At 72.0% G+C, this 56,252-nt stretch carries 50 protein-coding genes (1 of these 50 only partly in view); 30 read left to right on the top strand and 20 right to left on the bottom strand.

What is annotated here, in order from left to right; genetic code table 11:
* The first annotated feature begins 33 nt into the window (after positions 1–33).
* The gene (locus SANBI_RS16940; RefSeq protein ID WP_179914536.1) at positions 34–1,113 is read left to right on the top strand and encodes an alkene reductase; all 1,080 of its coding nucleotides are present in this window, start codon (positions 34–36) and stop codon (positions 1,111–1,113) included.
* Positions 1,114–1,311: 198 nt separating this feature from the next.
* Here the strand turns inward: SANBI_RS16940 and SANBI_RS16935 are convergent, their stop codons facing one another.
* From SANBI_RS16935 to SANBI_RS16920, 4 genes are all read right to left on the bottom strand, one after another.
* Complete coding sequence (locus SANBI_RS16935; RefSeq protein ID WP_319157152.1) at positions 1,312–3,798, bottom strand: Tex family protein; 2,487 nt, start codon at positions 3,796–3,798, stop codon at positions 1,312–1,314.
* A gap of 41 nt (positions 3,799–3,839) precedes the next feature.
* Positions 3,840–4,685 carry a formate/nitrite transporter family protein gene (locus SANBI_RS16930; protein WP_179914538.1) on the bottom strand — a complete coding sequence of 282 codons (846 nt, stop codon included), beginning with the start codon at positions 4,683–4,685 and terminating at the stop codon, positions 3,840–3,842.
* Positions 4,686–4,769: 84 nt separating this feature from the next.
* Positions 4,770–5,474: a GNAT family N-acetyltransferase gene (locus SANBI_RS16925; RefSeq protein WP_319157149.1), complete on the bottom strand. Its 705-nt coding sequence runs from the start codon at positions 5,472–5,474 to the stop codon at positions 4,770–4,772.
* Positions 5,475–5,522: 48 nt separating this feature from the next.
* Positions 5,523–6,548 (bottom strand): LacI family DNA-binding transcriptional regulator, encoded by a 1,026-nt coding sequence (locus SANBI_RS16920; protein WP_319157147.1) that lies wholly within the window; start codon positions 6,546–6,548, stop codon positions 5,523–5,525.
* An 83-nt stretch (positions 6,549–6,631) separates the two neighbouring features.
* Here SANBI_RS16920 and SANBI_RS16915 point away from each other — a divergent pair, with 83 nt between their 5' ends.
* On the top strand, positions 6,632–7,786 hold the full coding sequence (locus SANBI_RS16915) for an adenosylhomocysteinase (RefSeq protein WP_319157145.1): 1,155 nt from the start codon (positions 6,632–6,634) through the stop codon (positions 7,784–7,786).
* A 200-nt stretch (positions 7,787–7,986) separates the two neighbouring features.
* On the top strand, positions 7,987–10,311 hold the full coding sequence (gene purL, locus SANBI_RS16910; protein WP_319157143.1) for a phosphoribosylformylglycinamidine synthase subunit PurL: 2,325 nt from the start codon (positions 7,987–7,989) through the stop codon (positions 10,309–10,311).
* A gap of 367 nt (positions 10,312–10,678) precedes the next feature.
* On the opposite strand, the gene SANBI_RS16905 is transcribed toward purL, so the two are convergent.
* Positions 10,679–11,521 (bottom strand): alpha/beta fold hydrolase, encoded by an 843-nt coding sequence (locus SANBI_RS16905; protein ID WP_179913905.1) that lies wholly within the window; start codon positions 11,519–11,521, stop codon positions 10,679–10,681.
* A gap of 94 nt (positions 11,522–11,615) precedes the next feature.
* On the opposite strand from SANBI_RS16905, the gene SANBI_RS16900 reads away from it, so the two are divergent.
* From SANBI_RS16900 to SANBI_RS16835, 14 genes are all read left to right on the top strand, one after another.
* On the top strand, positions 11,616–12,185 hold the full coding sequence (locus SANBI_RS16900; RefSeq protein WP_319157140.1) for a TetR/AcrR family transcriptional regulator: 570 nt from the start codon (positions 11,616–11,618) through the stop codon (positions 12,183–12,185).
* A 75-nt stretch (positions 12,186–12,260) separates the two neighbouring features.
* Positions 12,261–13,322, top strand: a complete 1,062-nt coding sequence (locus tag SANBI_RS16895) for a hypothetical protein (RefSeq protein WP_319157138.1) — start codon at positions 12,261–12,263, stop codon at positions 13,320–13,322.
* Positions 13,323–14,066: 744 nt separating this feature from the next.
* Positions 14,067–15,233 carry an LLM class flavin-dependent oxidoreductase gene (locus tag SANBI_RS16890; protein WP_319157136.1) on the top strand — a complete coding sequence of 389 codons (1,167 nt, stop codon included), beginning with the start codon at positions 14,067–14,069 and terminating at the stop codon, positions 15,231–15,233.
* A 14-nt stretch (positions 15,234–15,247) separates the two neighbouring features.
* On the top strand, positions 15,248–16,657 hold the full coding sequence (locus tag SANBI_RS16885; protein ID WP_319157133.1) for an NtaA/DmoA family FMN-dependent monooxygenase: 1,410 nt from the start codon (positions 15,248–15,250) through the stop codon (positions 16,655–16,657).
* Complete coding sequence (locus tag SANBI_RS16880) at positions 16,654–17,559, top strand: DUF1684 domain-containing protein (protein ID WP_319157131.1); 906 nt, start codon at positions 16,654–16,656, stop codon at positions 17,557–17,559. Before SANBI_RS16885 ends, SANBI_RS16880 begins: the two co-directional genes overlap by 4 nt.
* Positions 17,556–18,158 carry a GNAT family N-acetyltransferase gene (locus SANBI_RS16875; RefSeq protein ID WP_319157128.1) on the top strand — a complete coding sequence of 201 codons (603 nt, stop codon included), beginning with the start codon at positions 17,556–17,558 and terminating at the stop codon, positions 18,156–18,158. Before SANBI_RS16880 ends, SANBI_RS16875 begins: the two co-directional genes overlap by 4 nt.
* A gap of 72 nt (positions 18,159–18,230) precedes the next feature.
* Positions 18,231–19,466: an amino acid ABC transporter permease gene (locus SANBI_RS16870; RefSeq protein WP_319157125.1), complete on the top strand. Its 1,236-nt coding sequence runs from the start codon at positions 18,231–18,233 to the stop codon at positions 19,464–19,466.
* The gene (locus SANBI_RS16865; RefSeq protein ID WP_056127473.1) at positions 19,463–20,242 is read left to right on the top strand and encodes an amino acid ABC transporter ATP-binding protein; all 780 of its coding nucleotides are present in this window, start codon (positions 19,463–19,465) and stop codon (positions 20,240–20,242) included. The genes SANBI_RS16870 and SANBI_RS16865 overlap by 4 nt, the downstream gene beginning before the upstream one ends.
* Positions 20,243–20,487: 245 nt before the next feature.
* Positions 20,488–21,513 carry an ABC transporter substrate-binding protein gene (locus SANBI_RS16860; protein WP_056127475.1) on the top strand — a complete coding sequence of 342 codons (1,026 nt, stop codon included), beginning with the start codon at positions 20,488–20,490 and terminating at the stop codon, positions 21,511–21,513.
* Positions 21,514–21,736: 223 nt separating this feature from the next.
* Positions 21,737–23,095 (top strand): LLM class flavin-dependent oxidoreductase, encoded by a 1,359-nt coding sequence (locus SANBI_RS16855; RefSeq protein WP_319157119.1) that lies wholly within the window; start codon positions 21,737–21,739, stop codon positions 23,093–23,095.
* Positions 23,092–23,769 carry a GNAT family N-acetyltransferase gene (locus tag SANBI_RS16850; RefSeq protein WP_319157116.1) on the top strand — a complete coding sequence of 226 codons (678 nt, stop codon included), beginning with the start codon at positions 23,092–23,094 and terminating at the stop codon, positions 23,767–23,769. Before SANBI_RS16855 ends, SANBI_RS16850 begins: the two co-directional genes overlap by 4 nt.
* A gap of 4 nt (positions 23,770–23,773) precedes the next feature.
* The gene (locus SANBI_RS16845; protein WP_319157114.1) at positions 23,774–24,973 is read left to right on the top strand and encodes an LLM class flavin-dependent oxidoreductase; all 1,200 of its coding nucleotides are present in this window, start codon (positions 23,774–23,776) and stop codon (positions 24,971–24,973) included.
* A complete protein-coding gene (locus tag SANBI_RS16840) occupies positions 24,973–26,070 on the top strand; it encodes an LLM class flavin-dependent oxidoreductase (RefSeq protein ID WP_319157112.1) in 1,098 nt (365 codons plus the stop codon). Before SANBI_RS16845 ends, SANBI_RS16840 begins: the two co-directional genes overlap by 1 nt.
* Positions 26,071–26,113: 43 nt before the next feature.
* Positions 26,114–27,304, top strand: a complete 1,191-nt coding sequence (locus tag SANBI_RS16835; RefSeq protein WP_319157109.1) for an FAD-dependent oxidoreductase — start codon at positions 26,114–26,116, stop codon at positions 27,302–27,304.
* A gap of 6 nt (positions 27,305–27,310) precedes the next feature.
* Here SANBI_RS16835 and SANBI_RS16830 read toward each other — a convergent pair whose 3' ends face one another.
* Positions 27,311–27,754 (bottom strand): winged helix-turn-helix transcriptional regulator, encoded by a 444-nt coding sequence (locus SANBI_RS16830; RefSeq protein ID WP_319157107.1) that lies wholly within the window; start codon positions 27,752–27,754, stop codon positions 27,311–27,313.
* A 115-nt stretch (positions 27,755–27,869) separates the two neighbouring features.
* Here SANBI_RS16830 and SANBI_RS16825 point away from each other — a divergent pair, with 115 nt between their 5' ends.
* Positions 27,870–28,280: a RidA family protein gene (locus SANBI_RS16825; RefSeq protein ID WP_319157105.1), complete on the top strand. Its 411-nt coding sequence runs from the start codon at positions 27,870–27,872 to the stop codon at positions 28,278–28,280.
* A gap of 29 nt (positions 28,281–28,309) precedes the next feature.
* On the opposite strand, the gene SANBI_RS16820 is transcribed toward SANBI_RS16825, so the two are convergent.
* Positions 28,310–28,855, bottom strand: a complete 546-nt coding sequence (locus SANBI_RS16820) for a hypothetical protein (protein ID WP_319157103.1) — start codon at positions 28,853–28,855, stop codon at positions 28,310–28,312.
* A gap of 443 nt (positions 28,856–29,298) precedes the next feature.
* Here SANBI_RS16820 and SANBI_RS16815 point away from each other — a divergent pair, with 443 nt between their 5' ends.
* From SANBI_RS16815 to SANBI_RS16800, 4 genes are read left to right on the top strand one after another with little or no spacing between them, the layout of a single operon-like run.
* Positions 29,299–29,598 (top strand): hypothetical protein, encoded by a 300-nt coding sequence (locus SANBI_RS16815; protein ID WP_200945441.1) that lies wholly within the window; start codon positions 29,299–29,301, stop codon positions 29,596–29,598.
* 26 nt (positions 29,599–29,624) lie between these two features.
* On the top strand, positions 29,625–30,044 hold the full coding sequence (locus SANBI_RS16810) for a hypothetical protein (protein ID WP_056127498.1): 420 nt from the start codon (positions 29,625–29,627) through the stop codon (positions 30,042–30,044).
* Positions 30,041–30,937 carry an ABC transporter ATP-binding protein gene (locus tag SANBI_RS16805; RefSeq protein ID WP_319157097.1) on the top strand — a complete coding sequence of 299 codons (897 nt, stop codon included), beginning with the start codon at positions 30,041–30,043 and terminating at the stop codon, positions 30,935–30,937. Before SANBI_RS16810 ends, SANBI_RS16805 begins: the two co-directional genes overlap by 4 nt.
* Positions 30,934–31,812, top strand: a complete 879-nt coding sequence (locus SANBI_RS16800) for a hypothetical protein (protein WP_319157095.1) — start codon at positions 30,934–30,936, stop codon at positions 31,810–31,812. The genes SANBI_RS16805 and SANBI_RS16800 overlap by 4 nt, the downstream gene beginning before the upstream one ends.
* A gap of 66 nt (positions 31,813–31,878) precedes the next feature.
* Here SANBI_RS16800 and SANBI_RS16795 read toward each other — a convergent pair whose 3' ends face one another.
* The gene (locus SANBI_RS16795) at positions 31,879–32,526 is read right to left on the bottom strand and encodes a TetR/AcrR family transcriptional regulator (RefSeq protein ID WP_319157093.1); all 648 of its coding nucleotides are present in this window, start codon (positions 32,524–32,526) and stop codon (positions 31,879–31,881) included.
* Between the two features lie 173 nt (positions 32,527–32,699).
* On the opposite strand from SANBI_RS16795, the gene SANBI_RS16790 reads away from it, so the two are divergent.
* Together SANBI_RS16790 and SANBI_RS16785 are read left to right on the top strand one after the other, a co-directional pair.
* On the top strand, positions 32,700–34,001 hold the full coding sequence (locus SANBI_RS16790) for an MFS transporter (protein ID WP_319157091.1): 1,302 nt from the start codon (positions 32,700–32,702) through the stop codon (positions 33,999–34,001).
* 103 nt (positions 34,002–34,104) lie between these two features.
* Complete coding sequence (locus tag SANBI_RS16785) at positions 34,105–35,448, top strand: glycoside hydrolase family 30 protein (RefSeq protein ID WP_319157089.1); 1,344 nt, start codon at positions 34,105–34,107, stop codon at positions 35,446–35,448.
* 284 nt (positions 35,449–35,732) lie between these two features.
* Here the strand turns inward: SANBI_RS16785 and SANBI_RS16780 are convergent, their stop codons facing one another.
* Positions 35,733–37,871, bottom strand: a complete 2,139-nt coding sequence (locus tag SANBI_RS16780; RefSeq protein ID WP_319157087.1) for a beta-galactosidase — start codon at positions 37,869–37,871, stop codon at positions 35,733–35,735.
* Positions 37,872–37,997: 126 nt separating this feature from the next.
* On the opposite strand from SANBI_RS16780, the gene SANBI_RS16775 reads away from it, so the two are divergent.
* A complete protein-coding gene (locus SANBI_RS16775; RefSeq protein ID WP_319157085.1) occupies positions 37,998–38,468 on the top strand; it encodes an NUDIX hydrolase in 471 nt (156 codons plus the stop codon).
* 17 nt (positions 38,469–38,485) lie between these two features.
* Here the strand turns inward: SANBI_RS16775 and SANBI_RS16770 are convergent, their stop codons facing one another.
* The 3 genes from SANBI_RS16770 to SANBI_RS16760 all read right to left on the bottom strand — a co-directional run bounded on the left by SANBI_RS16770 (position 38,486) and on the right by SANBI_RS16760 (position 41,208).
* Entirely contained in the window at positions 38,486–38,749 is a 264-nt protein-coding gene (locus SANBI_RS16770) for a ribbon-helix-helix domain-containing protein (RefSeq protein ID WP_319157083.1), read from the bottom strand.
* Between the two features lie 141 nt (positions 38,750–38,890).
* Positions 38,891–39,886: an ATP-grasp domain-containing protein gene (locus tag SANBI_RS16765; RefSeq protein ID WP_319157081.1), complete on the bottom strand. Its 996-nt coding sequence runs from the start codon at positions 39,884–39,886 to the stop codon at positions 38,891–38,893.
* Entirely contained in the window at positions 39,883–41,208 is a 1,326-nt protein-coding gene (locus SANBI_RS16760) for an amidohydrolase (RefSeq protein WP_319157079.1), read from the bottom strand. The genes SANBI_RS16765 and SANBI_RS16760 overlap by 4 nt, the downstream gene beginning before the upstream one ends.
* A 209-nt stretch (positions 41,209–41,417) precedes the next feature.
* Here SANBI_RS16760 and SANBI_RS16755 point away from each other — a divergent pair, with 209 nt between their 5' ends.
* From SANBI_RS16755 to SANBI_RS16745, 3 genes are all read left to right on the top strand, one after another.
* Entirely contained in the window at positions 41,418–41,633 is a 216-nt protein-coding gene (locus SANBI_RS16755; RefSeq protein ID WP_319157077.1) for a hypothetical protein, read from the top strand.
* A gap of 14 nt (positions 41,634–41,647) precedes the next feature.
* Positions 41,648–42,775 carry an SDR family oxidoreductase gene (locus tag SANBI_RS16750; protein ID WP_408669717.1) on the top strand — a complete coding sequence of 376 codons (1,128 nt, stop codon included), beginning with the start codon at positions 41,648–41,650 and terminating at the stop codon, positions 42,773–42,775.
* A 113-nt stretch (positions 42,776–42,888) separates the two neighbouring features.
* Positions 42,889–43,173, top strand: a complete 285-nt coding sequence (locus SANBI_RS16745) for a DivIVA domain-containing protein (protein ID WP_143755816.1) — start codon at positions 42,889–42,891, stop codon at positions 43,171–43,173.
* Positions 43,174–43,301: 128 nt separating this feature from the next.
* On the opposite strand, the gene SANBI_RS16740 is transcribed toward SANBI_RS16745, so the two are convergent.
* On the bottom strand, positions 43,302–43,868 hold the full coding sequence (locus tag SANBI_RS16740) for an NADPH-dependent FMN reductase (protein WP_056127529.1): 567 nt from the start codon (positions 43,866–43,868) through the stop codon (positions 43,302–43,304).
* Positions 43,869–44,200: 332 nt separating this feature from the next.
* Between SANBI_RS16740 and SANBI_RS16735 the strand changes: the two genes are divergently transcribed.
* Positions 44,201–44,803 (top strand): TetR/AcrR family transcriptional regulator, encoded by a 603-nt coding sequence (locus SANBI_RS16735; RefSeq protein ID WP_319157073.1) that lies wholly within the window; start codon positions 44,201–44,203, stop codon positions 44,801–44,803.
* A gap of 70 nt (positions 44,804–44,873) precedes the next feature.
* Here SANBI_RS16735 and SANBI_RS16730 read toward each other — a convergent pair whose 3' ends face one another.
* From SANBI_RS16730 to SANBI_RS16700, 7 genes are all read right to left on the bottom strand, one after another.
* Positions 44,874–47,489, bottom strand: coding sequence for a zinc-dependent metalloprotease (locus tag SANBI_RS16730; RefSeq protein ID WP_319157070.1), 2,616 nt, complete (start codon positions 47,487–47,489; stop codon positions 44,874–44,876).
* Between the two features lie 124 nt (positions 47,490–47,613).
* Complete coding sequence (locus tag SANBI_RS16725; RefSeq protein WP_319157067.1) at positions 47,614–49,239, bottom strand: ABC transporter substrate-binding protein; 1,626 nt, start codon at positions 49,237–49,239, stop codon at positions 47,614–47,616.
* Positions 49,240–49,316: 77 nt separating this feature from the next.
* Complete coding sequence (locus SANBI_RS16720) at positions 49,317–50,423, bottom strand: ketopantoate reductase family protein (protein ID WP_319157064.1); 1,107 nt, start codon at positions 50,421–50,423, stop codon at positions 49,317–49,319.
* Complete coding sequence (locus tag SANBI_RS16715) at positions 50,420–51,361, bottom strand: SDR family NAD(P)-dependent oxidoreductase (protein ID WP_319157062.1); 942 nt, start codon at positions 51,359–51,361, stop codon at positions 50,420–50,422. Before SANBI_RS16715 ends, SANBI_RS16720 begins: the two co-directional genes overlap by 4 nt.
* On the bottom strand, positions 51,358–52,260 hold the full coding sequence (locus SANBI_RS16710; RefSeq protein ID WP_319157061.1) for a polysaccharide deacetylase family protein: 903 nt from the start codon (positions 52,258–52,260) through the stop codon (positions 51,358–51,360). Before SANBI_RS16710 ends, SANBI_RS16715 begins: the two co-directional genes overlap by 4 nt.
* Complete coding sequence (locus SANBI_RS16705; RefSeq protein WP_319157059.1) at positions 52,257–53,759, bottom strand: M20/M25/M40 family metallo-hydrolase; 1,503 nt, start codon at positions 53,757–53,759, stop codon at positions 52,257–52,259. Before SANBI_RS16705 ends, SANBI_RS16710 begins: the two co-directional genes overlap by 4 nt.
* Positions 53,756–55,477, bottom strand: a complete 1,722-nt coding sequence (locus SANBI_RS16700) for an ABC transporter substrate-binding protein (RefSeq protein WP_319157057.1) — start codon at positions 55,475–55,477, stop codon at positions 53,756–53,758. Before SANBI_RS16700 ends, SANBI_RS16705 begins: the two co-directional genes overlap by 4 nt.
* Before the next feature lie 676 nt (positions 55,478–56,153).
* On the opposite strand from SANBI_RS16700, the gene SANBI_RS16695 reads away from it, so the two are divergent.
* Positions 56,154–56,252: the start of a LysR family transcriptional regulator gene (locus tag SANBI_RS16695; protein ID WP_319157055.1), read on the top strand. It continues 828 nt past the right edge of the window; the window shows 99 of its 927 coding nt (coding positions 1–99); it begins with the start codon at positions 56,154–56,156; the stop codon falls past the right edge of the window.

Genomic DNA, 56,252 nt, shown 5'->3' with positions numbered 1-56,252 from the left:
CGACGTCATCTCTCCCCGACGAACGGACCACCCATGACCGACCTCTTCACCCCCGTGACCTTCGGTGCGCTGACGCTCGCCAACCGCGTCGTCATGGCGCCTCTCACGCGCATGCGCTCGGGCTCTGAGGGCATCCCGGGCGACATCGTCGTCGACTACTACGCGCAGCGCGCGAGCGTCGGCCTCATCGTCAGCGAGGGCACGTACCCGACGCACGCCGGTCAGGGCTTCGTCGGTCAGCCCGGCCTCGTCACCGACGCCCAGCTCGCCGGGTGGCGCCGCGTCACCGACGCCGTGCACGAGCGTGGCGGCCAGATCGTCGCGCAGGTCATGCACGCCGGTCGCGTCACCCACCCCGCGATCAACGGCGACCGCCAGGTCGAGGGCCCCAGCGCGATCGCCATCGACGGCGAGACCCACACCCCCGCGGGCAAGGTCGCGTACCCCGTGCCGCACGCCCTCACGGTCGACGAGATCCACGGCATCACCGAGGCCTTCGTGACCGCGAGCCGCAACGCCGTGGAGGTCGGCGGCTTCGACGGTGTCGAGCTGCACTCCGCCAACGGGTACCTGCTCCACGAGTTCCTCTCGCCGGCGTCCAACCAGCGCGAGGACGAGTACGGCGGCTCGGTCGAGAACCGCGTGCGCTTCGTGGTCGAGACCGTCCGTGCCGTGGCCGAGGCGATCGGCGCCGACCGCGTGGGCATCCGCATCTCGCCCGAGCACAACATCCAGGGTGCGCTCGAGACCGACGCAGCCGACGTCCAGGCCGTCTACGGCAGCCTCGTCGACGCCCTCGCGCCGCTCGGGCTGGCGTACCTGAGCATCCTGCACAAGGAGCCGACAGGTGCTCTCGTCCGCGACCTGCGCACACGCTTCGGCGGGTCGACCATCGCCAACTCCGGCTTCGGTCTCATCACCAGCCGCGACGAGGCCACCGAGATCGTCGTCGCAGGGCACTCCGACGCCGTCGCCGTCGGCCGCCCCGTGATCGCCAACCCGGACCTCGTCCGTCGCTGGCAGGAGGGCCGCGAGCTCAACGAGCTCGACCAGGCCACCGTCTACGCCTCCGGCCCCGAGGGCTACACCGACTACCCCGCCCTGACGGACTGACGGGGACCCACCTCCCCGCCGAAGTCGTCGTCCTCACGCCGAGGTCGCACGCCTGACACCGAGGTCGTACAGACACGCCGGATAGTGCCCGGACGGGCATGATCTGGCGTGCCCGTACGACCTCGTTCGTGTCCCTGCGACCTCGGGAGGGTTCTGCAGGTGGCAGGTGGCAGGTGGCCGGGTGCTGGCTGCCGGGACTCAGCTCTTGCCGAAGCCTGCTCGGCGCAGGGCCTCGGCCATCGCACTCTCCGGAGCGGCCTGCCGTCCGTCTCGGCGGCGGTCGCCTCCTTGTACGGGTCGGTCCTGGGGTGTGGCCCCCTTGCCGTCGCGACCCTTCGCCGACCTGTCGGACGCCGCGCCGCCCTGCTCCGGACGGCGGGTCGCTGCGGCGTCCCGGGAGCCTCTGCTCCTCGGCGCGCCTGCGCCGCCGCCCGTGCCGCCGCCTGCCCCGGTGCGGATGGCCGGGTCCGCCTCAGCCCCGCCAGCTCCCGGGACCGGGTCGTCGAGGCGGAGCGTCAGCCCGATCCTGCCGCGGCGGACGTCGACGGTCAGCACCTTGACCCTGACCACGTCGCCCGGCTTGACGACCTCGCGGGGGTCCGAGACGAACCTGTCCGACAGGGCCGAGACGTGCACGAGACCGTCCTGGTGGACGCCGACGTCGACGAAGGCACCGAAGGCCGCACAGTTGGTGACGACACCTTCGAGCACCATGCCGGGGACGAGGTCGGCGACCTTCTCGACCCCCTCGGCGAAGCGCGCCGCCGCGAAGGTCGGGCGAGGGTCTCGACCGGGCTTCTCCAGCTCGGCGAGGACGTCGAGGACCGTCGGCAGACCGTGCTTCTCGTCCACGAAGTCGACGGGCTGCAACCCGCGCAGCACCTCGGTGCTCCCGATCAGATCACCGAGACCGCACCCTGCCTTCTTCGCCATCGCGCGCGCCACGGGGTATGACTCGGGGTGCACGGCCGAGGCGTCGAGGGGCTCGTCTCCGCCCCGCACCCGCAAGAATCCTGCCGACTGCTCGAAGGCCTTCGGGCCCAGGCGTGGTACGTCCTTGAGCGCCCGGCGCGAGGGGAAGGCGCCGTGGGCGTCGCGGTGCGCGACGATCGACTCCGCGAGCGAGGTCCCCAGGCCCGACACCCGTGCCAGCAGGGGCACAGACGCTGTGTTCACGTCGACCCCGACACCGTTCACGGCGTCTTCGACGACGGCGTCGAGCGACCGTGACAGGTCGCCCTGCGGGAGGTCGTGCTGGTACTGCCCGACACCGATCGACCTCGCGTCGATCTTGACGAGCTCGGCGAGAGGGTCCTGCAACCGCCGCGCGATCGACACCGCGCCGCGCAGCGAGACGTCCATGCCGGGCAGCTCGGCGCTCGCGTAGGCAGAGGCGGAGTACACCGAGGCGCCGGCCTCGGACACCACGACCTTCGTCAGGCCGGGGTGCTTGCCGACCAGCTCGCCCGCCAGCCTGTCGGTCTCGCGGGAGGCCGTGCCGTTGCCGATCGCGACCAGCTCGACCCCGTGCGTGGTCACCAGCGCAGACAGCGTCGCGAGGGACTGGTCCCAGCGGCCCGAGCCCTGGTGCGGGTGGATCACCGCGGTGTCGACGGCCTTGCCCGTCGCGTCGACCACGGCGACCTTCACGCCGGTGCGGAAGCCCGGGTCGAGCCCGAGCGTCGGGCGTGGCCCGGCCGGGGCGGCGAGCAGCAGGTCTCGCAGGTTCGCCGCGAACACGCCGATCGCGTCGGCCTCGGCGCGCTCGCGCAGCCGCAGGCGCAGGTCGACGTCCACGCGGATCCCGACCCGCCCGCGCCAGGCGAGCCGCACGGTCTGCGCCAGCCACGCGTCGCCCGGGCGCCCGGCCGCCGAGATGCCGAAGCGCGCGGCGATGGTCCGCTCGTAGACGGACTGCTCACCCGCCGGGCGAGCCCCGTCCGGCTGCGGGTCGGGGTCGACCTCGAGGGTCAGCACGCCCTCCTTCTCGCCGCGGAACATGGCCAGGATGCGGTGCGAGGGCGCCCTGGTGAGGCGCTCGCGGTGGTCGAAGTAGTCCGAGAACTTCTCGCCCGCGGTCTCCTGACCGGCGACCACGCGGGCGGCGAGGTCGCCGGTCTTCCAGGCGCGCTCGCGCAGCTCGCCGACGAGGTCGGCGTCCTCGGCGAAGCGCTCCACGAGGATGGACCGCGCCCCGTCGAGCGCCGCCTGGCGGTCCGCGACGCCACGGTCGGCGTCGACGAAGGCCCCGGCCTCGGACTCCGGGTCGCGTCCGGGCTCGGCCAGCAGGAGGTCGGCGAGCGGCTCGAGACCGGCCTCGCGGGCGATCTGCGCGCGCGTGCGCCGGCGCGGCTTGAAGGGGAGGTAGATGTCTTCCAGCCGGGACTTGGTCTCGGCGGCCATGATCGACGCCCGGAGCGTGTCGTCGAGCTTCCCCTGCTCCTCGATCGAGGCGAGGACCGCAGCGCGCCGGGTGTCGAGCTCGCGCAGGTAGCGCAGCCGCTCGTCGAGGGTGCGCAGCTGGGCGTCGTCTAGGCCTCCCGTCGCCTCTTTGCGGTAGCGGGCGACGAAGGGCACTGTCGCGCCCCCGTCGAGCAGGGCGACCGCGGCGGAGACCTGGTGCTCGCCGACGGCGAGCTCGTCGGCGATGCGGCGCGAGACCGTGGGCAGGGTGGAGATCGGCATGAAGGAATTCTGCCTTGCTGCCCGGTTGCTCGCGGACCTGCTCAGGCCCCCGGCGTGGTCCGGGCGACGAAGCGGGAGTCGTCGTTGACGTAGGCGTAGTAGAGCCCGATGAGCAGACCGCCGCCGAGGAGGTTGCCGAGCAGGGCGATCCCGAGGTTGCCGGCCGCCAGCCCCACGTCGATGCCGTCCTGCAGGCCGACCACGAAGAACAGGACCGTGTTGGCGACGGAGTGCTCGAGGCCGAGGAAGGCGAAGACGAAGACGCTGATCACCATGACGAGGCACCGGGTGAGGTCGTCCTTGATGATCCCGTTGTAGACCAGCAGCATCGCGATGTTGATCATGAAGTTGCACAGGACAGCGCGGATCAGCAGGTCGGTCCAGCCGGTGACCCCCTCGGTGAGGTACCCGAGCTTGTGGTCGACGGCGTCGGTCATGAGCTCACCGGTCGCCCCGGAGGTCAACGACGAGAACCTGAACAGGACCGCCACGAGCAGGCCGCCGACGATGTTGCCGACGTAGCACAGGCCGAGGATCCGCAGGGCCTTCCCGACGGTCGTGCGCCGGTGGTAGAGCCCGATCGACACGATCATCATGTTCGAGGTGAGCAGCTCGGACTTGCTGTAGTAGATGAACACCAGGGCCCACCCGAAGAACAGCGCACCGACGATCTTGCCGACGAGGTAGAGGCCGTCACCGGCCTCCTCGAAGGCCGCGATCACGGCGAAGTTCACGCCGTACATGAGGCCGATGATCACCCCGGCCATGGCCGCGCGCATGAGGTACTGGCGCACGAGGGCGCTGCTCATCGCGGTCTTGGTCTCCAGCGCCTCGAGGACCGTGGAGATGAAGTGCTTTCCCGGGAACAGGGAGGCGTTGTCCAGCATGGACACAGAGTCTCATGCCGGGGCGGCTGTGGGGGGTCGGAGGTGCGGAGTGCGTGCTGGCACCTCGGATCCCGGTGCAGCCGGTCAGTCGATGCCGAGGAACCGTCGGGTCCCCTCGACCCCGGCGTAGCTCACGTCGAGGCGCTGCTCGGCCGGGCGGGCCTCCCACGCCTCGCGGCGCATCCTGTAGCGCAGCTTCTCGGCAGGTGCGCCCTCGCGCACCTCGGTGCGGGCTCCGTCGCGCTCGTAGCCGACCTTGCGGGTGACGGCGTTCGAGGCGGGGTTGTCCTCCCACGCGCTCGTGGTCGCCGCGCGGGCACCGAAGCCGTCGAAGGCCAGGTGCAGCGCGAGGTGCCGCATGGCCGTCCCGATCCCTGCGCCCTGGTGCTCGAGGCCGAGCCACGAACCGGTCTCGACGGTCCGCGTCACGAGGAACTGGTCGGTCTGGAGGGCCTGGATGCCCACGGGCACACCGTCGACGAGCACGCCGAGCTCGAGCGCCCAGGACTCCGGGGAGAGGCGTGACCTCGCGCCCCACTGGTAGGCGAGCACGCTGCGGGCGACCTCGACGGGGGTCCCACGGGTCCACGGAACGTCGAAAGGCATCGTGTCGGGGGAGTGCACGCCGCGTGACGCGAGACCGGCGAGGTCGACGACGAGCTCGTCGTCGAGGTACCTCAGCTCGAGGCTACGACCGTCGCCGAGCGCGTCGGCGGAGACGGCGCGCAAGGCGCTGACCGGCCAGAGGGCGTCGAGGGAGAGGTCGGAGATGTCGGCGTGCGCGGTCATCTGGGCACGCTAGCACTGGCGGACTGGCGCTCACGGGCGGGCGTGCGCTCAGACGGACCGGGTCGTACGGCGCTCGACGAGCGGAGTCTCGACGGTCGTGGTCTCCGGGGTCTCCCGCCCGGCGAGCGCGTCGAGGAGGAGGGCGACCGCCGCAGCCGCGATGCTCGTCGCGGGGAGCCTGACAGTCGTGAGCTCGGGGCTCACCAGCCGGGCGGTGTCGAGGTCGCCGACCCCGACGATCTCGAGGTCGTCCGGCACCGTGACCCGTCGCTCGGCCGCCACGCGGTGCAGGGCGAGGGCGAGCAGGTCGTCGTCGCACACGACGGCTCGGGCGCCGTCGTCGAGCAGGCGTCCGGCGGCTGCCGTCGCAGGCTCGACGTCGAAGGTCGCCCGCCACCGCGGGTCGGTCCGGAGCGTGACGCCGTGCTGCCGCGCCGCGTCGGCGCAGTCGGCGACCCGCGACGCGAAGACTGCCGACGGGTAGTCGGCGGCGAGGTACGCGATCTCGCTGTGGCCGTGCGAGGCGAGGAGCGCGACGGCGTCCGCGGCTGCGGCTGCGGTCGCGAGGGCGACCGACCGCATGCCGGGCTCGGGGACCTCGACGAAGACGAGCCTGTCGCGCCTGTCGCGCAGCGGCGAGCCCTCGGACAAGCGTTCCCCGCAGACGATCGCGCCTGCGAGGTGGCCCGAGGACAGCTGGTCGGCGAGCCGCTGCTCCCAGGAGTCCTCGTGCCCGCGCGTCTGGATCATCGTCAGGGCGAGGCCGTGCCCGGCTGCGGCGTCGTCGGCGGCCGAGAGCATGTGGCCGTAGAAGGGGTGCGAGGCGTCGAGGACGACGAGGCCGAGCAGCCCCGAGGTCCCGGTGCGCAGCGTGCGGGCGGCGACGTTGGGCCTGTAGCCGAGGGAGCGGGCGACCTCCTGGATGTGCGCGGCCGTCGCCGGGGCGATCCGCCCCGCAGCCTTGCCGGACATCACGAGCGAGACTGCGCTCTGCGAGACACCGGCTGCCCGGGCGACCTCCGTCGCGGTCGTCGAGCCGCGGGCAGGGCTCGTGGTTGACCGGGTTCTGGGCACGGTCCTACAGTAGCCGTCATACGTATGACGGACGCTGCGACCCAGGAGGGGACGCCCGCCCGCACCTGACGAGGAGACACGACATGACCGACGCCGCCCGCATCGCCTGGGTCGACGAGCAGTGCCGGCTCATGGCCGGCATCCGCGAGGAGATCGCCCAGACGCGCCCCTTCGACGGGCTGACCATCGGGTCCGCGATCCACCTCGAGCCCAAGACCGCCGCCCTCGTCGCCACGCTGCGTGCCGGTGGTGCCGAGGTCGTCGCGACAGGGAACCTCGGGTCCACCCAGCCCGGGACCGTCGCGCACTTACGCTCCAACGGGGTGCGGGTGGTCGGCGAGCCGACCCGCGACCGCGCCGTCCGTGCCCGGCACATCGACGAGGTGCTCGACGCCGAGCCCCAGCTGCTCCTCGACAACGGGGGAGACCTGTTCCTGCGGTACCTCGAGCGCCCCTACGCCGGGCTGCTCGGCGGCACCGAGGAGACCACCTCCGGGCGGCAGGTCCTCGAGCCGCACCGCGCGGCTCTCGGCCTGCCCGTCCTCGTCATCAACGACAGCCCCATCAAGGCCTTCGCCGAGAACCAGCACGGCGTCGGCCAGAGCGTCCTCGAGTCCTACCTGCGCTTCACCAACCGGATCACGCACGGCGAGCGCGTCGTGGTCGTCGGCTACGGGTGGTGCGGGCGCGGCGTCGCCGACACCTTCCGCAACGCCCGCAGCCAGGTGACCGTCGTCGACGCCGACCCCGTCATGTGCCTGCGCGCTCTCATGGACGGCTTCCGCACGACGTCGCTCGAGACGGCGCTCGCGGACGCCGACGTGGTCGTCACGGTCACCGGCGGCGGTCGGGTCCTCGGGCCCGAGCACACCGACCTGCTGCGCGACGGCGTGATCCTGGCCAACGCCGGGCACGAGCCCGACGAGATCGACCTCGCCGCGATCGAGGCGCAGCCCGGTGCGACGGCGTGCGAGACCCTGCCTGACGTCCGCTCGGTCACCTTCGCCGACGGTCGCACAGTGCACGTCCTCGGCAGTGGTCACATGGTCAACCTCGCCGGACCCGGCGCCCGCGGGAACTCGATCCAGTCGATGGACATCGGGTTCTCGCTCCAGACGCTGTGCCTCGCACAGGTCGCCACGGGGGCCGTGGGACCGCAGGACTGTGTCGTGCCGGTGCCGCGGGCTGTCGACGTCGCGGTCGCGGAGGGGTATCTCGCGCTCAAGGGGATGCGGTGAGAGGCCCAGGGTTTGTCCAACAGGCTTTTGGACGAGCACGGGGATCGTCTCACCGGCGTGCTGGACCATCTCGACACTCGTGAGGAGCGCCGCACGCGCGGGTGAGACGTGGCTCCCCGCCGATCCCTCCGCGGCTAAACTGGCCCTCGTCTCGGCCAGCCGTGCCCGCCCCCGCAGGGCACATACCCATGAGGGATCTGATGACCGCCCCCAGCAAGCCCACCCTTGACACCGTCGAGCACGCCGCGAGCACCCCGGACGAGGTGCAGCCCTTCGCGGCGCTGGGCCTCAAGCCCGAGGAGTATCAGCGGATCCGCGACATCCTCGGACGCCGCCCCACGGCTGCTGAGCTCGCGATGTACTCCGTCATGTGGTCCGAGCACTGCTCGTACAAGTCCTCCAAGGTGCACCTGTCGACCTTCGGCGCCAAGACGACCGACGAGATGAAGAAGCACCTCCTCGTCGGCATCGGCGAGAACGCCGGGGTCGTCGACATCGGCGACGGCTGGGCCGTCACCTTCAAGGTCGAGTCCCACAACCACCCGAGCTACGTCGAGCCCTACCAGGGTGCGGCGACGGGCGTCGGCGGGATCGTCCGCGACATCATCTCGATGGGCGCGCGCCCCGTGGCCGTCATGGACCAGCTGCGCTTCGGAGCCGTGGACCACCCGGACACCGCACGCGTCGTGCACGGCGTCGTCGCCGGCGTCGGCGGCTACGGCAACTCCCTCGGCCTGCCCAACATCGGTGGAGAGCTCGTCTTCGACAGCTCCTACCAGGGCAACCCGCTCGTCAACGCCCTGTGCCTCGGCGTGCTGCGCCACGAGGACATCCACCTCGCCAACGCCTCGGGCGTCGGCAACAAGGTGGTCCTCTTCGGTGCGCGCACAGGCGGCGACGGCATCGGCGGCGCGTCGATCCTCGCCTCCGAGACCTTCGAGGACGGTGTCCCCGCCAAGCGCCCGAGTGTCCAGGTGGGCGACCCCTTCATGGAGAAGGTGCTCATCGAGTGCTGCCTCGAGCTGTACTCGGCCAAGGTCGTCGAGGGCATCCAGGACCTCGGCGCCGCCGGCATCTCCTGCGCCACCTCCGAGCTCGCCTCGAACGGTGACGGCGGCATGCACGTGTGGCTCGACGACGTGCTGCTGCGCGACCCGTCGCTCAACGCCGGCGAGATCCTCATGTCGGAGTCTCAGGAACGCATGATGGCCGTCGTCACGCCCGAGAAGCTCGACGAGTTCCTCGCGATCACCGGCAAGTGGGACGTCGAGACGGCCGTCGTCGGCGAGGTCAACGGCTCCGGCCGCCTGACGATCGACCACCACGGCCAGCGGATCGTCGACGTCGACCCCAAGACCGTCGCGCACGAGGGCCCGGTCTACCACCGCCCCTACGCGCGCCCGGCGTGGCAGGACGGCCTCAACGCCGACACCGTCGTGGCGGCGGGCCTCGCCCGCCCGGAGACCGGCGACGAGCTCCGCGCGACGGCGCTCCGTCTGCTCGGCTCGCCGAACCTCGCCTCCAAGGCGTGGGTCACCGATCAGTACGACCGCTTCGTGCAGGGCAACACCGCCCTCGCCCAGCCCGACGACGGCGGCGTGATCCGCGTCGACGAGACCACCGGGCTCGGTGTGGCGCTCGCGACCGACGCGAACGGCCGCTACTCCAAGCTCGACCCGCGCACGGGCGCCCAGCTCGCGCTCGCCGAGGCGTACCGCAACGTCGCCGCGACGGGTGCCCGCCCGCTCGCCATCACCGACTGCCTCAACTTCGGCTCGCCCGAGGACCCGGACTCCATGTGGCAGCTCGTCGAGGCGATCGAAGGACTGGCCGACGGCTGCCAGACCCTCGGCGTCCCCGTCACCGGCGGCAACGTCTCGCTCTACAACGGCACCGGTGAGCCCGGCCAGATCGACTCCTCGATCCACCCGACGCCGGTTGTCGGCGTCCTCGGTGTCCTCGACGACGTGTCGCGCGCGACGGGCTCCGGCTGGCGCGCGGCAGGGGAGACCATCTTCCTGCTCGGCACCACCCGCGCCGAGCTCGACGGCTCCGCCTGGGCCGACGTCGAGCACTCCCACCTCGGTGGTGTGCCGCCGCGCCTCGACCTCGCAGCCGAGAAGTCCCTCGCCGAGGTGCTCATCAACGCGACGCGCGACGAGCTCGTCGACGCCGCGCACGACCTCTCCGAGGGTGGCCTCGTCCAGGGCCTCATCGAGGCCTGCCTGCGATTCGGTGTGGGTGCGAAGGTCTCGGTCGCCGGGATCACCGCGCGCGACGGCGTGAGCGACTTCGAGGCGCTGTTCTCCGAGTCGACGGCCCGCGTGCTGGTCTCGGTGCCCCGCGGCGAAGAGGTCCGCCTGGTCGACGCCTGCGTCGCCCGCGGCGTGCCGTACCTGAAGATCGGCGAGGCCGGTCATGACGTCGACGGCGTCGAGGCCCTCGAGATCGACGGGCTGTTCACCCTGCCCCTCGACGAGGCCCGCGAGGTCCACACCCGCACGCTCCCGGCGATCTTCGGCTGAGACCACGCCGCGCGAGCGGCACGCGAGACGCCCGAGGGGGCGAGGTGCAGCACTGCTGCACCTCGCCCCCTCGGGCGTCTTGGTCGCCGGCTGCCCTGCCGCTCCGCCGCCGAACCGCCGCCGAACCGCCGCCGACCTGCAGCCGACCTGCAGCCCCGTCGCCGGGCCGTCGAGATCGTGACTTAGGAGCGAGACCGACGGTTCCGAGCATCGATCTCGCTCCGAAGTCACGATCTCGAGGCTGGCTGGCTGGCTGGCTGGCTGGCTGGCTGGCTGGCTGGCTGGCTGGCTGGCTGGCTGGCTGGCTGGCTGGCTGGCTGGCTGGCTGGCTGGCTGGCTGGCTGGCTGGCTGGCTGGCTGGCTGCGCCTACTTCGCGAGGAAGGCGAGCAGCGCCGCGTTGACCTCGTCCGCGTGGGTCCAGAGCAGGCCGTGCGGGGCGCCCTCGACCTCGACGTAGTCGGCCTCGGGGAAGGCCTCGTGGAAGGGGCGCGCGGTCGCGTCGATCGGGAGGATGTTGTCGGCCGTGCCGTGCAGGATCAGCGAGGGCTTGCCGGCCTCGCGGACCGCGGCCACGTCGGCGCGGAAGTCCTCGAGCCAGGCCGGGACGACGGCGTAGGCGGCGACGGGGGCCGAGCCGACGGCGGTGGCCCAGCTGGCGTCGACGGCCTGCTGGCTGATGCGCGAGCCGAGGTTCTCGTCGAGGTTGTAGAAGTCGCCGTAGAACTGTGTGAACCAGGCGAAGCGGTCCGAGCGGGCGGCCTCGGAGATGCCGTCGAAGACCTCCTGCGGGACGCCCGTCGGGTTGTCGTCGCGCTGCACGAGGAAGGGCTCGAGCGAGGCGAGGAAGGCGAGCTTGGCGACGCGCTCGTGGCCGTGGCGGCTGACGTAGCGGGCGAGCTCGCCCGTGCCCATCGAGAAGCCGACGAGGACGACGTCGCGCAGGTCGAGGGTCTCGAGGAGGGTGTCGAGGTCTGCGGCGAAGGTGTCGTAGTCGTACCCGGAGCCGACCTTGCTCGACTGGCCGAAGCCGCGGCGGTCGTAGGTGATGACGCGGTACCCGGCGGCGAGGAGCTCGCGGGTCTGGCGCTCCCAGCTGTGGCCGTCGAGGGGGTAGCCGTGGATGAGCACGACGGGCTGACCGCTGCCCTGGTCTTCGTAGTAGAGCTCGACGTCAGTGGTGTTCTCCTGGCCGACGGTGATGCGTCCCATGGGAAGTCCCTTCCAGATCACGGTGAGAACGGTCGTTCTCGCGCTGTTGCTCACATTAGAGAACGATCGTTCTCCGCGCAAGTAGGATGGGGGCATGACTTCCGACGACCTGAGAGAACGCATCGTCGACGCCGCCGACAGCCTGTACTACGCCAAGGGCTACGCCGCCGTCGGCATGGACGAGCTGCGCTCGGCCGCCGGGGTGTCGTTGCGCAGGCTCTACTCGGTGTTCGCCTCGAAGGACGAGATCGTGCTGGCGGTGCTCGACCGCCGCCACCAGATGTGGGAGGACGGCGTGGCCGAGCGGGTCGGCCGGGTCGAGGACCCGCGTGAGAAGCTCCTCGCCGTCTACGACTACCTCGCCGACTGGTTCTGCGACGACGAGTTCCGCGGCTGCGGCTTCATCAACGCCTTCGGCGAGCTCGGTGGGACGAACCCTGCTGTCGCGCAGGCTGTCCGGGAGCACAAGGCGTCCTTCCAGAGGTTCGTCGCCCGCCTCGTCGAGGCGGCTGGAGCCTCGCCGGCGCTCGCCGCCCAGCTCGCGATCCTCGCCGAGGGTGCGCAGACGACCGCCGCGATCTCGGGGGACCCTGCTGTCGCCGCCCAGGCGCGCGGTGCGGCCGAGGTGCTCGTGGCTGCCGCGGGAGCTGCGGCCGCGGCCTGAGGTGCACCCGGCGATGGGGAGCCTGCACCATCGTCTCGGTGGGCGTGGCTCACCGTCCTCCCCCACGATGGGCAGATGGGACTCTTCACGAAGCTCGGCCGCCGCACCTCCGCACCGCAGGAGTGGGCGCAGCTCTGGGAGCTTCTCGTCCCGCTCGGTGGGCAGACCACCCCGGACGCCGTCGACAGGTGGTCGCGCTGGGCCCGCGCGCTGCCGGCCGAGACGCTGACGGTGGCTGCGGAGCAGCTGGCCGAGGCCTATGCCCTGCTGGACACCGAGCAGCACGGACGGGCCCTCGCTGTCGAGCCCTTCACAGGTCTGGACCGGCCCTTCGCCAGGATGAGGTTCCTCAGGGTGCTCGACCGCGTGATCCTCGCCGGTCCCGACGCCGTGCAGAAGGTGGCCGACGCGCCCGAGCTCGTCCGTGGTTACGACACGGTCCACCTGCTCGACCCGGAGCAGAGCCTCGGCTCGACGGCTCCCGCGCTGATGCACCTGTCCCGCCTGCTCGACGAGGCGAGGGTGCTGGGTGGTCACAGCGCGCCCACCGTCGGAGAGCTGTCCCAGCCCGACGAGAACGAGGCCCTGCGCGCCATGATGCAGCTGGAGCACGGGTCTGCCTCAGGAGGCTGGGTGTCGAGCCGCCGCTGGCCGACCCTCAGGTCCGCCAAGGCGTCCCGGCGGACGAGGTTCTCGATCGAGGACCCGGAGATCGCGTGGATCGACGTGGACGCCTCGATCCTCTGCGAGGACGAGTCGGGAGAGGCACCCGCCGACCACGTGCACGACGAGTCCTGCTGGACCGGTGCGAGCCGTGCAGCGACCCTCGAGGTCTACACGGCGCTCGGCGGGGCGGCCGGTGCGCAGCACGAGCTGTGCCACCGCCAGGTGGGCGTCGAGGTGGTCTCGGCCGAGGACGCGACGGCAGACGGAGGTGCCCCTGACGTCGACGAGTCGCTCCCGATGGTCCTCGTCGAGCTGGTGCTCACCGACGCCGAGCTCGCCGTCGTCGACCCGCCGGCCCGCGTCGCGCTGCTCGTGCGCCGGAGCGCGGAACGGCTCGCCCGGGCGGCGCTGCCGTGGAGCGCGAGCAACCGGACGGCGCTCGTCGGGCTCGCGGCAGGGCAGGCGGTCTGAGGGATCTCTCAGCGGTATGCGGCGGGAGCGCGAGGGCTGCCTGCCCTCGCGACCGTCGCTGCAGGCCAGCCGTCTGACACCCTGTGCGTGGCGTGCCAGCGCAGCGGGGAGTCACCTCAGCGTGACCGCGCACGCCGCACCCGTCTCACGCAAGGGACCAACGTCCAGCATCTGAGCACTTCCAGCAGACCGTTGACAGTGGCGTCCGCCGTGCATACCTTCCAGGACATCGAGGTCCACGGGTTCGACCGTGGGCTCCGCCGCACCGGCGGACTGCTGAGGAGACACACCATGACTGGACGCACACTGGGCACGGCGCAGCCGCAACCCGGGCTGTCCCTGTCCTGTTGTCCGGTCTCCGGTGCGCCGCTCACCTGTCGCCGCTGAGCTGAGCGTCACCCCGCGGGCCTGACCCGCGCCGCCGTCACCCTCGGTCCCACGCACGACCTGCGTGGCACCCGGAGCACCGCGAGCCTCGCTCGCCGCCCGGCCTGACGGCCCCCTCGACCTCTGGTCCACGACCAGTCGTCCTCCCGGCCCTGCGCCTGCCTGAGCAGCCGCACACCCGGACCTGCGTCCCGACCCCTCACGCCCGACCACGGCGCGTGGTCGGACGCACCCTCTCGCCGCACCGCACCCGGTGCGCCCCGCCCACCTCGCCGTGCTGCCGACGTCTCGCGACGCCCGGCGCGGGTGCAGGTCTGGCAGCGGAGCGCCCACCACCGTCACGAAGGACTCTTCGACATGCCCTCCAGCACAGACCGCTCGACCGACCGGACCCTCCACCTCGCCGTCGACCTCACCGACGCCGGCGCCCACCCGGCAGCCTGGCGGACCCTCGGCTCGCAGGCTCGGCAGCTCTTCGACGCCGAGCGCCTGCAGGACCTCGTCACGACGGCGCAGCGCGGGACCGTCGACCTCGTGCTCTTCGACGACGCCTTCTCGCTCCAGCCTGGTCACCGCGGCGGCGTCCAGGGACGTCTCGACGCCGCCCTCGTCGCAGCCCGCCTCGCCCCGCGCTCGGCCGGCATCGGTCTCGTGCCGACGGTGACGACCACGCACACCGAGCCGTTCCACGTGTCGAAGGCGCTCGCGACCATCGACCACGCGAGCCACGGCCGCGCCGGCTGGCAGGTCGCGGTGTCGACGGGCACCGAAGACGCCGCGCACGTCGGGCGCCGCCCGGCCCCCGACCTCGACGCCGCCTGGGCCGAGGCCGGCGAGGCCATCGACGTGGTGTCCCGCCTCTGGGACAGCTGGGAGGACGACGCCGAGATCCGCGACACCGCGACGGGGCGCTTCGTCGACCGCGACAAGCTGCACTACGTGGACCACGACGGCGTGCACTTCGCCGTGAAGGGCCCGTCCATCACGCCCCGACCGCCGCAGGGGCACCCCGTCGTGGTGGTGCGCGGGGACAGCGACGCCGCCCTCGCGGTCGCCGCCGAGCACGCCGACGTCGTGCGGGTCCGGGCGACGACCCTCGAGCAGGCCCGCGGCCTCCGCGAGCAGGTCCGCGCTGCCGCCGCCGACCACGGCCGTGACCCCGACGACGTGATCGTGCTCGTCGACCTCTACGCCGTCATCGGCCCGGACCGGGCGAGCGCCCAGGCACGCCTCGACCTGCTCGAGGGCCTGGCCGGGGTCTCGTGGGACACCGACTCGTACACGCACGTCGGCACCGACCGCGACCTCGCCGCGACGGCCGAGGAGTGGCTGCTCGCGGGGGCGACCGACGGCTTCACGGTCCGGCCCTCGTCGCTGCAGACCGACCTCGTGGCCCTGGTCGACGGAGTGGTCCCGCTGCTGCGCCGCGCAGGGATCTACAAGAGCGAGTACTCGGGCAGCACGCTGCGCGACAGCCTCGGTCTGGCCCGCCCGGCCAACCGCTACGCCGCCGCGATCGCCTGAGAGGACGAGGAACCATGACCACGACACCCGCGCCCCGCCCCGACGGCCGCCCCCGCAAGCAGATCCACCTCGGCGCGCACTTCCCCGGCGTCAACAACACGACGGTGTGGAGCGACCCGCGCTCGCGGAGCCACATCGACTTCGAGTCTTTCGAGTACCTCGCACGGCGCGCCGAGGCGGCACGCTTCGACTTCTTCTTCCTCGCCGAGGGCCTGCGGCTCCGTGAGCACAAGGGCCGCATCCACGACCTCGACGTCGTCGGCCGCCCGGACACGCTCCCCGTCCTCGCCTCGCTCGCGGCGGTCACCGACCGTCTCGGTCTTGCCGGGACGATCAACACGACCTTCAACGAGCCCTACGAGCTCGCCCGGCAGTTCGCCACCCTCGACCTGCTCTCGGGCGGCCGGGCGGCCTGGAACCTCGTGACGAGCTCGGACGCCTTCACAGGGGCGAACTTCCGCCGCGGCGGGTTCCTCGACTACTCCGAGCGCTACGAGCGTGCCGCAGAGATCGTCGACGTCGCCCGCCAGCTGTGGGACTCCTGGTCCGACGACGCGATCGACGCCGACCCCGAGAGCGGGGCCTTCCTGCGCGAGGGCGCGGTCCAGCGCGTCGACCACGACGGCAAGCACTTCGACGTGCACGGCACCTTCACCACGCCGCGCGGCCCGCAGGGGCACCCTGTGCTGTTCCAGGCCGGGGACTCGGGGGAGGGCCGCGAGTTCGCCGCCGCGACGGCCGACGTCGTCTTCTCCCTGCACGGCACCTTCGAGGACGGTCAGGTGTTCTACCGCGACGTCAAGGACCGCCTCGCCGCCTACGGGCGCACCGAGGACTCCCTCAAGATCCTGCCTGCGACGACTGTCGTCCTCGGCGACACCGCAGAAGACGCTGCCGAGGAGGCCGCGCTCATCCGCCGCCAGCAGGTGTCCGGGCAGACCGCGATCGCGTACCTCGAGCAGGTGTGGGGCCGTGACCTCACGGCCTACGACCCCGAGGGGCCCCTGCCCGACGTCGAGCCCGACGTCGACAACGCCTCGCTGACCCGTGGCAAGGTCCGGCACGTCAAGGACCCCGGGCCCGTCGTGGCCGCGTGGCGCGAGAAGGCCGCCGCGAAGGGCTGGTCGATCCGGGACCTCGTGATCGAGGTGACCACCCGCAACCAGTTCGTCGGGACCGCTCAGCAGGTCGCGGACGACATCGACCGCTACGTGCAGGAAGACGCCTCGGACGGCTTCATCCTCGTCCCGCACCTCACGCCCGAGGGCCTCGACCCGTTCTTCGACACCGTCGTGCCGCTGCTCCAGGAGCGCGGGTCCTTCCGCACCGAGTACGAGGGCACGACGCTGCGCGAGCACCTCGGCCTCGAGCTCCCCGGTGTCGGCGGCACGCAGGCAGCAGATCTCGAAGGGGCACGCGCATGACCACGACCGACGAGCGCACGACGACGGCTGCGACCACGGACGAGCAGAGCCCCGAGGCTGCCTGGGCTGCGTGGCACGCGGAGCGCGAGCAGGGCCTCACGGGCGAGCACGGCTGGTTGACGCTCGTCGCCCTCAGGTTCCTCTCGGGCACACCGCAGAGCATCCCCGGGCTGCCCGGTGAGTGGTGGGCAGACGCCGACGGCGCCCATGTCCGGGCGACCGCCGACGAGGGCCTGCTGGCCTGGGACACCCGGACCGGGCGCGAGGCCAGCCAGACGCCTCTCGACGGGCAGCACACCGTCGTCGTGCCGGAGGCGGGCTCGACTCTCGCGGCCCTCGGCGCCGACGGGGTCGCGGCCGAGGTCGCGCTGCGCACAGGGCGCTACCTCGTCAGGGTCCGTGACCCGAAGGCGCCGGCACGCACAGGGTTCACGGGTGTGCCGACCTACGCCTACGACCCGTCCTGGGTCCTCGACGCACCGGTCCGCTGGTTCGACGAGCCCCGCCCGACCCTCGTCCGGGCCGCCCAGCCAGGCCTGCGCCACCACGTCCGCGTGGTCGGGGAGGTCGACGTGGTCCGTGACGGGCAGTCGGCCACCCTCGCGGTGACCGGGCAGCAGGCCGGCACAGGGTCGGTGCTCTTCTCCGACACGACGCAGGACACCGCCGAGTGGCGCGTCGTCTCGCTCCCTCCCGTGGACGAGGCAGCCGGTGGCCGCGCTGCTGCTGACCGTGCTGCTCCTGGCCACGCTGCCGACGGACTGCCCAGCACGGTGCGGCTCGACCTCAACCGGGCGATCAACTTCCCTGCGGCCTTCTCCGACTACGGCACGTGCCCGCGCCCTGTCGACAGCAACCACCTCTCGTTCCCCGTGACCGCCGGAGAGAAGGCCCCCCGATGAGCACCGCGACCCGCCGCACCCCCGGCGTGAGCCCGGGCGACGAGCTCGACGTCCGCGAGGTCCACCTCGACGACCCGCTCGTGCGGCCCCTGCTCGAAGACCTCGCGCACGAGTACGCCACCCGGTACAGCGACCACCTGACCGAGGACGAGCTGCTCCGTGAGATGTCGGAGTACCCGGCCGAGGACTTCGCAGCCCCGCACGGTCGCCTGCTCCTCGTGCTCGCGGCAGGTGTCCCTGTCGCAGGTGGTGCTTACCGTCGCCGGACCGAGCCCGAGCTCGGCGACCTCGCGCGCAGCGCCCACCCCGAGTCGGCCCGCACCGAGGACGGCAGCCCTGCGGTCCCGACGGCCGAGCTCAAGCGGATCTGGACGCACAACGCGCACCGCCGTCGCGGCCTCGCCCGCCTCGTGCTCACCGAGCTCGAGCGGCGCGCCGGCCAGAACGGCTACGAGCGCATCTACCTGACGACCGGACCTCGCCAGCCCGAGGCCGCAGGCCTCTACCTCTCGGCCGGCTACGCGCCGCTCTACGACCCGACGGTCCAGGCGGAGCGGCCCGGCCCGCTCGCCTTCGAGAAGTGGCTCTGTCCGAGGTGACCTCACGCGCACCGGCGGTCGACGCACCCGCCCCCGGGTCACCCGGGAACCCCGCACACCCGAAGGTCAGCCATGAGCTCAGCACTCTCCACACCGCCCTCGACGGGTAGGCCGGCGAACCCCGCCGCGCCGCCCGGCCTCACCGAGAGCACGACCAGCACAGCCAGCACGACCAGCAAGGCCCCCGCGGCACCCACGTCGCCCTCGGCACCCTCGGCCTCTTCGGCACTGCCGCGGGCCACCCGGGCCGAGCTCGAGTCGCTGCGCGTCGTCGGTGCCCGGCACCCCTGGCGCTGGGTCGCGACAGCGGGCGTGGCCGTCCTCCTCGCGATGGTCGTCAGCTCCCTCGTGACGAACCAGCGCTGGGAGTGGTCGGTCGTCTTCCAGTACCTCACCTGGCCCTCGATCCTCTCCGGCCTGTGGGGCACGCTGCGCCTCACCTTCGTCGCGGCGATCATCGGCTTCGGTCTGGGCACCGTGCTCGCCCTCATGCGGCTCTCGCGCTCGCCGCTGCTGCGCGCGGTGTCGTGGGCCTACACCTGGGTGTTCCGCTCGGTGCCGCTGATCCTCCAGCTGCTGCTCTGGTACAACCTCGCGTACCTGTACCCGAGCCTCACGCTGGGCATCCCCTTCGGGCCGTCCTTCGCGGAGTTCGGCACCCTCGACGTCATCAACAAGTTCGGCGCGGCGATCCTCGGTCTCGGGCTCTCGCAGGCGGCGTACTCGGCGGAGATCGTCCGGGCCGGGATCCTCAGCGTCGACCAGGGCCAGCACGAGGCCGCCGCAGCGCTCGGCATCCCGCGGGCTCGGCAGTCGACCCGCATCGTGCTGCCGCAGGCGATGCGGACCATCGTGCCGACCTCGGTCAACGAGATCATCGGCCTCGTCAAGGGCACGTCGGTCGTCTACGTCCTGGCCTACGGCGAGCTCTTCTACACCGTCGGTGTCATCTACGGACGCAACCAGCGGGTCGTCCCGCTGCTCATGGTCGCGGCGATCTGGTACGTCATCATCACCACGGTCATCACCGTCATCCAGTTCTACGTGGAACGTCACTACGCCAAGGGCGCCGTCCGGACGCTCCCGCCGACCCCGCTCCAGGTCGCCCGGTGGACCGTGCTGCGCACGTGGGCCCGTCTCACAGGCCGCCCTGCGCACCCGTCCCTGCCGCCGGCCTTCGCCGTGCGGACCGGCAACGGACGGGGGCACCTCACCCGCACAGGCCGTCCGAGCGCTGCACAGCCGAGCACCTCGCAGCCGAGCACCGCACGGCCGAGCACCGCACGCACCGAGGGAGGTGCCGCATGAGCACCACGACAGGCACCCGCGGCCTCCTCGAGGTCCACGGCGTCCACAAGAGCTACGGCACCCTCGAGGTCCTCCACGACGTCGACCTCACCGTCCAGCCGGGTGAGGTCACCGTGATCCTCGGCCCGTCGGGCTCGGGCAAGTCGACGCTCCTGCGCGTGGTCAACCACCTGGAGAAGGTCGACAGGGGCTTCGTCGCCCTCGACGGCGACCTCATCGGGTACTCGCGCAGCGGCGACACGCTCCGCGAGCTCAAGGAGAAGGCCGTCCTCGCCCAGCGCACCCAGATCGGCTTCGTCTTCCAGAGCTTCAACCTCTTCCCGCACCTGACCGTCCTCGAGAACGTCGTCGAGGCGCCGGTGAGCGCGCAGGGCCGCAAGCGGTCCGAGGTCGAGGTCGAGGCACGCGAGCTGCTGGCCCGGGTCGGGCTCGCCGACAAGGCCGACGCCCGCCCGCGCCAGCTCTCGGGCGGTCAGCAGCAGCGCGTGGCGATCGCCCGGGCGCTGGCCACCAAGCCGCGGCTGCTGCTCTTCGACGAGCCGACGTCGGCCCTCGACCCCGAGCTCGTCGGCGAGGTCCTCGACGTCATCAAGGCCCTCGCGCACGACGGTACGACCCTCGTGGTCGTCACCCACGAGATCGGCTTCGCCCGGGAGGTCGCGGACACCGTCGTGTTCATGGACTCCGGGCGCATCGTCGAGCAGGGCCCCGCGGCGCAGGTGATCGACGACCCGCAGCACCCCCGCACGAAGGCGTTCCTCGACAAGGTCCTCTGAGGCCGACGGTCCTCGCGGCTGTCGGGCCCTCGGGACCGAGCGGCCCCTCGGGACCACCCGGCGCGCGGCTGCTCGGCCACCGGTCCGGCACGTCGCCGACCCGTCACGTCGCCGACCCGTCACGTCGCCGATCAGCACGACGCCCACCAGCACACCGCACGACAGTCTCCCGCGCAGCCGACCGGCCGGCGCGGCCCCGCTCGTACCCTCTCGCCCCCCGCGAGACCACCCGGAAGGTCCACCTCATGTCCCGTCCCACCACCCGCAACCTCGTCGGCAGCCGTCCCCGCAGCCCCCGCAGCCGTGCCGCTGCAGCGCTGCTCGTGCTTCCCCTCGTCGCGGCCCTGGCAGCGTGCTCCTCGAGCAACGCCGAAGAGCCCGGTGGGAACCAGCTCGCCGCCGACGCGGAGGCTGCCGGCCTCACCGTCAACACGACGCCGGACCAGGACCGCATCACCACGACCGAGTCGGCCGAGGCGATCGCCCTCCTCCCCGACGCGTACAAGGACGTCGACACCCTCACGGTGTCGGTGAGCGCCTACGTCGCGCCGCTGGCCTTCCTGGCCGACGACGAGAAGACGCCGATCGGCAACGAGACCGACATCGCGTACCTCATCGGCGACGCGCTCGGCAAGGACATCCAGCTCGAGGTCAAGGCCTGGGCGGACTGGCCCCTCGCCCTCCAGTCGGGGGACATCGACGCGACGATCTCCAACGTCACGGTCACCGAGGAGCGCAAGGAGCTCTTCGACTTCTCGTCCTACCGCGTCGACCAGCTCGGCTGGCTCGTGCAGGCCGACAACGAGGAGATCACGTCGATCGACGAGGCTGCGGACGTCGCCGGGCTCACCGTCGCGGTCGGCTCGGGCACCAACCAGGAGAAGATCTTGCTCGCCTGGGACGAGGCCAACCAGGCCGAGGGTCTCGAGCCCGTGAACATCGAGTACTTCGAGAACGACGGCGACACGACCCTGGCGCTCCAGTCCGGGCGGATCGACGCGACCTTCGGCCCGAACGCCACCTCGGCGTACAAGGCGGCCGTCGCCCCGCAGGACTTCAAGGTGGTCGGCACCGTCAACGGCGGCTGGCCCGAGACCGCGCAGATCGCTGCCGCGACCCTCAAGGGCAACGACCTCGCCCCGGCGATCACCGCCGCGATCAACCACGCGATCGAGGACGGGTCCTACGACAAGGTCCTCGAGCGCTGGGGCCTGACCGAAGAGGCCGTCACCGAGTCCGAGACGAACCCGGCAGGTCTGCCGAAGTCCTGACCCGCCGGCGCGAGCCCGAGCACCCCGGAGCCTGAACGCCCGGGAGCGACCGCGGCTCGTCGGCAGGCCACCCCGCCCGGAACGGGCCGGGACACCCGCCTCAGCGGCGTCCCGGTCCGCACCTGACGACACAGCGCAGCGCCTCACCCAGCACCGCACCGCACGCACCATGCACGCACCGCACGCACCACGCACGCACCACGCACGCACCAGGAGAGCCACCATGAGCCGCGTCCCCCTCTCGATCCTCGACCTCGCACCCGTCTCGTCCGGCTCGACCGGCGCGCAGACCCTCCGGGACTCGGTCGCGCTCGCCGAGCGGGCCGACGCGCTCGGCTACACCCGCTACTGGTTCGCCGAGCACCACCTCTCCGCTGGGGTCGCGTCGTCGTCGCCGGCGGTCCTCGCCGCGCTGGTCGCAGGGCGCACCCAGCACCTGCGCGTGGGCACGGGTGCGGTGCTGCTGAGCACCACGAGCCCGCTCGTGGCCGCCGAGCAGCTCGCGACGGTCGCCGCGCTGCACCCGGGCCGGGTGGACCTCGGCGTGGGGCGTGCCTTCACGCCGCCGACGAAGCCGGCTGCCGCCTCGGACGCGGCCGAGGCGTCTGAGAGCGCAGCCCCTCCGGCTCGTCCTGCTCGCAAGCCCGCCGCCCCGGCGCGTGACGTCGACGGCCTGCACGTCCCGTCCGCCCCGCCGATCGACTACACGGACTCTGCGCTGCGCGAGCGGCTGCTCGGCCAGCAGCGTGTGGTCTCGGCCAACCGTCAGCCCGCGCCGTTCCGTGACGAGCTCGAGGTCGTCCTCGGACTGCAGGCCGGGACCTACACCGACGCCGACGGCGTGCCCCACGTGAGCGCGCCCGTCGAGGGCACCGACGCCGAGCTCTGGGTGCTCGCCTCGAGCGGCGGGGAGTCCGCTGAGGTGGCCGGCGCGCTCGGTCTGCCGCTCGTCGCGAACTACCACGTGAGCCCCGCGACGATCCTCGAGACCGTCGCGTCGTACAGGGCGGCCTTCGTCCCAGGGGTCCTCGACGAGCCCTACGTCGTGGTGTCGGCCGACGTCCTCGTCGCCGAGACCGAGGCGCAGGCCGAGCTCGCCGGAGCCCCCTTCGCCGAGTGGGTGCTGTCCATCCGGACAGGTCTCGCGGGGGCGATCGCCTACCCGAGGCCCGAAGACGCGCTCGCCCGTGAGTGGACCGAGGCCGAGCGTGCGCTCGTCCTCGACCGGACGGCGACCCGGTTCGTCGGGTCGCCGGAGCAGGTCGTCGCGCGGCTCGAGGTGCTCCAGCGCGTGACTGGGGCCGACGAGATCCTCACGACGACCATCGCCTTCGACCCGGCTGACAGGGTGCGCTCGGCCGAGCTGCTCGCGCAGGCGTGGGGGCTCGAGGCGCCGGCGGCGGCCGCGGGTGCGGCGGGGTCTGAGCCGGCGGCTGCGGCTACGGTCACCGGTGGCGCCGCGGCAGCGCACGACACCGACGAGCGTGCGCACGACAAGCCCGCGCACGCCGAGGACGTCCCGGTGGGCGACACCTTCGGGCAGGTCGCCACGCACCTCGTGGGGTCAGGGGCGCACTCGTGACGGCGGTCGACGAGCAGGCCTCGCGCCCTGTCACCACAGCGCCGCGCTACGCCGCCCACGCGCCGCGCGACGCCGCGCCCGTCACCGTCCGGCTCGTCGAGCCCTCCGAGCACGACGCCGTCGCCGCGCTCCTCGTCGACGCCTACACGAGCGACTACGACATCTCGGGGGAGTACCGGGCCAGCCTGTCGGCCGTCGCCGAGCGGGCCGCCGAGCACGAGGTGTGGGTGGCCGTCGGCGCCGACGGCCAGCTGCTCGGGACTGTCGCGACACCGCGCGCGGGGCGGCTCATCTCCGAGCTCGCCCGTGACGGCGAGCTCGACTTCAGGCTCTTGGGTGTCTCTCCGGCGGCCCGCGGGCGTGGGGTCGGCGAGACGCTCACACGGCACGTCCTCGACCTCGCGCGGGAGCGTGGCGCGAGCCGGGTCGTCATGAACTCCGGACCGCAGATGATCTCCGCGCACAGGCTCTACCACCGGCTCGGCTTCGCCAGGTCCCACGAGCGGGAGACGCGCGTCCTCGACGACGGCACCCGCCTCTTCGCCTTCGTGCTCGAGCTCTCCGCCCCGGCGGTGCCCGGCGTGCCGGGCGGACCCTGTGCACCCGGCGCGAGCCCGGTCCCCGCAGCACCAGCGCACCACCTGTCCACCCATCCCCGCACAGCAAAGGCCTGACACCATGCCCGTCGAGTTCCTCGGCATCGCGACCACGTCCGACGCCTCCGAGACCACCGAGCGCACCACGGCGTCCTTCGACAAGGACTACCTGCTGCGCATCGTCCGTGCGCACGAAGACAACGACTGGACGCGGGTGCTGTTCGCCTACGGCTCGAGCGGCCCGGAGCCCTCGGTCCTCGCGTCGTACGTCGCCGCGCACCTCGACACCGTCGAGCTGCTGCTGGCGCACCGCCCGAACGTCTCGTACCCGACCTTCGCCGCGAAGAGCTTCGCGACCCTCGACCAGCTGTCGCAGGGACGCCTGTCGGTCCACTTCATCACCGGTGGCAACGACCACGAGCAGCAGCGGGAGGGGGACACGCTCACCAAGGACGAGCGCTACGCCCGCACCCAGGAGTACATCCAGATCGTCAAGAAGGCCTGGACGAGCGCCGAGCCCTTCGACCACGAGGGCACGTACTACCAGCTGGCCGACTTCGTCGCGGAGATCAAGCCCTACGAGGGCCGAGTGCCGACCATCTCCTTCGGCGGGTCCTCCGCAGCCGCGTTCCAGGTGGGCGCGGCCGAGGCCGACATCTACGCCGTGTGGGGCGAGCCCCTCGCGAGCACCTCCGAGCAGATCGAGACCGTGCACGCCGCGGCCGCCGCGGCAGGTCGGGTCACGCCGCCGCGCATCCACGCGGCCTTCCGGCCGATCATCGCGCCGACCGAGGCGCTCGCCTGGGAGAAGGCCGACCAGGTCCTCGGGCGCATCGAGGCCCGCAAGGCCGCTGCCGGCGGGTCGATCAGCCGGCGTCACCCGCTGACGAAGCCCGAGAACGCGGGGTCCCAGCGACTCCTCGAGATCGCCGCACGCGGTGACCGCCACGACTCCGTGCTGTGGACTGCCCCGGCCAAGGCCACCGGCGGTGCGGGCAACTCCAACGCCCTCGTCGGGACGCCCGAGCAGGTCGCCGAGGCGCTGCTCGCCTACTACGACCTCGGGGTCCGGATCATCTCGGCGCGCGGCTACGACCTGCTGCACGACGCTGCGGACTTCGGCCGCTACGTCATCCCGCTCGTGCGCGAGGGCGTCGCCCAGCGCGACGCCGAGCTGGCGCGCGAGTCCTCGGACGAGGCCGACGCCGAGCGCCGGGCGGCAGCGCACTCGGCGCTCGCCCGCCAGGACGCGATCGCTGCAGCTGCCGAGGCTGTCGCCTGATGCGCTTCCAGGTCCTCGACATCGTCTTCAACCCACCGCACCCGGTCACGGGGGAGGTGGTCGCCCCGGCCGACCGCCTCAACCGGGTGGTCGACACGGCTGTCCTCGCGGAAGAGCTCGGCCTCGACTCCTTCTCCGTGGGGGAGCGGCACGCGGGCGAGGTGCTGTCCTCGTCACCGACGGTGATCCTCGGGGCGATCGCGGCGCGCACGTCACGGATCCTGCTGAGCACCGGTGTCACGGTGCTCTCGCTCCTCGACCCGGTCCGGGTCGCCGAGGACTACGCGACGATCGACCAGCTGAGCCGGGGCCGCTTCGAGATGGTCATCGGCAAGGGCAACGAGGCGGCGCAGTACCCCGTGCTCGGCCTCGACATCAGCAAGCAGTACGAGTACCTGCAGGAGAACTACGAGCTGCTGCGCCAGCTGATCTCGGGCGAAGAGGTCACGTGGTCGGGGACGCACCACGTCCCCCTCGACAAGATCACCACGCTGCCGCGGCCCTTCGCCGGGCCCTTCCGCATCTGGCACGGGTCGGCGACCTCGGCCTTCGCCGTGGACCTCGCCGCCCGGTGGGGCGACCCGATCGTGTCGGCGAACGCCTTCCAGCCGCGCGAGGCCTACAAGGTGCTCATCGACCGCTACCGCGAGCAGTACGCCGAGCACGGGCACGACCCGGCCAAGGCGTACGTCGGCTCAGGTTCCGGCGGGTTGTTCCTCGCGGACACCACCGAGCAGGCCGTCGAGCAGTACAGGCCGATCTACGAGGGGGCCGTGGCGCGCGCCGACGCGCGCGGCTACGACCCGAAGGCCGTCGGCAAGGTGACGGCCTTCCGGACCGTCGAGGAGGCCGTCGAGCGCGGCCCGGCGCTCGTCGGCTCGCCCGAGCGGGTCGTCGAGAAGATCCTCGACTACCACCAGAGCTACGGCCACGACCTCCAGTCGGTGTCGGTCAACCACCTCCTCGACGTCGAGCAGCAGCACGACGTGCTGCGCCGCTTCGCCGAGGAGGTCGTGCCGCAGGTCCGCGCCGAGGTGAAGACCGACCTGTGGACCGAGGCCGACACCGGGCGCGCCACGGGGTTCACTGCAGTCTGAGGACCTGGCACCAGGTCCGTCCGCGCACCAGAGGAGCACGAGCATGACCGAGCAGGTCGAGACCGTCGTCGTCGGCGGCGGGGTGATGGGGTCGGCCGCCGCCTGGGCCCTCGCCTCGGCAGGCCGTGAGGTGCTGCTCCTCGAGCGCTTCGAGCCCGGGCACGTGCGCGGCGCCTCGCACGGGGCGTCGCGCATCTACCGGACCACCTACGCGGAACCGGAGTACCTCGACCTGGCGCAGGAGGCGCTGGGCCACTGGCGCTCGCTCGAGGCCGACGCCGGGGTCGAGCTCCTGACGCTCACGGGTGGGGTGAGCGGAGGAGCGGGCGACGCGCGCCGCGAGGAGATCGCCGAGGCCTTCGTCGCGCGCGGCGTGCCGCACGAGTGGCTCTCGGCCGAGGCTGCGGGCGAGCGCTGGCCCGGGCTGCGCTTCGACGGGCGGGTGCTCCACGAGACCGAGACCGCCGGGCGGGTGCACGCCGACCGCGCGGTCGAGGCCTTCCAGGCTGTGGCACAGGCGCGCGGGGCTCAGGTCCGGCACTCGACGGCTGTGCTCGGCATGGACGAGGTCCCCGGTGGTGTCCGGGTGCGGACCGAGCAGGGCGACGTCCTCGCACAGCGGGTCGTCGTCGCGGTCGGTGCGTGGAGCGCCGGACTCGTCGCTCCGCTGCTCGGCGGTGCCTCGGGTCCGCTCGGCCCGGGTGGTCTCCCGCTCGTGGTCACCCAGGAGCAGCCTGCGCACTTCGCGCTGCGCGCCGGTGCGCCCGACGAGCTGACGTGGCCGAGCTTCACGAACGACCCCGGGCCGTCCTTCGTCGGGCCCGCCCGACGCTGGCCGAGCGGGACGTACGGTCTTGCGACCCCCGGCGAGGGCATCAAGGTCGGCTTCCACGGCGTCGGTCCACGCACCGACCCGGACCACCGGACGTTCCAGCCCGAGCAAGGGCAGCTCGACCAGCTGCTCGACTACGTGGCGGAGTGGGTCCCGGGTGTCGACCCGACGACAGCCGTCCCGATCTCGTGCACGTACACGACGACCCCCGACCACGACTTCGTGCTCGACAGGGTCGGCCGCGTGGTCGTCGCCGCAGGGTTCTCCGGTCACGGCTTCAAGTTCGCGCCGTCCCTCGGCAGGGTCCTGCGCGACCTCGCGACCGAAGACGTCGACGGACCTGTCGGTGCGGTCGCCGAGCGTTTCAGGCTGGGCCGCTTCGCGGGGGCCGCGCGGGGCTGACGGGTGTCAGCCTCCCAGGCCGGCAGCGTCCGCGTCGTCGTAGCGCTCGCGGGCCTGCTCGATCTCCGGCAGGTGCTCGGTGGTCCAGGCGAGCAGGGCGTCGATCGGCTCGCGGAAGGTCTTGCCGAGGGGCGTGATGCTGTACTGCACGGCGACCGGGCGGGTGCCGAGGACCTCGCGGGCGACGACGCCGTTGCGCTCGAGCCTGCGCAGGGTCGCGGTGAGCGACTTCTGCGTCACGGCGGGGATCGCCCGGCGGAGCTCGTTGAACCGCGACGGTCTGTCGCAGAGCTCGGCGAGCACCTGGAGGGACCAGGTGTCGAGGACCTGGGCGATGAGGTCTCGGTGCGCGGGGCCGACCGCGGGGTGGTCGTGGTCCGCGTGGGGCTGCGTGGGCGGATTGCCAGGCCGCCCGGTTGGCTGCGGCGAGACGGTCGGCGTGCTGGTCATGGTGTCGATCTCCCGGTGCGGTGGTCTCCGGCGCGATACCTGGTCTCGTTGAAGCGCTCTCCGGAGACCAGGTATCTCTTGGGCACCTGATAGTCCCACCTCTGAGGAGACCCACATGACCGTCCAGCTGCTGAGCCCCGAGGGCATGCCCCAGCCCGTCCCGTACCACCACGTCGCGATCGGCACCGGCACCCGTCAGGTGCACGTGTCCGGGCAGATCTCCCGCGGGCCCGACGGGACGCCGCTCGCCGCCGACGACCTCGCCGGGCAGGTCGCGCAGGCCCTGCGCAACACCGCGACTGGCCTGGCGGGCGCGGGTGCGACCTTCCGCGACGTCGTCCGGCTGACCTTCTACGTCACGCACTGGGCGCCCGAGAAGATCGACGCGTTCATGGCGGGCGTCGAGAGCGTCGCCGCCGAGCTCGACCTCCCGACGCCGATGCCGCCGGCGTCGCTCATCGGGGTGGAGTACCTCTTCATGCCCGACGTGCTCGTCGAGGTGGAGGCGACGGCTGTGCTCGACTGAGCGTCGGTCGGGGTCGGCGCCGTGCCCCCTCAGCCGCCGACCTTCGAGGCGATCACGCCGATGACCGCCGCACCCCACATGGTCACCATCGAGATGAAGCCGACCACCTGGGCGACCTCCATCAGTCGTGGGGTCGGCGCGTCACCGGGGTTGACGAGACCGAAGACGCCGGTCGTGGTCGAGTACGTCGGACGCATCGGCACGTGGAACTGCCGGACGTCGAAGTCGGTGAGCGCGGGCGCGGGCTCGCCGCGAAGCGCGGCCTGTTCACGGCGGCGCCGGAGCCGGCCCACCTGCACGGCGTACCAGGCGAGGGTGCCGTACTGGGTGATGAAGCTCAGGCCCCACCCGAGGAAGGCCACGCCGATCACCGGCCCGGCGTCGTCGGTCGCCCGGATCAGCGCGACGCCGATCGCGACCAGCGCGGCGCCGGCCAGGAGGGCGAAGGGGATGGCCCACCATGAGCCCGAGCGGTCGTCCCTGTAGGGCGACGGCGACCGCACCGGGCGGAGCATCTCGACCAGGTGGTCCCGGTGCGACGGGGTCGCCGTCTCCTTCTCGTCCCATGTCGCCATCGGTCTGCGCCTCCTCGGTCGGGTCCTGGGTTCCACCAGCTGTCAGGCTCATCGTCGACCAGCCCGTGCCTCGCCGCCAGGGCTGGTGATGGGGAGAGGTGCACCGACCTGTCTGCGCCAGCTGTGCACAAGGGTGACCATGCTCCGATATCAGCAGTGTCGACAGAGGACAAGGGGCATAAGCCCTTTTAAGACTCAATAGAAGGAACTACGTTTTAAGAACTAAAGTCTTGGATCGGTCACCTCCCAGGAGGTGCAGGGGACCGCGATCATCGTGGATCGCAACGGCGGAGCCAGGCGATGTGCTGTGCACACGCCAGACATCCCGTCGACGCTGGGTGCCGACCATCAGCGTCTTCTCAGCAGGGCTCGCGTGATGGCTCCCTCGAGGTCGGAGGGCAACCGTCTACGAGCGCAGACCACCACCGAAGTGAGGGATCCACATGGCACGAAAGCTCGTAGCAGCGGCGGCGACAGGACTCTTGGTCACGGCGGGGCTCTTTGTCCCAGCCTCGACCGCAACGGCGTCCACGGCATGCAGCGGCTCGTCCATCACCATCAACAAGCCGTCCGGGGCTGAAGCTGCATCCACAGCCAGCGGCCATGGTCACGTCACCGGGAACCACTACATCCGGAGCACGACGATCTCGGCCGGAAAGGTGATCTACACCTGGTGGGCCGACAACAGCGGAGGGTCCAACGGCGACACGTGGGACACGTTCTACTCCACGAAGACGTGCTGAAGGGACGTCCCAGCCGTCGAGGTCTGATGGTGGCGGCCGCTGCGGCCGTCACCATCGGTGTCTTCGGGGCTTGCGGGGTTGCCCCAGATGCAGAGTCCCCCGAGGCGACGCCTGGGCGGCTGGTGGAGATCTCCGAGGTGGCCAGAGAGGACTGCCTCGTCGTCGGACCGCTGGTCGACGGGCAGGTGACCGTGGTCGACTGTGGCGCTGACGACGCTGTGCCTGTCGTGGGACTCGCGGCGGTGGGCGACGACGCTCCCGACATCGCTCCTGCTGCTGCGATCCTCAACGGGTTTGCGCAGTCGGCATGCCAGCCGTCCTTCGACGCCTACGCCATCGAGGTGGACGAGCCGTTGACGGGCAAGAACCTCATCTCTGTGATCGACGAGGCCACATGGTCAGGGGTCGGGACGACGGTCCTGTGTGCCGTGGGAGAGCCCGAGTGACGTCAGCCCGGCCGGCGCTGTCGCTGGACGGCGTCACCGTCTCGCGCGGGCGACGGACGCTCGTGCGGGACGTGTCCTTCTCGATGGGGCCCGGTCTGGTGCACGCGTTGCTCGGCCACAACGGCGCTGGCAAGACCACGCTGTTCCGCGCCGTCTCGGGCCTGGTGCCCACTCGATCTGGACGTATCGTCACGAGAGGTGAGCCGTCGGTGCTCTTCGTCGGCTCGCGCTTCCCTGCCGAGCTACGGGTGCGCGATCTGATGGCCTACCGCGGGCGCCTGGTGTTCGCGTCCCGGAGAGACATGGCCCGGGCACGAGAGGTCACCGGGATCGGCGCGTTCGAGGCCGCGCGCTGCGGCGAACTCTCCACGGGCATGGCGCAGCGGCTGGCTCTGGCCGTCGCGCTGCTCGGGGGCGCGCGTGTCCTCCTCCTCGACGAACCCACCACAGGGTTGGACCCCCAGGCCATCGACAGCCTGCTCGACCTGCTGCGGACGTTGCGGGACGACGGGTGCACAGTCGTCCTGTGCTCTCACGACCTCGCCCAGCTGGAGCTCGTGTGCGACACCGTGACGTGCCTGCGGCACGGCCGGCTGACCGTGACAGGCGCCGTCGGCGACGTGGCCGCGCGAGTCCCGAGAGCTGGGCACGTGGTGCGCACCTCCGATGACGGAGCCGCCTACCGCGCGCTGCGGGAGGCGCGGATGGATGCCACCCTGACGTCCCGCGGTGTACGCGTGGCCGGTCCTGACCCTCTCGAGGCGGTGTGGACGGTGGTGGCGCGCCACGCGGTCGTCCACGAGATCACTGTCGACCGCGCTCTGTTCGACCGCATCTTCGACGAGTTCGCCTCGTCTGGCACCGAGGTCGCCGACGAGAGGACGCTCTCGTGAGAGCCCTGGCATCCCTCCTGCTCCATCGCAGGGTGGTCGGCGTCCAGCTGTGGTTGTGCGGCCTGGTCGTCTGCGCACTGCCGGTCTTGAGATGGTCGACGAGCTCACGAGACCTCGACAGTGCGCTCAGGGCTGCACAGGCGCAGGTCGACGTGATGCAGCCTGTGATCGGCGAAGAGTTCGACCTCGCGGCGGCTTTCGTCGAGCCTCGATACCTGGCTGCTGCGGAGCTGCCCTTCGACCTCGCTGCCCTGACGGTCGGTCTCGCGCTGGTGTGCCTGCTCGCTGGCGCGGTCCTGTGCGGAGGCGACTGGCGGACCCGTTCCGTCCATGTCACCTGGCCATCAGCGCGCCGACGGGGAGAGTCCGCGGTCCGGGCGGTCGTCGTGTGGACCGGGTGGTGTGCGGTCGTCGCTGTCGTGGTGCTCGTCGTCGCTGCAGTGTCGCTCCTCGGGGTCGCGTACCTGCGAGGTTCGGCCGACGGGGTGGCGCTGACGGGTGTGCTGCTCGTCGTCGTGCGCGGGGTGCTCGTGGTTGCCGGTGCTGCGTCGATCGGTGCTGCCGCAGGGGTCGTGGCCCGGTCAGAGGTCGTCGTGATCCTGGGCGTTCTCGTCTATGTGGTGCTCGGAGAGCTCGTCGCTCCTGCGGTGTGGGCGGCTGACGGCTTCCGGAGCGGTGTGACGAGGCTCGTCGGGCTGGTCGTCTCTGAGGCCGAGGGGTCGCGAGGGATGGCGCTCGAGTGCCTCGCGCCCAGGTGCCCAGATCTCGTCGCCCCTGGGGGCGGGGCTGCGGCAGCCTATGTCGCCGGTGCGGGAGTGGTGGTGCTCGTCATCGTGCTCGCCGGGGCGGCGGCCCGTCGTCCAGTCTGGAGATGAGCCGTGAGCAGGGAGTGCCGGCGGCGGGCACCGTGCCGGACGGCTGAGTGTGTGCCGTCCTAGAGGTCAGCGGTACCCGTCCCACACCGGCGACGGGAAGAGGACCTGCTCGAACCGGGCCCAGCCCTCCTCCATGCTCACGGCCGGGGAGCGGAACGACCGCAGCTGGACGCCGTCCATCGCCTCGATGGCCATCTCGACGAGACCTCGGGCGTCCTCCCAGGGGCCGACCTCGGGCGGCAGGCGCCAGGTGGTGCGGGAGTAGAGCTCCCAGGTGGCGTCAGGTCGGACGTCGAAGTACCCGTGCGCGGGGTGCTCGGGGGAGATCGCCTCGGCGCCGAGCACCATGTACAGACGGACGAGCTGCGGCTCGGCGGCGTTTTTGCGCACGAGGAAGCGGCAGTACCCGGGGAAGGACGCGCCGTCGGGGTGCGTCGCGGCAGGGTCGCCGCTCGCGATGTACGCCTCGGGGTCGAACCTGCGGTCGTAGCGCTGCTCGACGATGAGCTGCAGCAGGCCCTCTTTGGTCCCGACGTAGTGCAGCAGGCCGGCCTGGCTGATGCCCACGGCGTTCGCGACGTCCTGGAGCGAGAGCCCGTAGAACCCGTGCTGGCTGACGAGGCGGGTCGACTCTTCGAGGATCTGCGCGGTGCGGGCCTCGCGCGTGAGGCGGACGCGACGCCTCGGCGCGCCGTCCGTGGTGGTTCCGGTCATCCCCGCACCGTACCGCCTGGTCCGCGACGGCCCACGGAGGCGGCTGTTGACTTTCTTACCGCGCGGTCGTAATTTGCTCCTATCTACCGATCACTCGGTAGTGGTGAGCCTCCCCCGGGAGGCCCGCGTCTCAAGGCTGAGCCGCACGACTCCCATGACCAAAGAAGGTTCACATGGACACCCGCACCCCCCTCGCCGACGAGGGCTCGACCCCGACCCCCCAGGCCACCGACCTCGCCCCCGACACCGGCGCGCCCTTCACCCGCGCGCTCACCCTGAGGTTCGGTGCCGGGTTCTTCGCCTTCGGCCTGCTGTGGATCGTCGGTCTCCAGATCGTCGCCGCCGTCCTGCTGCCCCAGCGGCTGCTCGACATCGGTGTCGAGTCGCCCGAGGCCTTGCTCGGGACCATCAGTGCCGTGACCGCCGTCGTGTCCCTGGTGTCGAACCTGCTGTTCGGCAACCTCTCGGACAGGTCCCGCGGCCGCTTCGGCCGCCGCGCGCCGTGGATCCTCGTCGGAGGGCTGGTCGGTGGTGTCTCGCTCACCCTCATCGGCGTGCTCACCAGCCCGGCGCTCATCATGGTCGCGTACTGCGTGTCCATGGTCGGGCTCAACATGATGCTCGCGCCCGCGGTCGCTGTCCTCGCCGACAGGGTGCCCATGCGCGTGCGCGGCACGATGTCCGCCTTCTACGGGGGCGGGCTCGCCGCCGGCGCGCCGCTCGGCAGTCTCGTCGGTGCCGCCTTCATCACCGGCGCCCTCCCCGGCTTCGTCCTCGGCGGGGCCCTCATGGCCGGCTCGGCTGTCGTCGCGCTCGCCGTCTGGCCCCGTGAGAGGTCCGCGGTCGACCTGCCACCTGCGGCCGGTGGCTTCCGCGAGCTGCTGCGCTCGTTCCGACCGCCGCGCAACGCCCCAGACTTCTACCTGGCCTTCGCCGGGCGCCTCTTCATGCTGGTCAGCTATCAGATGATCATGGCGTACCAGCTCTACATCGTCCGCGACCACGTCGGGCAGACCACCGCCGAGTCCGCCAAGACCATCGCGACGATGTCGGTGATCCTCCTCGTCGTCTCGCTCGTCGGCTCTGTCGCGGCCGGTCCGGTCTCCGACCTCATCGGACGTCGCAAGCTGCCTGTCGTGGTGTCGAGCCTGCTGTTCGCCGTGGGCATCGCGATGCCGTGGATCTGGCCGACGCCGACGGGCATGTTCCTCTTCGCGGCGATCGCCGGCTTCGGCTACGGCGTGTACACCTCGGTCGACCAGGCCCTCAACGTCGATGTGCTCCCCGACGAGGAGCAGGCAGGCAAAGACCTCGGCATCCTCAACCTCTCGACCACCGCCGGGCAGACCGTCGGGCCGCTCGTGACCTCCGCCCTCGTCGTGTCGACAGGCGGCTACGGGCTCGTGTTCCCGGTGGCCATCGTGGCTGCGCTGCTCGGCGCCTTCTTCATCACGCGGATCAAGTCCGTGAAGTGATCCGCCCCTCTGCCTGGCCCTGCGCTGGTCCGCGAGCCAGACAGACCCTCGCCCTGAATCTGACACCCGACCCGACCCAGACACCCAACCCGAGGAGACTCTCGTGACGACGACGTGGACCACGTCCACCCAGGACGCCCAGTGGACCGAGCGGGGCGCCCCCACGCCAGGTGCGTCCGCGGCTCGCGGGCTCACGCTCACCGGGACGCGCGGCCAGACGCTGCGCGGCTTCGGCGGCACCTTCAACGAGCTCGGTCACCGCGCCATCTCCGCGCTGTCCGAGGACGACCAGGAGACGATCTACCGGGAGCTCTTCAGCCCGGACGAGCTCAACTTCCGGGTGAACAGGTCCGCCGTCGGCGCGAACGACTTCGCGGCGTCCTGGTACTCCTACGACGAGACCCCGGGCGACTACGCGCTCGAGCACTTCTCGGTCGAGCGCGACGAAGACCACGTGATCCCGTTCATCCGGCAGGCCCAGCGCTTCCAGGACGACATGGTGCTGCACTGCTCGCCGTGGAGCCCGCCGACGTGGATGAAGAACCCGCCGGCCTACAACTTCGGCACCCTCGTCATGACGCAGGAGAACCTCGACGCCTACGCGCAGTACTTCGTGAGGTTCGTGCAGGCCTACGCTGAGCGCGGCATCACCGTGAGCCAGGTGCACGTGCAGAACGAGGTGTTCGCCGACCAGAAGTTCCCGTCCTGCGTGTGGACGTCGGAGCAGCTGCGGATCTTCGTCCGCGACCACCTGGGCCCGGCCTTCGAGGCCGCGGGGCTCACGGCGAAGATCTTCCTCGGGACCCTCAACGGCCCCGAAGACATGAAGTTCACGGCGACAGGCCAGGCGCTCACCAACTACGCGCGCTTCGTGGACAACATCCTCTTCGACGACGAGGCCCGCAAGCACATCGCCGGGATCGGCTACCAGTGGGCGGGCCAGCACGCTGTCGCCCGCACGCACGACGCGTGGCCCGAGCTCGAGATCATGCAGACCGAGTCGGAGTGCGGTTTCGGGGCGAACAACTGGGAGGAGGCCGAGTACGTCTTCCACCTGGTCCGCCACTACCTCCAGCACGGGGCGACCGGCTACACCTACTGGAACATGGCCCTCGAGCCTGGTGGTCTGAGCACCTGGGGCTGGCCGCAGAACTCGCTCATCACCGTGGACACCCAGGCGCGCACCTTCACGCGCAACCCCGAGTACTACGTGCTCAAGCACTACTCCTCGGCCGTGCGCCCGGGAGCGGTGCCGCTCGGTGTGACGGGTCGGTTCAGCGCGCAGGGGTCGGCCTACGAGAACCCGGACGGGTCGATCGTGGTCGTCGTGCAGAACGCGCTCGACCGCGACGAGGAGTTCGCCTTCACGGTGCCGGGGGAGGAGGCGAAGAGCTTCCACACGACCCTCGAGGCGAGGTCGCTGAACACCTTCGTGATCCCGGCATAGCCGGGCCCGGCCTCCTCCTCCTCCTCCACTGCCGCTGCCGCTGCCGCTGCCGGCATCCTGCCGAGATCGTGACTTCGGAGCGAGATCGTGACCTAGAAAGGTCGCGCTCGCTCCGAAGTCACGATCTCGCTGTCTCGCTGTCTCGCTGTCTCGCTGTCTCGCTGTCTCGCTGTCTCGCTGTCTCGCTGTCTCGCTGGGCCTGCTGCCTGGGTCGACAGGTCAGCAGGACCGAACCGACGGGCCATCGGTGTGGCGGCGGCCCGTCGGCACGGTGATCGCCGAGGTCAGGCCGGCATGTCGCCCTCGACTACCACGAGGTCCCAGGCGCCGATGGTCAGGGAGTCGCCGACGGTGATCCCCCCGTCGCTGAGCACAGACCGCCCGGCGACCGGGCTGTCGAGCGTCACCGCCTCGGCTGAGTAGTTGAGCAGGTAGGTGAGCTCGCGGCCCCGGGCGTTGGTGCCGCGGCGGACGTTGACGGTCCCGGCGAGCTCGTGCGGCCAGTCCCAGACTCCCGCGTCGCGCACGGCGACGGAGAGCGCGGCGCGGACGAGGTCGGGCGAGGTCATCGTCCCGAGGTGCAGAGCCGAGCCGCCACCGGAGCCTCCGCCCGGGCGGTGGCGGGTGATCGCCGCGTAGCCCTCGTAGGCCGGGTGGTCGTACCCGGCGAGCACCTCGGCGCCCTCGGGGGTGAGCAGCTCCATGAAGCGTTGGGCTTGCAGGGAGCCGGCGGGATCCTCCGCAGCACCAGCACCAGCACCAGCACCAGCACCAGCACCAGCACCAGCACCAGCACCGCCCTGCGCGCTGACCGCCTCGGCCAGGTCCCCGTGGAGCGTGAGCCCCACGCCGTCCGGCCGGGTGAACTGGTTGTACGTGACCCCCAGCGTCTCGGTCAGCCCGTGCGGGGCGCGGTCGTGCCACACGGTGACGTGCTCGTCGGCGACGGCCGTGCGGAAGGTCGTCACCAGGTGGCCGCCGGCCTCGACGTGCTCGCGGAGCCGAGTGATCGTCGACTCCGGCGCAGAGTAGAGCGCGGGGGCGACCACGAGTGCGTAGCGGCCGAGGTCGGGGTCGTCGGACGAGACGAAGTCCACCTCGACGTTGAGCTCGAAGAGCGCGTCGTAGACCCAGCGCAGCACGTCGTTGTAGCCGATCGAGCTGCCGAAGACCCCGTCGATGAACCCGGTCTCGACCGTGAACCACTGCAGCGCGGTGAGCGCCTCGTTGCTCACCATGATCGCGACCCTGTTGTCCTTGCGCAGGTGCAGCAGCGCGTCGCCCGCGGCGGAGGCCTCGCGACCGAAGACTCCGGCCTCCTCGTACGTCGGGTTGGTCTCGAGGTCGTGGCTGAGCAGGCCCTTCCAGTACGTCTCGAAGGAGTTGTGGATCGAGTGCCAGTGCCAGTACATGAGGCCGTCGGCCCCGCTCGCCAGGTGGCTGTACGCCTGGAGGCGCAGCTGTCCGGGGTAGGGGAGCCAGCCGATCTGGCCCTGTGCCTGGGTCTCGAGCACGAGGTAGTTCGCGCCGCCCTTGATCGAGCGGGTCATGTCCCCGCCGAAGGCGATCTCCTTGCCCGTGAGGCGTGCCTGCGTCGGGTGGTAGATGTCCACACCCGCGACGTCGACGGTCGCAGCAGCCTTGAAGTGGTCGACCGAGGGCTGCAGGCCGTAGGACCACCCGGGCGACCAGTCGAAGTCGAAGTTCTGCGTGACGAACTGGTCCTCGCACGAGTACTCGCGGACGATCCCCGCCTGCCAGCCGAGGAACTCCTCGACGAGGCGCCGCCGGTACTTCGCGAACTCCGCGCCGAGCGACCCGTTGATCGTGCCGCGTACGTCGGGGAAGTCCTCCCACGCGTCGATGCGGTTGGACCAGTAGGCGAGGCCGAAGGCGTCGTTGAGCGCACCGAGGTCGTCGTCGAACTCCGCGCGCAGGTACTTGACGAAACCACGCTGCACGTCGCGGGAGGCGGCCTCGTAGTACTTGGTCTCGTTGTCGATCTGGAACCCGATGACACCGGGGCGGTGCGCCGTGCGCTCCATGAGGCGCCGGATGACGCGCTCGGCGTGGAAGCGGTACGTGGGGTTGGCGATGTTCATGATCTGCCGGGCGCCGTAGCGGCCCTCGCCGCGGTTCGTGACCGCCAAGACCTCCGGGTACGACTGCACGAGCCAGGCTGGTACCGCGTAGGTAGGTGTCCCGACGATCACGTGGATGCCCGCAGCCTCGAAGGCGTCGAGCGCGCGGTCCACGTGCGTGAAGTCGAAGACGCCGGGCTGGGGTTCGAGCGAGCTCCACGTCGACTCGGCGATCCGCACCACGGTGATGCCCGCGGCCTTCATCATCTCGACGTCTGTGTCGATCCGGTCGGTCGGCATGTACTCGTCGTAGTACGCCGCACCGAACAACAGCTGGTCCACCGTGGTCACCCTTCGTCGCGCGTCCGCCGCAGGCTCTGGTGCGCCCGCAGCTCGTCCTCCGTCGGACACAGACCACCTTACCTACTGATCGGTAGATAAGTGCGAGTGCCTCGATATCCTGTCGCGATGAACCGCAGACCCGACGTCGTGGTCCGGACGGCTCCGGACGCTCCCTGGTTGCCACCCGGGTCACGGGCCGAGGTGGTGCGGTCCTCCGTCGCACCGAGCCCGGCCTGCCTCGTGCGGCTGCTGCTGCGCCGGGGTGATGACGTGTTCTGCGTCCCTCGGGAGCAGACGGGTGCTCTCGACCTGCCGACCCGGGTGGTCGATCTTTCCGACCTCGACGGGCGCGTCGCGGCGGCGCAGCTCGCTCTCGAGGTCCTCGGGCGGAATGCACGGCTGGTGCCGGTGGGCTTCGTCAGGAACGTGGTCGCCGAGGACGCGCCGGACTACGGATGGCCCGTGCCGGTCGCGCACTTCGTGGTCTGGGAGGCATCGGGTGTCCCCGTGGTCGACGGGGAGTGGGTCGAGGCGCACGGTGCCGGGTCTCTGCTGGCTGAGCGGCACTGGTTCCCGCTGCTGTCTGCGCTCAGCTGACCTGAGCTACTGCACCTTCACGCGACGTGAGTCCACGCACGGACGGCTGCGCGGATCGCCTCAGAGCGGTTGGGCAGACCTTCTGCCTCGGCGCGCGCAGTCAAGGCCGCGAGGGTGGGTCCGTCGAGCCGGACGGGTACGACGACGCCCGCTCCGGAGCCGATGGTCGGACGGCCGCGTCGGCGCAGCGTCGGCGTGTCGTACCCGGCCTCCGCCTCGTCGGCCCAGGCCTTGATCTGCTCGTCGCTCACGGCTTCGCCGCGCACCTCGCGCTTGCTCATGAAATTACTGTATACGAAAACATGAGCGCGGCCCAGTGGCCTTGACGAGCCCCGGCTCGAAGCTGCCATTGCACTGTCGCCTTACTGACACTCTTGCCGGAAGTGCAAGTAAGGGATGGCGTCACTGACAGATCCGACCCGTCAGCCCCTCGCCCTCTCCTCCGCCAGCACCCGCCCCAGGTACCGCGCCACCTCCCGCGGCCCGCTGCGGGGCGCGACGGCCTCGACCTGCGGGTTGTAGTTCGTGTTCGTGTTGACGTCGTACGTGAGCACCCGCCCGTCGACAGACTCGATGAGCTCGATCCCCGCGATCTCGATGCCGTGCGCCCGCGTGAAGGCCAGGTACTTCTCGACGATCCCCGGGTCGAGGTCCTCGCGCAGCGAGAACAGCGACACCCCGGGCTCGGGCGCGAGCGTCGCTCCGGGCGGCAGGACGGGACGACCTGTCGTCGGGTCGACGGCGCACGCGTCGGCCGGGCACAGCTGGAAGCCGCCGCGCAGGGTGTCGGCCCGCACCGAGTACAGGTGCTCCCCGCCGACGATCTCCACGCGGGTGATCGACCCGTCGCGCGGCTGCACGTACTCCTGGAGCAGCGTCACCCCGTCGACAGGCTCCTCGAAGTCCCCGGCCGCGAGCACCGCGGCGAGCTCGTCGACGTGGTCGAAACGCTGCACGCCCAGCCCCTTGCCGCCCTGGTTGTGCTTGGTGACGAAGGGCGTCGGGAAGTCCTGCGCGGCGGCGAGCAGGTGCTCCGTCCCGACGACCACCCGGGTGCGCGGCACGTCGATCCCCGCGGCGCGCAGCGCGCTCAGCTGGAGCACCTTCGACACCTCGAGCTCGAGGACGCCGCGTCCGTTGACCACCCGTCGACCACCCGCCTCGGCCCACGCGAGGACCGCGCGCGTGTGCTCCTTCGACAGCCCGTGGCCGCGGGTGTGCGAGGACGCGCTGAAGCGTGACCACACGATGCCGGGCGGCGGCGGGTCGTCGAGGTCGAGCACCCCGCCGGTGAGCACGAGCTCTCGGTACGGCACGCCCTCGGCCTCGAAGGCCTCGGCGAAGACCCCGAACCACTCCGGGTTCTCGTGGACCGCGTGGACCACGGGCGTCGTCCCCGACGCGGCTGCGGCGCTCATGCGAAGTACCCCGCGACGTCGACGACGCCACCGGCGGCCTCGAAGTCCTCGCGGACGTCGGCGCGCAGGGCCGGGTCGTACAACCAGTCGAGGGCCGTGAGCGCGAGACCCACGGCGCCGTCGAGCGCCGCCCGGTCGCCCGCCTCGGTCGCGGCGACCGCAGCGAACTCGCGGGTGTGCAGCGCGACCTCGGGGTCGCTCACCGCGATCATCGGGTGGATCGACGGGATGCGGACGCTCACGTTGCCGAAGTCTGTCGACGCGGCGAGCTCGGCGGGGACGACCCCACCGGCGAGCGCGGTCCGACCCCGTCCGGCCTGGTGCTCGGCCCAGCGCGCCGCGAGCGGCCCGTTGGTCCGCAGCGGCAGCGTGTACGGCACGGGGTCCCACTCGATCTCGGCGACGGTCCCGGTCGCCTGGGCGATGCCGTGCGCGATGTCTTCGAGACGGTTCGACAGGTCCTTGAGGGTCGACGCCTCGGCCGAGCGCACGTAGTACTCGACGACCGCCGTCTCGGTGACGATCGAGGGCCGTGTGCCGCCCTCGCGGATGACCCCGTGCACGCGGTCGCTCGGCGGCAGGTACTGCCGCAGCAGACCGACCGCCTGGTAGTTGAGGGTCACCGCGTCGAGGGCGTTGCGACCCATGAACGGTTGGGCCGAGGCGTGCGCGGCGACGCCCGTGTACCGGACCACGAGCTGGCGCCGGCCGAGGAAGGGCTGGTCGACGACGTCGTAGCCGAAGGGGTGGACCATGATCGCGGCGTCGACGCCGTCGAAGAAGCCCGCCCGCGCGAGGATCTCCTTGCCGCTGTTGCCCTCCTCGGCCGGGGTGCCGAGCAGCAGCACCCGGCCCGGGAGGTCCTCCTCGGCCAGGGCGAGGAAGGCCCCCGTCGCTGCCGCGGCGATGAGGTGGTGCCCGCAGGCGTGGCCGATGCCGGGGAGGGCGTCGTACTCCGCCACGATCGCGATGGTCTGTCCGTCCGACTGACCGGCGCTCGCGCGCAGTGACGTGCTCAGCCCGTGGGTCCCGACCTCGACCTCGTGCCCGTGGGCGCGCAGCAGCGCGGCGAGGGCCGCGACGCTCTGCACCTCCTCGAAGGCCTCCTCGGCATGCTCGAAGACCTCGTGGGCGAGAGCGACGACGTCGTCTTCCTGTGTCGCGGCCCGTGCGACGACGCGCTCGCGGGCGTCGGCGGGGGAGCCTGCGTGCTCCGAGACCAGCGGCACGAATGCTGCTGCCCTGCGGCGGGTCGTCGCGTCGAGGGCCTCGAGGTAGGCGCGGCTCGGCTGCGGCGGACGAAGGGCGGTGCGGTCGGTCATCGGGCTCCTGCTCTCGGGGTGCGTCGGCGGGGCGTGCAGCGACGAGGTGCGCGGTCTGCGCGCCAGAGGTCTCTTGCCACCCTAGGTGCACGACCTGCGCGCCCTAGCGGTACAGGCAGATTCTCGGTTGCTGAGACGTGGTGCGAGGCTGTCCGGTGTGCGCGACGGCACGACGCCCCAGGATGCGGCTGTCCAGGGTGGCCAGGATCATGGAGACGATGACAGAGATCGCGCTGACCGTCGGATGGATCCTCTCGTTCGTCGTCGTCCTCGTGATCCAGGTCGTGGCTGCTCGCAGTGGCGGGTGGGGTGCAGACGATGCCGCGACTCGCGCGAGGTACCGCTCGCTGCGTCCGTACGTCTGGGGAGCCTCAGCCGTCGGCCTGCTGTGCCTGCTCGGCCTGGTCATCACCAGAAACCACTGAACGGGAGACCCCCTGTGACTACGACCACGACCACCACCCCCGCGCCCGACCGCGCCCCCACCCCGGTGCGCACGCCGCCCGAGGGAGCGCACGCGCTCGTCGTCGGAGCCACCGGCATCGCCGGATCGGCGCTCGTCGAGCAGCTCGTCGCTGCCGGCTGGCAGACCACGGGGCTGTCTCGACGCCCGGTCGACGTCGCGGGCGTCGGCCACGTCGCCGCCGACCTCACCTCGCGCGACAGCCTGCAGCAGGCCCTCGGCGACCTGCGTCCCACGCACGTGTTCATCACCGCGTGGTCGCGCCAGGACACCGAGGCGGAGAACATCCGCGTCAACGGAGGCATGGTCCGCGACCTGCTCGCCGTCCTCGGCCCGCAGGGCACGCTCCAGCACGTCACGCTCGTCACCGGGCTCAAGCACTACCTCGGCCCCTTCGAGGCCTACGGCGTCGGCGTCCTGCCCGACACCCCGTTCCTCGAGGACGCCGAGCGGCGCCCGGTCGAGAACTTCTACTACGCCCAGGAGGACGAGCTGTCGGCGGCCGCCGCCGCGCACGGCTTCACCTGGTCGGTCCACAGGGCGCACACGGTGATCGGCCACGCGGTCGGCAACGCCATGAACCTCGCCTCGACCCTCGGGGCCTACGCCGCGATCGTCCGTGCCACCGACCGGCCCTTCGTGTTCCCCGGCTCCGTCAGTGCCTGGAACTCCCTCGTGGACCTCACCGACGCCGCCCTGCTCGCCGACCACCAGCTGTGGGCCGCGACCACACCCGCCGCGGCGGACACGGCCTTCAACATCGTCGACGGCGACCAGGTCCGGTGGCGCAGGCTCTGGCCCGCGCTCGCGGCGCACCTGGGCGTCGAGCCGCAGGGTCCTGGCGACGAGCCCGCGCCGCTCGAGGTGCAGATGGCCGACGCGGCCCCCGTCTGGGAGCGCGTCGTCGCCGAGCACAGTCTCGTCGAACCAGATCTGACCCGTGTCGCGTCGTGGTGGCACACCGACGGCGACCTCGGCCGGGAGGGTGACATGCTCGCCGACATGACGCGCTCACGCCTGGCCGGGTACACCGGCTACGTCAGCACCGAGCGTGCGCTGCTCGCCGTCCTGGACAGGTACCGGGCCGAGCACATCCTGCCCTGAGACCGAGGGGCTGAGGCGTGCGGGGTGACCGCTGAGCCCGTCCCGTGCCTGCACGTCGATGAGCAGCGCTGACGGAGAGCAGGGGACGCGGCGTCATCCCCTACGGTGTGATGATGACATCTGCTGACGACGTGGTGGGGGCCCGGTTCCCGGCGATGAAGTTCCGGCACGGGTATGCGTGCGTCGACGTCGACACCCTGCTCGACCGGTGCGTCGTCGCCTTCCGGCACTACGAGGAGGGTGGGACCGCTGCTGCCGCGACGGTCACGTCGTCCGAGGTGCGCAGCGCAGACTTCCCGTTGACGCGGTGGCGTGAGGTCTACGCCGCCGATGCCGTCGACCCGTTCCTGCGGCAGGTGGCCGACGCGTTGGCGCGATGGGAGATCGTCGCGCGCTGAGGCGTAGGCCAGCGGTGCTGGCCTCGACGAGACGTGCGACCCGAGCACGTGAAGGCCGCACCGACGGGTGTCGGTGCGGCCATCTCGTGCAGACCCGCGCGTCCGGGCGAGCCCGTGTGCGGCGTGCGTCAGGCTGCGACGGCTCCGCGTGCGGCCTCGACTGTCGCGGTGAGGACCGCGGTCAGCTGCTCGACGACCTCGGAGTCGTCGCGCGGGTGCGTCTCGGCGAAGCGGACGACCGAGCCGGGGATCGAGAGCGTGACGTCACCGAGGACGTTCGCGCCCGCGATGCCGAAGGCCTTGCGGGCCTCGTCGTGGGCCCACACGCCGCCGAACTGGCCGTAGGCGCTGCCGACGACCGCGACGGGCTTGCCCGAGATCGCACTCGCGCCGAAGGGGCGCGAGGCCCAGTCGATGGCGTTCTTCAGCACGGCGGGGATGGTGCCGTTGTGCTCGGGGGAGACGACCAGGACGGCGTCGGCCGAGGCGAGGGCCTCGCGGAAGGCTGTCGCGCCGGCGGGGGCGGAGTCGGGGAGGTCGATGTCCTCGTTGTAGAAGGGCAGGTCGGCCAGGCCCTCGAAGATCGTGAGGGTCGTGCCCGCGGGGGCGAGGTCGACTGCGGCCTCGGCGAGCTCGCGGTTCTTCGAGCCGGAGCGCAGGCTGCCGACCAGGACGAGGATGGAGACGTCTGACATGGGAGGTCCTCACGTAGGTGCGGGTGGTTCTCGGGTGTGCGCGGCGGGCCGCGCAGGTGGTGCGAAGAGTGCGTGCGGTGCGGTGGCCGCTCGCCCAGCATAAGCGGACCATGGTCCGTTTAGCAGCGTGACGTGCGTCTCACCGCGACGGACATCGCTCATCCGGGATCCGGGCCGCTCGCGTCGTCGCTGGTCCGCAGGGCCGCGGGCTGGGCGCGCCCGGGCCGGTGCGTGGAGTCGGTCGTCTCACCCGCTGCGGGGTTCTCGACCCTGTGGCCGCGACGATAGGCTCGCCGGAGCGCACGACCGTCGACCAGGTGAGGAGGCCCGCGATGACGTCCCTCGACCTCCCCGCCCCCGGGAGCACCGCGGCCTGCGAGCGTGCCGACGCCGCCCGCAACCGGGAGCACCTGCTCGTCACCGCCCGCGCGATGCTCGCGGAGGGAGGCGTCGACGGTCTCACCATGGACGGTCTCGCCCGTGCGGCCGGGCTCGGCAAGGGCACGATCTTCCGCAGGTTCGGCTCCCGCGCGGGTCTGCTGCGCGAGCTGCTCAACGACTCCGAGATGACCTTCCAGGAGGGCTTCTTCTCCGGCCCGCCGCCGCTCGGCCCCGGCGCCGAGCCCGTCGAGCGTCTGGTCGCCTTCGGCCGCGAGAGGCTCCGGCTCGTCACCCTCCAGGGCGACCTGCTGCGCAGCGTCGAGGCGGAGGCCGAGCACAGGTACTCCGCGCCGGCCCACGCCGCGTCCGCGATGCACGTGCAGATGCTGCTCGGGCAGGCCGGGGTCGACGGCGACCTCCAGGTGCTCACGCTCACCCTGCTCTCCTCTCTCGACGCGGCCCTCGTCCTCTACGAGACGCGCGACCTGCGGATCGACCTCGACAGGCTGGCCGACGGCTGGGAAGACCTCGTCCGCAGGGTCGCCCGAGCCTGACGCTCTGCCTGCGACGGGCAGACCGGCCGGCCGTCACACCTCCACGCACCAGGCTCCCCAGACGCGCCCGTCAGATCGGCGCGCCCGGCGGGATCACCGGCAGGGGACCGAGGTCGACCGCCGACGGGTCAGACGCGGCGAGCCGCGCGGTCCTGACGAGGTGGTCCCAGCCGCGGTCGGTCCTCCGGTCCGCCCTGCGGCCTGACGCGGCCGACGGAGCCGGCAGGACCGACTCCGCTGACGAGACCGACGGGTCGGACGTCGCGCCGAGCGCAGCAGCCCCGGACGTTGCGTCGAGCCTCTCGTCCAGCCTGCCGGCGGCATCGGCGAGGGAGGTCGCGACGGACGCCGCGACGGCAGGGTGCAGACCGCCGCCCGTGAGCGTGGCGACGAGGTGCTGGAGCACGGTCCACGCCGCCTGCTGCCGGACCGCCTCAGAGAGGGCGTCACCCGTGCCGGGGGCGTCCCAGACGGCGTCGAGGACCGTCGCGACGATCTCGGAGACCGTCGGCACCCGGTCTGCGCTGCCCGCTGCCAAGGCCCGCTGGCTACCACCCTCGGAAGCCTCGGCAGGCCCGGTGGCCCCTCGAGACCCGACGGCCGAGGCCGCGTCTTCCGCAGCCTGCCACGCCACCCTGTTGAGCCGCCCCGGGGCGAAGAGCTGCTCGGCGACGATCCCGGCCCCGGCGCCTACGGCTGTGAAGGGGTCGAAGACGATGCCGCGGCGCGGCGTGAGGTACTCGGTCGTGCGCTCGTACCGGATGGCGGGCGGCACGACAGTCCGCAGCACCGACGACGGCAGGGCCAGCACCTGAGGGGAGAGCAGGTCGGTGAGGACGGAGAGCGCGCGGCGCTGCTCGGCGCCGGAGACCACGCGGTTGCCTGTCGCTTCCTCCCCGGCCAGCGTGTAGGCGTACTCGACGCCGCCGAGCAGCCGGGCGACTGCCGGGACCTGGTACCTGTGCAGCAGGTAGAGGGGGACGAGCCGCTCTTCGATCTCGCCGGCCTGGCGGTCGGGTGCGAGGACACCCGGGGAGAAGTCGCGCAGCGCCTTCGCCCGGACCTGGAGCAGGCTCTCGAGCGAGGCGACAGGGTCGGCCCCGTGCACCCAGGGGACGGCGTCCGGGGAGGCCGCCTCGGCGTGGTGCCCGTCGTCGTCGGTGAGGTAGACGAGCCCCGCCTCGGCGGCCTCGCGCCGCAGCGCCTGGAGACCGGCGACCTCCTCACCGGGGGCGAAGTCCTGGTACGCGTGCCGGACCGCGAAGACGTCCCACGGGCCCAGGCCCACGGGGTAGGCGTCGGAGAGGTCGATCTCCCCGTCCGCGCCCAGCCGGACCTGCGGGTGCGGGTAGTCCATGACCGAGGCCTGCGGGTGCTGGTGCGAGGCGTAGTTGTGCATGAACCCCAGGGCGTGGCCGATCTCGTGGGCCGCGAGCTGGCGCAGGCGGGCGAGCACGAGCTCCTCGACGGCCGCGAGACGGCGTGCCTCGTCGACGTGGCCGTACGGGGCGAGCAGCGCCTCGGCGACCAGGGTGAGCTGGTGGATGCGCTGGGACCCGAGCCGCACTCGGCCTGAGAGGATCTCACCCGTGCGCGGGTCGGTGAGCGCCGCGCCCTGCGACCAGCCACGGTTGGTCCTGTGCACCCACCACAAGGACGAGGTGCGGGCGGCGAAGGGGTCGACGTCGGCGGCGCGGAGCTCGACCCTGTAGGCGTCGACGAAGCCAGCAGCCTCGAAGCCCTCGGCCCACCAGCTGCCGCCCTCGATCACCGCGCTGCGGTACGGCTCGGGGATCGCCGGGTCCACGTGGAACACGATGGGCTCGTGGACCGTGCTCGGTGCGGTGCCCGGGGTCGTCTTGTCGAGCCTGAAGCGGGGTTGGAGCCGCACGTCGACGCTCCGGCCTCCGGGCAGCGCGTGGTCGGCGAAGCCCTTGCCGTAGCCACCCGCCCCGGGGTGGAAGGTCCGAGGCGCGAAGCCCTCGGGCAGCGGGACCAGGCTGACGCGCTGCGTGATCGACACGACGTCGGGGTCCGGGCTCACCTGCGCGAGGAGCGCACCCGTGCCGCGCCCGGCGAAGGTGAGCACGGCCGAGAGCTCGACCGAGCCGGGGGTGCGGGGGCGGTCGTCCCCGGTGGTGGTGCCGGAGGACGTGCTGCCGTCGGCCGACCTGCTCTGGCTGGTCGGCCCGCCCGGGCCGGTGGTGGCCGACACGAGGAAGGACCTGCTGGCGTCGAGGCGCAGGTCGCCCTGCTGCGCCCGGGCGAGCCGTGCGCTCACGGCGAGCAGGTCGCTCGTCGCGAGGGACGCGGCGTCGACGACGACGCTGCCGTCGCCGCGGTGCTCGACGACCGGCGCCGACCACAGCACCGACCGCGCGAAGGAGTCGTCACCGGCCTGGACCGCGGCAGGGTCGTCGGAGACCACCGTGAAGTGCTTGTTGTCCTGGACCAGCAGCACCCTGTCGCCGACCACGCGCAGCCGCACGAGCCGCACGTCTCCCGGCTGCCCGCGGTCCAGCCACAGCCCGCTCGACCCGATGCCGCGCTCGATCCCGGTGAGCAGCAGCAGCTGGCCGCCCGACCTCGGGACGGAGAGCAGGGCGGTGCCGTCAGCGCCGGGTGCGTCGTACGGGGCGGCGGCCTCGGAGGCGGGGGTGGGGACGAGCGTGGGGAACGAGGTCACGGGGTGAGGTCCTGTCGTCGTCGGGTCGTCTGACCAGCGTAGGTGCGGGCCAGAGGGCGGGCGCGTGGTGGCGCCGCGCCCCCTGGGCGGGTGGTGCAGGTGGTGCCGTCCAGCTCTGGGCGGGTCAGCCCTGCGAGAGCCAGATGTCGTAGAACACCGGCTTCGACGACGCCTCCCAGTCGATGCCCTGGACCGTCGACGCAGCACCGAGGATCGACACGCTCTCGACGATCGGCACCGTGAAGCCGTCCGCGAGGATCAGCTCCTGGGCGGTCTCGACGAGCGGGGAGCGGACCGCGGGGTCTGTCGTCGTGCGCTGCTCGTCGAGGACCGCGGCGAGCTCGTCGTCGGTCCCGCCGTGCCGGTTGCCCGGGTTCGCGGGCGAGAAGTTGCCCCACAGCACGTCGGGGTCCGGGCGGGTCTGGGAGTTGTAGAAGAGGTCGTAGTCGCGGTCGCCGAGCACCTGGTTGAGCTCGGGCAGGGTGATCGTGCGGATGGTCAGCTCGACGCCGATCTTCGCGTAGTCCTGCTGCGCGAGCTCGAGGACCTGCTTGCCCCAGCCGATCGCCGGGTTCCACGTGGCCTCGACCGTGAGCCGCTGGCCGTCCTTCTCGCGGATGCCGTCCGACCCGACCTCCCAGCCTGCGTCGTCGAGGGCCGCGGTGGCGGCGTCGGGGTCGTAGGCGAGGGCGTCCGAGAGGTCGCTCCACCCGGGGGTCGAGCTCGACAAGACGGCCGTCGCGGGCGGCGCCTCGTCGAAGAACAGCGTCGAGGACACCGTCGCCCGGTCCACCCCGAGGAGCAGGGCCTGCCGGACGGCCGGGTCGCCCAGGACCGGGCGGGTGGTGTTGACGAGCAGCCCGCCGGCGTTGCCCGGGTTGGGCCGCGAGACCACCTGGTACTCCGCGCCTGCCTGCAGCTGGGGGAGGTCCTGGGTGGGCACGTCGCCGATGACGTCGAGCTGGTCGGAGACGAGCGACCCCGTGCGGACCGACCCCTCGGAGATGACCGAGAACTCGACCCGGTCGAGATAGGCGTCGCCCGTGTGCGCAGCGCGCGCCGGAGCCCAGTCGTAGCCCTCGCGGCGGACGATCGCCACGCTCGTGCTCGGCTCGTAGCTCTCGATCGTGAAGGGCCCCGACGCTGCGTACTGCCCTGTGCAGAGCTCTTCGGGGGTCTTGGCGAGGCTCTCGCTCGACAGCAGCCCGAGGGACATGCTCGACGCGGCCTGGAGGAACTGTGCGTTCGGGGCCGCGAAGGTGACCGTCGCGGTGTGCTCGTCGACCACCTCGGTCCCCTCGTAGCCCGTGAGGTACTGGAGCGGCAGCCCGGCGAGAGGCCCGAGCTCGGCGACCGAGTCGAAGTTCTTCTTCACGAGCTCCGCGGTGAGCTTCTCACCGTCGGAGAAGGTCACGTCGTCGCGCAGGTGGAAGGTGAAGGCCGACGCGTCCTCGTTGACCTCCCACGACTCGGCGAGCCACGGGGCGATCTCCCCGGTCTCCGGGTCCTGGTCGAGCAGGCTGTCGACGACCGACCGGGTGACCGTCAGGCTCACGGTGAGCCCGCCCTGGCGCGGGTCGAGGCACTGCGGGTCCGCCTGCAGGCCGTAGCGCAGCGTGCCGCCCGAGACGGGCGGGCCGGCCGCAGCGCCCTGGCCGCCGGACGAGGCTGTCGAGCCGCCACCGCAGGCCGAGAGCAGCAGGGCTGCTGACACGACGGCGGCGGGCAGGAGGGACGGGGACAGTCTCATGGACGGGCTCGCATTCTGGGTGCTGGACGGCAGGAGGGCTGGAGGGCAGGAGGGGACGAGGGAGGATGAGCGGGAGCTCAGGCGTGGGCGGCGAGCTCGGCGCGGATCTCGTCGAGGGTGTGCCACCCGAAGTCACGGGTCCCGGCGGCCACCTCGTCGAGGGCCCGCGCGACGAGCGGCCCGACCACCAGGTCGACGCCCACGGCCGCCGCCTGCTCGGGATAGGTGCTGCGGTCTCCGCCGGTCTCGCGCGGACGACGACGCACGGCGATGTCGCGGAACACCCCGCTGCGGTCTTTCGGCTGGGTCCGCAACCACCGGACGAGTCGGGTGAGCGCGCGCTCGCGGGCCAGCGCAGGGGCGGCGTCGGAGAAGGCGTAGGGCTCGTAGGCGTCGAAGCGCTCGAGCACGACGCCCGAGCGGATCGCGACCTCGGTGCTCTCCCGGGCGACCGCCGCCGCGAGGTCGCGGTACCTGTCGACCACGTCCGCGATCGGCGCGTCGACGAGGGTGGTCAGACCGAGGATCGAGCCGAAGCCCTGCTTGCCCCAGCGGTACCCCGCGAGGTTCGCCGTCGCGACGACGTCGCCGTAGGCCCGGAGGTCTTCGGCGACGGCCAGGACGCGCGCGTCCGGTGCACCGCCGCCCGGCAGGCCGACGGCGACAGCCCCAGCACCCCCGTCGCTCACGACACCGGGGCCCAGGTAGTCGGTGAAGATGTTGACGAAGGCGCCGAGCACCCGCTCCGAGCCGACGGCGTCGGCGATGGTCTGCTCGTTGTGGCCGTTCTGGGCCGAGAGCACCAGACCGTCGGCCGCGAGGCGTGGTGCGACCCAGGCTGCTGCGGTCGCCGTGTGCTGCGACTTGGTCGCCAGGATCGCCCTGTCGATGCTCGTCGCGGGCGCCTCGTCCGGCAGGTAGGCCCCCGCGACCTGAACGACGTCGTCGCGCCCGTCCGGTCGGCGGATCGTCAGCCCGTGCTCGCGGATCGCCGCGACGTGCGCGGCGTCGGTGTCGATCACGGTGACGGCGTGCCCTGCTCGCGCCAGGGCGTGGGCGAGGGTCCCGCCGATCGCCCCCGCGCCGACCACCGTGTAGGCGGCGCGCTCGGGACGGCCCGGGTCGAGGGCTGGGGCAGGCGCGCCTGCGGTGACAGGCGTGGGGCGTGCTGTCGTGGTGCTCATGCGGGGACCTCCGAGAGGTGGGGAGAGGTGGCGGCCGGGGTGCCGGTCGTCGGCGCGGCTCCGGGACCGTCCGCGGCCGGCTGCTGGGTGCTCGTGGTCGTCGGCCAGTGCTGGGGGAGGGCTGTCGTGCCGCCCGAGGCCCCGCCGTCGACCGACAGCGTGGTGCCCGAGACCCACCGGGCGTCCGGGCCGAGCAAGAACCGCACCGCCGAGGCGATGTCCCCGGGCTCGGCACGGCCGGGCAGGACGTTGCGGCGGACGGCGTCCGCGTACTCCGGTGTCACCGGGTTCACGGGGGAGTCCACGTCCACGAAGCCCGGCGCGACGGCGTTGACCCGGATGCCCGACGGGCCGAGCTCGACCGCGCTCGCCTGCGTGAGCAGGGTGAGCGCAGCCTTCGACGTCGAGTAGTGCGCCGTCCCCGGGCGGGCGGCCCGTGCCGCCCCCGAGGTGATGTTGACGACCGCCGGCGTGCGGCCCGCGGCGGTCGCGCGACGGCCGAGCTCTTGGGTGGCGAGCAGCACGGCGCGCACGTTGACGTGCTGCACCCGGTCCCACTGCGCCGGGGTGATCTCCAAGAACGGGATCGCCGGGTACACCCCCGCCGCGTTGACGAGGGCGTCGAGCGGTCGGTGCTCCCACGCGGCCGCGACGGCGTCCCGGGCGAAGGTCTCGTCGCCGAGGTCGCCCACGAGGGCGTGCACAGGGGCACCCGTGCGCTCGCGGACCTCGGCGAGCACCGCGTCGAGGGCGTCCTGGCGGACGTCGACACCTGTGACCTCCCAGCCGTGCGCCGCGAGGTCACGGGCGATCGCCGCCCCGATGCCGGAACCCGCGCCCGTGACGAGCGCGTGGCCTGCGCGTCCCGGGTGGCCTGCGTGCCCCGGTGCGACGGTGCTGGTCGTCGTGGCGGTCTGGCTGCTCTCTGGCGTGCTCATGCTGTCTCCCTCACGTGGTCGGCGATCTGCGCGTGCGTCGCGAACCACACGGGCCCTGACGCGGTGATCTCGGCGAGCAGCTCGTCGAGCACCCACAGGCGCGAGCGGTGCCCGATGATCCCGGGGTGCATGGTCAGCTGGAACACCCCGCCCTCGGCGAGGGCACCGCGGAACTCGTCCCGCCAGATGCCCAGCACGGCGGCCGGGGCCGTGTGCGGCCTGAGCCCGGCGTAGCGGGCCATGACGAAGTACGGGGCGTCGTCCCGGATCCACTCGACGGGCACCTCGACCACACCCGTCGGCACACCGTCGGCGAGCAGCTCGTAGGGGTCGTCGTCGGCCATGAGCGAGCTGTCGTACCGGAAGCCCGCCTCCTGGACGATCCGCAGCGTGCTGTCCGAGAAGTCCCACGACGGCGTGCGGATGCCCACGGGGCGCGTCCCCGACAGTCGCTCGAGCACGTCGAGGCTGCGCAGCGTGAGGTCGCGCTCGTCGGCCTCGCTCAGCAGCGTGTTCCGCTCGTGGATCCACCCGTGCACACCCACCTCGTGGCCGGCCGCCGCGTAGTCGCGGACCTCCCCGGGGTGCAGCAGACCGGAGACCGCCGGGACGAAGAACGACGCCGGCACACCGTGCCGCTCGAGCAGGGAGAGGATGCGCGGCACCGCGACGCGGGCCCCGTACTCGCCCGCGGCGAGCCCGCCCGGGGTCGTCTGACCCTCGCGCAGCACCGGGGTCTCGTGGTCGGCGTCGAAGGAGATCGCGACGGCGACGCGGGCACCACCGGGCCAGCTGCCCGGGACGAGCCGGCGACCGGCCCGCACCTGCTCGACGAGGCCGCGCCACACCGGCTCCTCCCACTGCCAGGGCTGCTGGTCGGCGGGCACCAGCCCGCTCATCGCTCGACCTCGGTCGTCGCGCCGGCAGGAGCCAAGAACTCCGAGACGACGTCCGCCAGCGCGTCGACCGTCAGACGCAGGCTCTCGACGTCCACCTGCTCGTCGTCGCCGTGGAACAAGGACCTGAACCGGCCCACGTCCCAGGCCTCGCTGAACAGCGCGAAGCCGTACGCGACCCCACCGCGCTCGCGGACGAAGCGCGCGTCGGTGCCGCCCGAGGTGAGCAGCGGGAGCACCTGTGAGCCCGGGAAGCGCGCGGTCACGGCGCCGACGAGCGCGTCGTAGAGCCGCCCGTGGTCGGGGGACACCGACGCGGAGCGCGCCGGTCCGGCGAGCACCTCGACGGGCCCGTCCGGGGCGGCGAGGTCGCCGAGCGCGGTGCTGACCGCCGCGTCGGCGTCGTCCCCGGTCTGGCCGGGCAGCAGCCGGATGTCGACGTCCACCTCGCCCCGACCTGGGATGACGTTGCCCTTGGCCCCCGAGCGGAGGACGTTGGGCGAGAGCGTCAGGTGGCTGATCGCGTGGCCGAAGCGTGCGCTCGTCCCGAGCTCAGCCAGGGCGTCGTCGAGGCGCTCAGGGTCGAGCAGCGCCCCGCGGACGTCGTCGCTCAGCGGTGACGCGGCGACGAAGGCACGCCACCTGTCGTCGAGCACGGGTCGGCTGCGGTGCGCCGCGACGCGCAGCGCGGCCTCGGCTGCGAGGAGCGCGGCGTTCGCGGCGCCCCACGGCAGCGAGCCGTGCCCGCCGCGACCGTGCGCGACGAGCCGGCGCGGCGCTCCGCCCTTCTCCCCGACGGTGACGGTCACGTGCGAGCCGACGTGCAGCCCGCCGCTCTCGGTGAGCGCATTCTCGGTCGGCACGAGGCCCGGGCGGTGGGTCGTGATCCAGTCCATGCCGAAGCGGCTGCCCGCCTCTTCGTCGGCGACGGCCGCGAAGACCAGGTCACCGGCCAGCCGTGCGCCCGAGGTCGCGATCTCGCGGGTCACCACGGCCATCGAGGCGGTGAGGTTGAGCATGTCGAGGGCGCCGCGCCCGCGGACCGCCCCGTCGACCACATCCCCCGCGAAGGGCGCGAAGCTCCAGTTCTCCTCGTCGACGGGCACCACGTCGGTGTGCCCGATCAGGCTGAGGGGTGGTGCTGCGGGGTCGGTGCCGCGGACCCTGAAGATCGCGCTGACCCGGCCCGGGTGCGGCTCGACCAGCTCGACCTCGACCCCGCTCCCGGCGAAGAACTCGACGAGGGTGCGAGCGTTGCGGATCTCCTGCCCGGAGTCCGGGCTGCCGTCGTTGACGCAGGCGTTGCGGATCAGGGTGGCGAGGAGCGCGACGACCTGCTCGGTCCGCGAGGCGGTCTCGGCAACCGTGCCGGTCGTGCCCGCAGGTGTCGTGAGTCCGGGAGCGCTGCGGACAGCCCCAGAGCTCGTCGCGTCTCGGGCACCTGCTGCGTCGTCAGCGGCCCCGATGCCCTCAGGCGTCCAGGTCTGGGTGCCGCTGCTCACGGTGCCTCGATCCAGGTGTCGTAGAAGGACAGCCGTGACGACGCCTCGAAGCGCAGGTCGTGGACGGTCGGGGCCGTCGCGATCACCGTGCTGAACTCCATGACCGGGATCGACAGGGCGCGCTCGAGCAGCTGCGTCTGGGCGTCTGCGAGGAGTGCGAGGCGTGCGTCGGCGTCGGCCTCGGCGGCCTGCGCGTCGAGCGGGGTGTTGACGGCGTCGTCGGCGGCCAGACGAGCGAGGTTGCGTCCGCTCGCCCCGTAGACGGTCCGCAGCACGTCACCGTCGGCGCGGGTCAGGTTGGTCCAGCTGAAGTCGTAGTCGCCGACCTTCTGCACCTCCGGATACTCGGCCATCGTCACCTGTCGCAGCTGGAGGTCGACGCCGGCCTTGACCAGCTGCTGCTGCACGAGCTGGAGGATCTGCTCGCTCGCCGCGAAGTTCGTCAGGTAGACGACGTCGGCCTGCAGGCGCTGGCCGTCCTTGGTACGGATGCCGTCGTCCCCGGGCTCCCAGCCGTCAGCGTCGAGACGGGCCTTCGCGGCGTCGAGGTCGAAGGTCAGCAGGTCGCCGAGGTCGGTGTACCCGGGGTTGGAGCTGCTCAACGGGCTGGTCGCAGCCTTGTAGCTCGGGGTGAGGACAGTGTCGACGACCTCCTGGCGGTCGATCGCCTCGCTGATCGCGAGGCGGACCTCTTCGTCGCCGCCCACGGGTCGGTCGGTGTTGGGCAGCAGCGCGAAGGAGATGCCCGGGTTGGTGCGGGCCGACACCGTCTGCCCGGTGGCCTTCAAGGGTTCTTCGTCGGTCGGCAGCACGTTCATGAAGGCGTCGAGCTGGCCCGACTGCAACGACCCCGTGCGCACGCTCGGCTCTGCGACGACGGAGTACTCGATGCTGTCCAGGTACGCCTCGCCCTCGTGCCCGGCGATGCTCGACGGCCAGGCGTAGCCGTCGCGACGCTCGAGCGTCGCCGACTGCGCCGGCTGCCAGTCGGTGAGGGTGAAGGGCCCGGAGCCGACGAACTCCCCGGCGCACCGGTCTTCGACGGACAGCGTGGTGCTCGCGACCGAGAACAGACCGAGGGTCATGGTCGACGTGGCCTGGAGGAACTGCGCGCTCGGCTCGGAGAACTCCACGCGCGCCGTCTGCGGGTCGACGACCACGGTCTGGGCGTACCCGTCGAGGTAGCTCGACCCGAGGGTCGCCTGCGCCCCGAGCGCGGCGATCCCGTCGAGGTTCGCCTGGACGGCCGCGGCGTCGACGGGCGTGCCGTCGGCGAAGGTCGCGTCGTCGCGCAGGGTGAAGGTGAAGGTCTTCGCGTCGGGGGACACCTCCCACGACGTCGCGAGCCACGGCACGATCTCACCGGTCTCGGGGTCCTGGTCGGTGAGCGAGTCGACGAGCTGACGGCCGATGTTGAGCGAGTCGTTGCCGCCGGCCTGCTGCGGGTCGAGGCAGGTGGGGTCGTAGCCGAGGCCGAAGCGCAGCGTGCCGCCGCTCTGCGGCTCGCCGCCGCCCGCCGAGGCGCCCGGGGCGGCCGTCCCGGAGGAGGCGCAGCCGGCGAGCAGCAGCGCAGCGGCAGTTGCGGCGGCGGCCGCGGCGAGAGCCGGGCGGCGGGACGTGCTCTGGTGGGACGGCGTGGTCTGGTGAGACAACGAGGCCGGACGCGTCGGGGTGGCCTGGGGCTGTTCGGCCGGGCGGGATGAGGGGGTCGATGGCACGGTGGCTCCGGTTCGAGGGTGTGCGGCGGCCCCGGCACCGTGTCGGCGCCGTCGGGGCGCGCGGAGGGTGCCGGTCGTGGCCGGGAGGATGAGGGGGCGGTGCGGGCAGGACTGTGCCGAGAGATGCCGAGAGATGCCGACGGTGCCGGGCTGCGACGGGACGGTGCTCGTGCTGGCCAGGGCTCGGTCCGGGCGTGATCCCTCGGCGGGCCTCGGCAGCCCTGTGGGCGCGGACACGATGTGGCATCACGTGCCGTGTCAGGTGCCGGTGCTCCCGGGGTGGCGCTGTGGCGCGAGGCGCAGGACTGGCGTCAGCAGGGCCGTCGCGATGTGCGGGCGCAGGTCTCGGTCACGAGGTGCTCGCACGTGTTCAGGTCCTCGCCGACGCCTCTCGGCGTGCGGTCAGGGTCGACAGCGACAGCTGCCGGGGCGCACGGCCGGACAGCCCGCAGGCTGGGTGGGGCGGTGCGGCGCAGGGCGCAGGGCGCTCCGCGGGGCAGGCCGGAGGGTGTGCGGACCGAGGTCGGTCAGGATGGCTCTGCGTCGCACGGTGCACCTCCTCGGGTGTGGTCCGGTGGTCGTCGGCGACCGCGTCCGGGTCACCTGGTGGGACCGTAGCCCGGATGGTGAGAAGAAGTCCATCTATCCAGACTTCGCGTCAGCCTAAGATCTTCTTATGTATGACGTGAAGCGCCTCTCGCTCCTCCAGGACCTCTCGATGCTCGGCACGCTCGCAGCGGTCGCCGAGGTCAACGGCGTGACGGCGTCTGCGGTC

This window comes from Sanguibacter biliveldensis (assembly GCF_033798665.1).
Taxonomy (GTDB): Bacteria; Actinomycetota; Actinomycetes; order Actinomycetales; family Cellulomonadaceae; genus Sanguibacter; species Sanguibacter inulinus.
Note: the sequence above shows the minus strand (reverse complement) of the source record. Positions and strands in the feature narration are given on the sequence as shown.

Excerpts from the sequence above, each read along its gene's own strand:
- SANBI_RS16940 (WP_179914536.1), top strand. The coding sequence starts at position 34 with ATGACCGACCTCTTCACCCCCGTGACCTTCGGTGCGCTGACGCTCGCC.
- SANBI_RS16935 (WP_319157152.1), bottom strand. The coding sequence starts at position 3,798 with ATGCCGATCTCCACCCTGCCCACGGTCTCGCGCCGCATCGCCGACGAG.
- SANBI_RS16930 (WP_179914538.1), bottom strand. The coding sequence starts at position 4,685 with ATGCTGGACAACGCCTCCCTGTTCCCGGGAAAGCACTTCATCTCCACG.
- SANBI_RS16925 (WP_319157149.1), bottom strand. The coding sequence starts at position 5,474 with ATGACCGCGCACGCCGACATCTCCGACCTCTCCCTCGACGCCCTCTGG.
- SANBI_RS16915 (WP_319157145.1), top strand. The coding sequence starts at position 6,632 with ATGACCGACGCCGCCCGCATCGCCTGGGTCGACGAGCAGTGCCGGCTC.
- purL (WP_319157143.1), top strand. The coding sequence starts at position 7,987 with ATGACCGCCCCCAGCAAGCCCACCCTTGACACCGTCGAGCACGCCGCG.
- SANBI_RS16905 (WP_179913905.1), bottom strand. The coding sequence starts at position 11,521 with ATGGGACGCATCACCGTCGGCCAGGAGAACACCACTGACGTCGAGCTC.
- SANBI_RS16900 (WP_319157140.1), top strand. The coding sequence starts at position 11,616 with ATGACTTCCGACGACCTGAGAGAACGCATCGTCGACGCCGCCGACAGC.
- SANBI_RS16895 (WP_319157138.1), top strand. The coding sequence starts at position 12,261 with ATGGGACTCTTCACGAAGCTCGGCCGCCGCACCTCCGCACCGCAGGAG.
- SANBI_RS16890 (WP_319157136.1), top strand. The coding sequence starts at position 14,067 with ATGCCCTCCAGCACAGACCGCTCGACCGACCGGACCCTCCACCTCGCC.
- SANBI_RS16885 (WP_319157133.1), top strand. The coding sequence starts at position 15,248 with ATGACCACGACACCCGCGCCCCGCCCCGACGGCCGCCCCCGCAAGCAG.
- SANBI_RS16880 (WP_319157131.1), top strand. The coding sequence starts at position 16,654 with ATGACCACGACCGACGAGCGCACGACGACGGCTGCGACCACGGACGAG.
- SANBI_RS16875 (WP_319157128.1), top strand. The coding sequence starts at position 17,556 with ATGAGCACCGCGACCCGCCGCACCCCCGGCGTGAGCCCGGGCGACGAG.
- SANBI_RS16870 (WP_319157125.1), top strand. The coding sequence starts at position 18,231 with ATGAGCTCAGCACTCTCCACACCGCCCTCGACGGGTAGGCCGGCGAAC.
- SANBI_RS16865 (WP_056127473.1), top strand. The coding sequence starts at position 19,463 with ATGAGCACCACGACAGGCACCCGCGGCCTCCTCGAGGTCCACGGCGTC.
- SANBI_RS16860 (WP_056127475.1), top strand. The coding sequence starts at position 20,488 with ATGTCCCGTCCCACCACCCGCAACCTCGTCGGCAGCCGTCCCCGCAGC.
- SANBI_RS16855 (WP_319157119.1), top strand. The coding sequence starts at position 21,737 with ATGAGCCGCGTCCCCCTCTCGATCCTCGACCTCGCACCCGTCTCGTCC.
- SANBI_RS16845 (WP_319157114.1), top strand. The coding sequence starts at position 23,774 with ATGCCCGTCGAGTTCCTCGGCATCGCGACCACGTCCGACGCCTCCGAG.
- SANBI_RS16840 (WP_319157112.1), top strand. The coding sequence starts at position 24,973 with ATGCGCTTCCAGGTCCTCGACATCGTCTTCAACCCACCGCACCCGGTC.
- SANBI_RS16835 (WP_319157109.1), top strand. The coding sequence starts at position 26,114 with ATGACCGAGCAGGTCGAGACCGTCGTCGTCGGCGGCGGGGTGATGGGG.
- SANBI_RS16830 (WP_319157107.1), bottom strand. The coding sequence starts at position 27,754 with ATGACCAGCACGCCGACCGTCTCGCCGCAGCCAACCGGGCGGCCTGGC.
- SANBI_RS16825 (WP_319157105.1), top strand. The coding sequence starts at position 27,870 with ATGACCGTCCAGCTGCTGAGCCCCGAGGGCATGCCCCAGCCCGTCCCG.
- SANBI_RS16820 (WP_319157103.1), bottom strand. The coding sequence starts at position 28,855 with ATGGCGACATGGGACGAGAAGGAGACGGCGACCCCGTCGCACCGGGAC.
- SANBI_RS16815 (WP_200945441.1), top strand. The coding sequence starts at position 29,299 with ATGGCACGAAAGCTCGTAGCAGCGGCGGCGACAGGACTCTTGGTCACG.
- SANBI_RS16810 (WP_056127498.1), top strand. The coding sequence starts at position 29,625 with ATGGTGGCGGCCGCTGCGGCCGTCACCATCGGTGTCTTCGGGGCTTGC.
- SANBI_RS16795 (WP_319157093.1), bottom strand. The coding sequence starts at position 32,526 with ATGACCGGAACCACCACGGACGGCGCGCCGAGGCGTCGCGTCCGCCTC.
- SANBI_RS16790 (WP_319157091.1), top strand. The coding sequence starts at position 32,700 with ATGGACACCCGCACCCCCCTCGCCGACGAGGGCTCGACCCCGACCCCC.
- SANBI_RS16775 (WP_319157085.1), top strand. The coding sequence starts at position 37,998 with ATGAACCGCAGACCCGACGTCGTGGTCCGGACGGCTCCGGACGCTCCC.
- SANBI_RS16770 (WP_319157083.1), bottom strand. The coding sequence starts at position 38,749 with ATGAGCAAGCGCGAGGTGCGCGGCGAAGCCGTGAGCGACGAGCAGATC.
- SANBI_RS16765 (WP_319157081.1), bottom strand. The coding sequence starts at position 39,886 with ATGAGCGCCGCAGCCGCGTCGGGGACGACGCCCGTGGTCCACGCGGTC.
- SANBI_RS16760 (WP_319157079.1), bottom strand. The coding sequence starts at position 41,208 with ATGACCGACCGCACCGCCCTTCGTCCGCCGCAGCCGAGCCGCGCCTAC.
- SANBI_RS16755 (WP_319157077.1), top strand. The coding sequence starts at position 41,418 with ATGGAGACGATGACAGAGATCGCGCTGACCGTCGGATGGATCCTCTCG.
- SANBI_RS16745 (WP_143755816.1), top strand. The coding sequence starts at position 42,889 with ATGACATCTGCTGACGACGTGGTGGGGGCCCGGTTCCCGGCGATGAAG.
- SANBI_RS16740 (WP_056127529.1), bottom strand. The coding sequence starts at position 43,868 with ATGTCAGACGTCTCCATCCTCGTCCTGGTCGGCAGCCTGCGCTCCGGC.
- SANBI_RS16735 (WP_319157073.1), top strand. The coding sequence starts at position 44,201 with ATGACGTCCCTCGACCTCCCCGCCCCCGGGAGCACCGCGGCCTGCGAG.
- SANBI_RS16725 (WP_319157067.1), bottom strand. The coding sequence starts at position 49,239 with ATGAGACTGTCCCCGTCCCTCCTGCCCGCCGCCGTCGTGTCAGCAGCC.
- SANBI_RS16720 (WP_319157064.1), bottom strand. The coding sequence starts at position 50,423 with ATGAGCACCACGACAGCACGCCCCACGCCTGTCACCGCAGGCGCGCCT.
- SANBI_RS16715 (WP_319157062.1), bottom strand. The coding sequence starts at position 51,361 with ATGAGCACGCCAGAGAGCAGCCAGACCGCCACGACGACCAGCACCGTC.
- SANBI_RS16710 (WP_319157061.1), bottom strand. The coding sequence starts at position 52,260 with ATGAGCGGGCTGGTGCCCGCCGACCAGCAGCCCTGGCAGTGGGAGGAG.